Origin of the sequence: Janthinobacterium sp. SUN120, from assembly GCF_030397735.1 — a bacterium.
GTDB classification, from domain to species: Bacteria; Pseudomonadota; Gammaproteobacteria; order Burkholderiales; family Burkholderiaceae_D; genus Janthinobacterium; species Janthinobacterium kumbetense.
The window spans coordinates 286,016-341,919 of record NZ_JAPUBW010000002.1; the positions used below are offsets into that span (position 1 = coordinate 286,016).

Here is a 55,904-nt window from a genome sequence, read left to right on the forward strand (position 1 = left end):
ACTGGCCCGAAGCCAGCTGCAATTGCGCGCTGGTGGTGAAATACGGCGAGTACGGCGACACATTCTGGCCATGCGGCACAATCTTCACCAGCGCGGCCGACATGGCTTGCACATCGGGCAAGGTGCTGCCGGAGGCGAGCTGCTCGACCGCGCGCGCGTAAATCGTCTCGGCCGGGGCGGCAGGATCGGCGGCGCGCAGTTCGCGCAGGAATTGCTGGCCCGGCGCGCTGTCCAGGTAGGGATCGATGGCTTCGCGCTGCAAGCCCGCCGTCCTGAAGGTGCTGAGGTCATTGATTTCGCGCGCATGCACGGCGCGCAAGGCGTCGAGGTCTTGCGCCGGCATGGCCGCGGACGCGGCGGCGATAGGGATGGGCAACGGCACCGGCGTCGGTGCGCTGTCCAGCTGCGCCCGGACACCGGGCGCGACGGCAAGCAGAAAGGCGGCGGCCAGCCCGCAGTATGTGCGCATGCTGCATCTCCTTGGAAGACTCGTTCAGGGGAAGATCCCATGCCGAATCTACAGAGAGCAGCGGCGGCCGATACGCGCTGGATCAAGGCCGGTGCAGACAGGCGGACAAGCCGGCACACGCCTTCGATACAGCGCAAACGCGGCGCATAAAAAAACCGCCAGGGCTTGCGCGCCGGCGGTTTTTGAGCATGCGGCCGAAGCCGCACTCAGGCGAACCTGAAGGACATCAAGCGGCTGGCGCTTCGTTGCCTTCGGCAGCTTTCATCGACAGCTTCAAACGGCCGCGGTCATCCGTTTCCAGCACTTTGACGCGCACCAGCTGGCCTTCTTTCAGGTAGTCGGCCACGGCGTTGACGCGCTCGTTGGCGATCTGCGAGATGTGCAGCAAGCCGTCCTTGCCTGGCATGACTTGCACGATGGCGCCGAAGTCCAGCAGTTTCAGCACGGTGCCTTCGTAGGTCTTGCCCACTTCGACGGAAGCGGTCAGTTCTTCGATACGGCGCTTGGCTTCCTGGCCGGCAGCGGCGTCGACGGAAGCGATGGTGACCACGCCTTCGTCGCTGATGTCGATCTGGGTGCCCGTCTCTTCGGTCAGCGCGCGGATCACGGCGCCGCCCTTGCCGATCACGTCACGGATTTTTTCCGGGTTGATCTTGATGGTGATCAGACGCGGTGCGAAATCCGACAGTTCGGTTTTGACGTGCGGCATGGCTTTTTGCATTTCGCCCAGGATGTGCTCGCGGCCTTCCTTGGCTTGCGCCAGTGCCACTTGCATGATTTCCTTGGTGATGCCCATGATCTTGATGTCCATCTGCAGCGCCGTGATACCGTTACGGGTACCGGCTACCTTGAAGTCCATGTCGCCCAGGTGATCTTCGTCGCCCAGGATGTCGGACAGCACGGCAAACTTGCCGCCTTCCTTGATCAGGCCCATGGCGATACCGGCCACGTGTTCTTTCATCGGCACGCCGGCGTCCATCAGTGCCAGGCAGCCGCCGCACACCGATGCCATCGACGAGGAACCGTTCGATTCCGTGATTTCCGATACCAGGCGCACCGAGTAGCTGAACTCTTCAGCTGCTGGCAGGGCGGCGATCAGCGCGCGCTTGGCCAGGCGGCCGTGGCCGATTTCGCGGCGTTTTGGCGTACCGACACGGCCCGTTTCGCCGGTGGCGAATGGAGGCATGTTGTAATGCAGCATGAACGAATCCGTGAACTCGCCCATCAGCGCATCGATCTTCTGGCTGTCGCGGGCGGTGCCCAGGGTAGCGACGACCAGCGCTTGCGTTTCGCCGCGCGTGAACAGGGCCGAACCGTGGGTGCGTGGCAGCACGCTGGTGCGGATCGAGATCGGACGCACGGTGCGCGTGTCGCGGCCGTCGATGCGTGGCTCGCCGTCCAGGATTTGCGTACGCACGATTTTCGCTTCGATGTCGAACAGGATGTTGTTGACTTCAGCGCTGTCGATCGACGCGCCGCCGGCGGCAGCCGCTTCGGCCGACAGGTCGGCGATCACTTCCGACGTCGCCGCTTTCAGCTTGGCCGTACGTTCCTGCTTGTCCTTGGTTTGATACGCGTCATTGATCTTGGCGTTGGCGAAATGCGCGACGCGGGCGATCAGTGCTTCGTTTTTCGGCGCTGGCGCCCATTCCACTTCCGGCTTGCCGCCGTCACGCACCAGGTCGTGAATCGCGTCGATGACGACTTTCATCTGGTCGTGGCCGAAGACCACGGCGCCCAGCATGATTTCTTCGGACAGCTGTTTCGCTTCCGATTCGACCATCAGCACGGCCGTTTCGGTACCGGCGACCACCAGGTCCATTTCCGACGTTTTCAGTTGCTGGACGGTCGGGTTCAGGATGTACTGGCCATTGGCGTAACCGACGCGCGCGGCGCCGATAGGACCGTTGAAAGGCACGCCCGATACGCACAGGGCAGCCGAGGCGCCGATCATGGCGGCGATGTCCGGATCGATTTCAGGGTTGACCGACAGCACGTGAATGATGACTTGCACTTCATTCAGGTAGCCTTCCGGGAACAGCGGACGGATAGGACGGTCGATCAAACGGGATGTCAGTGTTTCTTTTTCGGAAGGACGGCCTTCGCGCTTGAAAAAACCGCCCGGGATTTTACCGGCAGCATAGGTTTTCTCGACATAATCAACCGTCAAAGGGAAGAAATCCTGGCCTGGCTTGGCATCTTTGCGTGCCACCACCGTTGCCAGAACGACGGTATCTTCGATCGACACCAGCACTGCGCCGGATGCCTGACGTGCGATTTCGCCGGTTTCCAGGGTCACTTGGTGTTGACCGTACTGGAAGGTTTTCGTAACTTTGTTAAACATGGGGTATCCCTTTTCTAATTGCCGACAGATTTTCAGGGGCTGTCGTTCACCTCACCACAGGCGGCGTAAAAATGCTGCCTTTACTTGTTGCCACCTTTGCTACTTTACTTTTAAAACATGATATCGGTAGAGAATACTGTACTTCTCGACATAAATCCGGAATTCAAATGACAAAATGCCCGCGTCAGCGAACTGGCGCAGGCATTTCTGTATAAACCTTGTACGGCAAAAATTACTTGCGCAGACCAAGTTTAGCGATCAGGTCGCGATAACGGGTAGCGTCTTTAGCCTTCAGGTAGGACAACAGGCTCTTACGACGGTTGACCATCATGATCAGGCCGCGGCGGGAGTGGTGATCTTTCGAGTGGGCTTTGAAGTGGCCGTTCAGTTCGTTGATGCGAGCTGTCAGCAGTGCAACTTGCACTTCAGGGGAGCCGGTGTCGTTTTGACCACGTGCGTTGTCCGCGATGATAGCGGCTTTGTTGATGTTTTCTACTGTCATGATAAACCTTTCACATGCGGTGCACAGAGTCTGAACCCTATCCACCGTGAACTACGATTATTAAAATACTGGCCTATGCTGCCAACCAGACGCGCAAGTATATCGGAAAAATGCCCGCCTGTATCCTGCCGTGCGCGCTTTTCTCGGTGCATGATAGGGTTTTCCTGCATTTCAGGAGGTCAAACATGAAAAATCTGCTCAAATTAGCAACACCCATGCTGTTTGCCGTCCTGGCCGGCTGCGCCAGCTGGAACGTCCCGCCGCCGCAACCGGGCGAGCCGCGCGCCGCCGTGGAAGCGCGCCTGGGCCGGCCAAGCAACATCTACCAGCTGCCCACGGGCGCGGAACTGGAATACGCGACGGGCCCCTACGGCCAGTACACGTACATGGCCCGTTTCGGCCCCGACGACAAGCTCATTTCCTACGAGCAAGTGCTCGATACGCCGGGCTTTGCCCGCATCAAGGTGGGCGTGTCGACCCAGCAAGACGTGCTGCACACCCTGGGCCGCCCGACGGAAACGTCGTATCTGTCGCTGCCGAAACTGCACGTCTGGTCTTACCGCTACAAGGAATCGGGCGTGTGGGATTCCATGATGCACGTGCACTTCGACCACGACGGCATCGTGCGCATGATGATGAACGGCCCCGATCCGGCCAAGGAAGAGCGGCGGTTTTTCTGGTAAAACATTACCGGCGTAACGACGCCTGATAAAACCGTAGCGAGCGGAAGAGAGAGGTGGCTAAGAAGCGCAAGCGTACTCTGGTACGGTGAGCATCAAATTCGGGGGTCAGACCCGGCGGGTCTGACCCCCGACTTACGGCTGGGGATCGATGCGCTCATCCTTGGCATGCAGTTTATTCAGCGCCGACAGATACGCCTTCGCCGATGCGACGATGATGTCCGGGTCGGCGCCCACGCCGTTGACGATGCGCCCGTCGCGCGACAATCGCATGGTGACTTCGCCCTGCGACTGCGTGCCCGTGCTGATGGCATTGACGGAGAACAAGACCAGCTCCGCGCCGCTGGCGGCCGCGCTTTCGATGGCGTTGACGGTGGCGTCGACGGGGCCGTCGCCCCGCCCTTCGCAGCTCAGTTGCTTGCCGCCGACGAGGAATTCCACGCGCGCATGCGGCACGGCGCCCGTCGTCGACTGCTGCGTCAATGAAATGAAACGGTAGTGCTCACTCTCCTGCGCCTGCTGTTCCTCGCTGACGAGGGCCATGATGTCTTCGTCGAATATTTCGGATTTCCGGTCCGCCAACTCCTTGAAGCGGATGAAGGCGGCATTGATGTCCGCTTCCGATTCCAGCGCGATGCCCAGCTCGTGCAGCCGCTGCTTGAAGGCGTTGCGGCCCGACAATTTTCCCAGCACGATCTTGTTGGCCGTCCAGCCCACGTCTTCGGCGCGCATGATTTCATACGTCTCGCGCGCCTTCAAGATGCCGTCCTGGTGGATGCCGGACGCGTGCGCAAAGGCGTTCGCGCCGACGACGGCCTTGTTCGGCTGCACGGCAAAGCCCGTGATTTGCGACACCATCTTGGATGCGGCCACGATTTGCGTCGTGTCGATACCCACCGTCAAGTTGTAATAGGCGGCGCGCGTGCGCAGCGCCATCACCACTTCTTCCAGCGCCGTGTTGCCGGCCCGCTCGCCCAGGCCATTGATCGTGCATTCGATTTGCCGCGCGCCGCCTATCATGACACCGGCCAGCGAATTGGCCACAGCCAGGCCCAGGTCGTTATGACAATGGACAGACCAGACGGCTTTATCGGCGTTCGGGATGCGTTCGCGCAAGCGTTTGATGGTGGCGCCGAAGATTTCCGGCACGGCGTAGCCCACCGTATCGGGGAAATTGATGGTGGTGGCGCCCTCGGCAATCACGCCTTCCAGCACGCGACACAGGAAATCCTCGTCGGAGCGGCTGCCGTCTTCGGGGCTGAATTCGATGTCGTCCGTGAACTGGCGCGCGTAGCGCACGGCGTTTTGCGCTTGCGTCAGCACTTGCTCTGGCGTCATGCGCAGCTTCATCTGCATGTGCAGGGGCGACGTGGCAATGAAAGTGTGGATGCGCTTGCGCTCGGCCGGCGCCAGCGCTTCGGCGGCGCGGGCGATGTCGCGGTCGTTGGCGCGCGACAGCGAGCAGATGGTCGACTCGCGCACGGCGCCGGCTATCGCCCGTATCGACTCGAAGTCGCCTTGCGAGGCGGCGGCGAAGCCCGCTTCGATCACGTCGACCTTCAGGCGCTCGAGCTGCTTGGCGATGCGCAGCTTTTCCTCGCGCGTCATGGAGGCGCCCGGCGATTGCTCGCCGTCGCGCAAGGTGGTGTCAAAAATGATGAGTCGGTTGCTGGTGCTCATGGCTGCTCCTGGCTGGCTGAAGACTGGCGACGCTACCGACTCAGCGCATCAATGCTCGGGGTCGGTCTGGATAATGCTGACGGGCTTGCCCTTCGCCATGCGCCAGAAGAACACGGCGTAGCCGGACAGGCCATAGGCGACGAAAATCGGGAACAGCACTTTCGGCGGGTCGATGGAGATGAGCGCAAAGAACAATGCCAGCAGGAATACCACGATGAACGGCACGGACTTGCGGAAATTCACATCCTTGAAGCTGTAGAACGGCACGTTGGTGACCATGGTCAGGCCGGAAAACAGGGCGATCGCCCACGACACCCAGGCCAGCTGGTTGCCGGCAAATTCCAGGTCGTTCATCAACAGGATGAAGCCGGCCACCATGGCGGCCGCCGCCGGGCTGGGCAAGCCCTGGAAGAAGCGCTTGTCGACCACGGCGATATTCGTGTTGAAGCGGGCCAGGCGCAAGGCCGCGCCGGCGCAATACACGAAGGCGGCCAGCCAGCCCAGCTTGCCCATGCCGCGCAGCGACCATTCGTAGATCACCAGCGCGGGCGCGGCGCCGAACGACACCATGTCGGACAGGCTGTCGTACTGGGCGCCGAATTCGCTCTGCGTATTCGTCAGGCGCGCGATGCGGCCGTCAAGGCCGTCGAGGATCATGGCGATGAAGATGGCCCAGGCCGCGTGTTCGAATTTCTGGTTCATGGCCATGACGATGGCGTAGAAACCGCAAAACAGGGCTGCCGTCGTGAAGGCGTTCGGCAACAGATAGATGCCGCGGCGGCGCAAGGTTTTCTTGCCAGTGCCATCGGTCACCGGCTGGCGCACGAATTTGCTGAAGCGGGACGCTTTGGATGCTGCGGGAGTGCCGTTCTTGCCTCTACGACGGGGGAAGTTTGCCATGTTGTTCCATATCTTGTGTACTGCGGGGGAATCGGTGCCAGATGGCGGGCGCATGACTGTCTCGCCATGCGCCCGCCGATATTGCCATTATAGAGGAGCTGCCGCCAAAGAAAAGCGTGGCGGCGTCAAGCTGACAATATTGATCCCGAAGCTAGCCTTATTTGAACTTGACCTTCGCCACCAGGCCCATATTGAGGGTCGTTTCGCCTGGCTCGAAGCTCGGTTCGGCCACCTGGTTGCCGCCATAGCCCATGGCGTCGGCACTCATGTTGCGCGCGCCGGCCACGCTGACGCGCTGCGCGTAATTGCCCGAGCCTTCGAAATCGATGGTGTCGATCACGGCGTCATTGACGTTGCGGCCCATGGCGCCGGCGATGGCGGCCACGCGTTCGTTCAGGTTCCTATAGGCGGCGGCGATGCGCTGGTCGTCGAGCTTGCGGATGGTGGCGGGCGCCAGGCCGAAGTTCAGGCGGTTCAGGGTCAGCACGCCTTGCGCCGCGGAAACGGTTTTCGGCAAGGCGGCCAGGTTGGTCGTCGTGACCTGCAGGTATTGGCCCACTCTCCAGCCCGTCGGCACGCGCGGCTTGGCGGCGACGCCTGGCGGCAGCGGCGCCGTTTCCGGGTACACGGCATACGTGTAGTAGCCCTGGGTTTTCAGCACGGCTTGCGGATCGGCTTTCTTGACGATGGCGGCGCCCTGGTTCATCTTCTGGTTCACGCGCGAGGCAGCGGCGGCCTTGTCCTTGTCCTGCTCTTCGATGGCCAGGGTGACGGTCACCTGGTCGTTCGCATGCACGACTTCGCCGTTGGCGGGCACCACCACGAGGGTGCCGGAAGTGGGCAAGGCCTGGGCTTGTGCGCCCATGGCAACGGTGGCGGCGGCGGTAACGACAGCGGCGGCCAGCATGGTTTTCATGACGGTCATGGTGTTCTCCTGAAAAATAAAGGGGCAAAAACGATCATGGGGCCAACAGCCCCATGATTTTTAAAACAGTCTAACGCGGAATTGTTTCCACGCTAATGCACTTACTTGAACTTGACCTTGCCGACGACACGCATGTCGAGCGTCGTTTCGCCCGGCTCGAAGCTCGGTTCGGCGACGGTGCTGTCTTCGGCCATCTTGGCGCTGCGCATCATCATCGGTGCGGCGGCAGCACGGTTTTCGGTGACATAGTTGCCCGAACCTTCGAAGTCCACCGTATCGAGCACGGCGTCGGCAACATTGCGGCCCATGGCCTTGGCGATGGCGGCGACGCGTTCGTTCAGGTTCTTATACGTGGCGGCGATGCGCTGGTCGTCCAGCAGGCGGATGGTTTCCGGCTTCAGGCCGAAATTCAAGCCATTCAGGGTCAGCACGCCTTGCGCCGCCGACACGGTTTTTGGCAGGGTCGCCAGATTCGCCGTCGTCACTTCCAGGTACTGGCCCACGCGCCAGGCCGTCGGCAAACGCGGCTTGGCCACGGCGCCGGCTGGCAGCGGGCGCTCTTCCGGATACACGGGATAGGTGTAATAGCCGTACGATTTCAGCGCGGCAGAAGGATCGGCCTGCTTGACGATGGCGATGCCCTTGTTCATCTTCTGGTTGACTCGCGACGCGGCGGCAGCCTTGTCCTTGTCCTGTTCTTCGACGGCCAGGGTAGCGACCACCTGGTCATTGACATGCTTGACTTCGCCAAACGCGGGTACGACCACCAGGGTGCCGTTGGTCGGCAGGGATTGGGCTTGTGCGCTCAAGGCAACGGTGGCAGCGGCGGCAACAAGGACGGATTTCATCACGGTCATGGGGTACTCCTAGGTAGTTAATATGGCTGACAGCCCGCGAAAGGGGTGGCTATTGCCACCTCTTTCGCTTGAGAAACTTGTCAAACTGTGTAGATTCTAACGCCTCATTCATTCCTGTGGCGCAAATTAACAAATCGTCACAAAATGTGCTTGCCAGTCACATCTGCTCACATTTCAACACACTGTCATTCAAAATAACAATGTTATTAGTGACCTGCCACCGGGCCGCCGCTGCGCCGGCCCGGCTTGAAACTGTAGCGGCGCGCGCGCCAGGCGATGATCAGCGCCACCAGCAGCAAGGCCAGCATGGCCCACGGGAACGAGGCCGCGCCATAGCCGTCCAGCAGCACGCCGCCCGCCAAGCCGCCGCCCGCGATGGCCACGTTCCAGATGGTCGCCACCATCGCTTGCGCCACATCCATGCCGTCGCCGGCCGCGTCGGCCGAAGCCGTCTGCAGCAAGGTGCCGGCGCCGCCAAAGGTGACGCCCCAGATGGCCATGCTGACATAGATGACGGCCGGCGAGTCCATCGCCAGGCCCAGTGCCACCACCACGCAGGCCAACGCGGCGAGGCAGCCCAGCACGAGCGGGCGCAGCCAGCGGTCGATCAGCTGGCTGACCAGCCAGATGCCGGCCAGCGAGCCCACGCCATACACGAGCAGCACCAGGTCGATGCGGGGACGCAAGCCGGACGGCGCCAGGAACGGCGCGATATAGGTATACAGAATGTTATGCGCCAGCATCCAGGCGACGATCACCGCCAGGATCGGCCGCACGCCCGGCGTCATGAACACCTGGCGGATCGACAGCCGTTCGCCATTCTTTTGCCCCGGATAATCGGGCACGGCCACCAGTATCCAGGCAACCAGCACCACGGCCAGGCCCGACATGATGCCGAAGATGCTGCGCCAGCCCAGCACGCCGCCCATCAGGGTGCCCAGCGGCACGCCCAGAGACAGGGCCAGCGGCGTGCCGATCATGGCGATGGCCATCGCCCTGCCCTGCTGCTCCACGCTGACCATGCGGCGCGCATAGCCGGCCATCAAGCCCCAGGCCAGCCCGGCCGCCATGCCGGCCAGGAAGCGCGAGGCCAGCGCCACCATGTAATTGGGCGCCAGCGCCGTCATGGTATTGAAGACCAGGAAGCCGCCGACGGCCAGCAGCAGCACCTTGCGGCGGCGCCAGCCGCTGGTCATGGCGGTCAGGGGGATGGCGGTCAGGATGGAGCCGATCGCAAACACCGTGACGAGCTGACCCGTCATGACTTCGGAAATGCCGAGACCCTGCGAAATCTGCGGCAACAGGCCCGCGGGCAAGGTTTCGGCCAGGATGGCGATAAAGCTGGTCATCGCGAGCGCCAGCAAGGCGGCCAGCGGAAAGCGTCGGGAAATGGCAGTGCCGGCAGGGCCTGAAACAGGCACGGCGGCGGTCATACGGTCAGTCATGTGGATACCTCGGGTTGCGCAGGCAGCGCTTCAACGAGCCTGGCGTGCTATCAAATAGCGGTAATGCGCGTTGCGGTCGGCAGATACCGAAACAGATGCAGCTATATGAAACTGCAAAGGAAGGGCGGAATTGTAGCGCAAACGCCGCGACGGCGTGCGCAGGGAAATATCCGTGCTCAGGCTGGCGTCATGCAGGCATCATTGGCCGCCTTGCGTGGCGAAAACCAGGCATTCGATTTCGGACTGTACAGGAAGGCGCAGATGACGGCGAACATGAGCGCGCCAGGCAAGACGTCCATCTTGACCGGCAAGGTCGCCAGGCAGAGCGCAATGTCGATCACGCCCCACACCAGATACACCGTGCGCGCGCCACGCAGCCGTTGCAGCATGGCCAGCGCTGCCACCAAGGTGATGCCCTGGCTGAAGAGCAAAATCGCGTATTGCACTTCGGCGGGAATCACGCCATCCCCCATTGCGGCCAGCATGGCGGGGTCGTGGCGGCCGAGGAAAGCCGACACCAGCGCCAACAGCGAGCCGATGACCAGAAACCAGCAGCTGACGGCAACCGCGACGGGTCGCTTGACCACATGAAGATTCCCGACAAAAACTTTAGAAAAAACAAGCATGAGGCTGACGGTATTGTTGAATGGGCCTGATTGTAACGGATGTTGCCTGCCAGGCGCCGGCGCACAAAAAAAGCCGGCTTGCGCCGGCTTCTTGTGAAGAACGATAGCTGCTTAGTTTTTCGACTGGTCGACCATCTTGTTCTTGGCGATCCAAGGCATCATGGCGCGCAGTTTCGCGCCCACTTCTTCGATCTGGTGCTCGGACGTCAGACGACGGCGCGAGATCAGGGTCGGTGCGCCTGCCTTGTTTTCCAGGATGAAGCTCTTCGCGTATTCGCCCGTTTGAATGTCTTTCAGGCATTGACGCATCGCATCCTTGGTGGCCGACGTCACGACTTTAGGACCGGTCACGTATTCGCCGTATTCGGCGTTGTTCGAGATCGAGTAGTTCATGTTGGCGATGCCGCCTTCATAGATCAGGTCGACGATCAGTTTCAGTTCGTGCAAGCACTCGAAGTACGCCATTTCAGGAGCGTAACCGGCTTCCGTCAGGGTTTCGAAGCCGGCCTTGATCAGTTCCACGGCGCCGCCGCACAGCACGGCTTGCTCACCGAACAAGTCCGTTTCAGTTTCTTCGCGGAAATTCGTTTCGATGATGCCGGCACGGCCGCCGCCGTTGGCCGAGGCGTACGACAGGGCGATATCGCGGGCGATGCCCGATTTATCCTGGTACACGGCGATCAGGTGAGGCACGCCGCCGCCCTGGGTGTAGGTGGCGCGCACGGTGTGGCCCGGGGCCTTCGGCGCGACCATGATCACGTCCAGGTCGGCGCGTGGCACGACTTGGCCGTAATGCACGTTGAAACCGTGGGCGAAGGCCAGCACGGCGCCTTGCTTGGCGAACGGGGCGATGTTTTCGTTGTAGACCTGGGCGATATTTTCATCCGGCAGCAAGATCATGATGACGTCGGCCGCTTTCACGGCGTCGTTGACTTCCGCCACTTTCAAGCCGGCTTGCTCGACCTTGGTCCACGACGCGCCGCCCTTGCGCAGGCCGACGGTGACGTTGACGCCCGAATCGTTCAGGTTTTGTGCGTGTGCATGGCCTTGCGAACCGTAGCCGATGATGGCAACGTTTTTGCCTTTGATCAAGGAGAGGTCAGCGTCTTTGTCGTAAAAAACTTTCATGGTATTTCCTATAATTTGATGATGTGTTGTTGTTTTAAATGCGGCGCCAGGGCCGCGTAGAGCTGCTTATATTTTTATACTTTGAGGATGCGTTCGCCGCGGCCGATGCCGGAACCGCCCGTGCGGACGGTTTCCAGGATGGCGGCACGGTCGATCGAATCGATGAACGCGTCGAGCTTGACCTTGTTGCCGGTCAGTTCGATCGTGTACGTCTTTTCGGTGACATCGATGATGCGGCCACGGAAGATATCGGCGGTGCGCTTCATTTCCTCGCGCTCCTTGCCCACGGCACGAACCTTGATCAGCATCAACTCGCGTTCGATATGCTGGCCTTCGGTCAGGTCGACCACCTTCACCACTTCGATCAGGCGGTTCAAGTGCTTGGTGATCTGCTCGATGATGTCGTCCGAGCCGCTGGTGACGATGGTCATGCGCGACAGGGTCGAGTCTTCCGTCGGCGCCACGGTCAACGTTTCGATGTTGTAACCGCGTGCCGAGAACAGGCCCACCACGCGCGACAGGGCGCCCGCTTCGTTTTCCAGCAAGACAGAAATAATATGGCGCATGATTAGAGGTCCTCCGAGCCGAGCATCATTTCGGACAGGCCTTTGCCGGCTTTCACCATGGGCCACACGTTTTCGGACTGGTCGGTAATGAAGTTCATGAATACCAGCCTGTCTTTCATGCCGAACGCCTCTTTCAGGGCGCCGTCGACGTCGCCCGGTTTTTCAATTTTCATGCCCACGTGGCCATACGCTTCGGCCAGCTTCTCGAAGTCGGGCAGCGAATCCATGTACGACTCGGAATAGCGCGAACCGTAATCGATTTCCTGCCACTGGCGCACCATGCCGAGGAAACGGTTGTTGAGCATGATGATCTTTGGCGTCAAGTGATATTGCTTGCACGTCGCCAATTCCTGGATGCACATCTGGATCGAACCTTCGCCCGTGATGCAGGCAACGGTGGCGTCCGGGTTGGCCATCTGCACGCCCATGGCGTACGGCAAACCGACACCCATGGTGCCCAGCCCGCCGGAATTGATCCAGCGGCGCGGCTTGTCGAAACCATAGTATTGCGCGGCCCACATCTGGTGCTGGCCCACGTCGGACGTGATGAAGGCGTCGCCCTTGGTGATCTGGAACACCTTTTCCACCACCGATTGCGGCTTGATGACGAGGTCGGAGGTCGGGTATTTCAGGCATTCGCGGCCGCGCCATTCGGCGATCTGCTTCCACCAGTTGCTCAAGGCATTGACGTTCGGCTTGGCTTCGGCCGCATCCAGTTGCGCGAGGAACTCGATCAGCACGTCCTTGACGTTGCCGACGATGGGAATATCGACCTTGACGCGCTTGGAAATCGACGAGGGATCGATGTCCACGTGGATGATCTTGCGCGGATGCGAGGCGAAATGTTTCGGGTTGCCGATCACGCGGTCGTCGAAACGGGCGCCGATGGCGATCAGGACGTCGCAATTCTGCATCGCCATGTTCGCTTCGTAGGTGCCATGCATGCCGGGCATGCCGACATACTGCTCGCTCGAGGCGCGGTAGCCGCCCAGGCCCATCAAGGTGTTGGTGCAAGGAAAACCCAGGCGGTCGACCAGCTTGTTCAGCTCGGCCGAGGCGTTCGCCAGGATCACGCCGCCGCCCGTGTAGATCATCGGGCGTTCGGCTTGCAGCAACAGCTGCACGGCCTTGCGGATCTGGCCCGAGTGGCCCTTGTCGACGGGACGGTAGGAACGCATCTCGACTTCCTTCGGATAGTCGAAATGGCATTTGTGCATGCTGATATCCTTGGGGATATCGACCAGCACGGGTCCCGGACGGCCGGTACGGGCGATGAAGAAGGCTTTCTTGATCGTCGCTGCCAGGTCCTTGACGTCCTTGACGAGGAAGTTGTGCTTGACGACGGGGCGCGTGATGCCGACCGTGTCGCATTCCTGGAACGCATCCTGCCCGATGGCGTGGCTCGGCACCTGGCCGGAGATCACCACCATGGGAATCGAGTCCATGTACGCGGTGGACAAGCCCGTGACGGCATTCGTGACGCCCGGACCGGACGTGACGATGGCGACACCGACCTTGTTCGAGCTGCGCGAATAGGCATCGGCGGCGTGGATCGCGGCCTGCTCGTGGCGTACCAGGATATGCTGGAATTTGTTTTGCTGGAAGATGGCGTCGTAGATGTAGAGTACGGCTCCGCCCGGGTATCCAAAGACGTGCTCGACGCCCTCTTCAGCCAGACAGCGCACGACAATTTCTGCGCCCGTAATTGGTCCTGCTGCTGCTTCGGTATTCATGAAACATTCCTTTCAAGGTCCATTGGAGATTGATCGGATGTTCTTTCCTGACGAAGTTCGCTGTGCGCGACAGTGCTCCTGCTTCCCTTTTCATGCGGTCACGCAATTTCTTTGGGCACCCATAGATACCTTACAAAACAACGCTTAACGCAACTCGTTTGGCCGGAGTTTCTGTGGCGCCTGTACGAACCGCTCGCGCTTGTGGCGCGGGTTAGAACAAACTGCCTACAAATGAAAGCGCGTCTTGCCGCGGATGGCCTTGTGTGCCGGTCGCGACCTGACCATAGGGCTTTGGGGTGTTCAAAGCGTCCTATACGGTATCGCGTCGCACCATTATGGTCAAGGAAAATGTCAGCCGAAAGGCCATTTTGCGCGCACGGAGTGCAAAAACTCTGCGGAAACGCACATTTTTTGCTAGCATGCACGGGGTTGCAAAAAGCATACCCGCCCCCATTTCGCCCACCGCACCCGCAGCCGCTAAGATCCCCCATACCGCATGGCAACAGACAAAGAATTATCCGACTTTCTAGAAAATGTCGAGCGGCGCGCCTTCAAGCAAGCCGCCTACGCGGTCCGCAAGGAAGAATCGGCACTCGACATCGTGCAGGACGCCATGATCAAGCTGGCCGAGAAATACGGCGACAAGCCGGCCGCCGAACTGCCGATGCTGTTCCAGCGCATCCTGCAAAACACCATCCTCGATTATTTCCGCCGCGAAAAAGTCCGCAACACCTGGGTCAGCCTGTTTTCCGGCATGAAGCCCTCGGGCGACGAGCATGAGGATTTTGATATACTTGACACTTATGAATCGGAACAGGGCTCCAGCGCCGCCGAATCCTCGGCCGACCAGGTCGAGCGCGCGCAAATCCTTGATTTGATTGATGCGGAGGTACAAAAACTGCCGTCACGTCAACGCGAAGCCTTCCTCATGCGTTATTGGCAGGACATGGATGTGGCTGAAACAGCGGAAGCGATGGGTTGCTCCGAAGGTAGCGTGAAAACACATTGCTCTAGAGCTACCCACACGCTCGCCGAATCGCTGAAAGCCAAGGGAATTAAATTATGAACACCGACGATCTCAATTTCGCTTACAAAGTGCGCCATGCACTGAACGCAAAACTCGACGACCTGCCCGCATCGGCCACCGATCGCCTGGCAGCGGCACGCAAGCTGGCCCTGTCCCGCAAGAAGGCGGACGCGCCCGCCGCCGTCGCCGTGCGCCAGAATGTGTTCGCCGGCGTGGCCAGCAGCCTGTTTGTCGAGCCGCTGTCGTGGCTGGGGCGCATGAGCGTCATCATCCCCCTGCTGCTGCTGGTCGGCGGCATGGTGGGCATCTATCAGTTTGAGCAAGAACAACATATTGCCGAACTGGCAGAAATCGACGCCGCCGTGCTGTCGGACGAATTGCCGCTTTCCGCCTACATGGACCATGGCTTCAATGCCTACCTGACGAAACGCGAGCAATAATGACACGCTCAAGCGTACGCAAAGGCTGGCTGGCCGGCGGCATCGGCCTGGGTGCCTGCGCCCTGGCCGGCGCCGCCTGGGTAGGCGCGCAGCAACATGCCGCGCCCGCCGCCCCTCCCGTGGCAGCCGCGCCCGTGGTGGCGCCCGCCCCGGCCTCAACAGCCAAGCCCGGTTCGCCCCGCACGGCCGGCAAGGGCGGCACGCCGCCCAAGACGGGCGAGAATCCCTCGTGGAACAAGTTGTCGCGCGCGCAGCAGGAAGCCCTGCAGCCGCTGGCGAGCGAATGGAACAAGCTGGAAGCCTTGCGCAAGCAGAAATGGCTCGATATCGCCAGCCGTTTCGCCTCCATGACGCCGGACGAGCAAACCCGCGTGCATGAACGCATGCGCGAATGGATCAAGCTGACGCCGGAACAGCGCCGTCTCGTGCGCGAAAACTATACGCGCACGAAGAAGATTGATCCTGGTCAAAAAACCGCGCAATGGGAGCAATACCAGCAATTGCCGGAAGATCAAAAGAAAAAGCTGGCGACGGAACTCGTGCCGAAAAAGCCGCTGGAAAAAGTGCCCGCGATCAATTCGAATACGAGCAAGCCGGCCCCGATCCTGCTGCCCGCCACGCCGGCAGCACCTGCGGCCGCCGCGCCCGTGCTGCCACCCGCGCCTGCAGCGACGGCCGTGCCGAGCGATCCCGCCGCAGCCCCCGCCACCGTGCCCGTCACGCCATCTGTTACGCCATCCATTACGCCTGCCCCACTGCCAACCAATGCCAAATAGCACGCCTGCCGCCAGCATCACTTCCCATCCCACGATCAAGCGCCGCCTAATTTCCATGGTGTACGAGTCGCTGCTGGCCCTGGCCGTGCTGTTTTTGCCCTTCCTGCTGTTCGAGCTGGCCGTGCAGGGCGCGCATACGCCGTTGACGGAACACATGCGCCAGTGCCTGGCCTTCCTCGTCATGGGTGCGTATTTCATCCATCAATGGAGCCGCGAAGGGCAAACCCTGGCCATGAAGACGTGGCGCCTGAAAGTCGTGCTGCCGGGCCACGCCCACGTGCCGCTGCGCGTGGCCGCCTACCGCTACGTGCTGTCGTGGATGTGGCTGCTGCCAGCCCTGCTGGTGTCGTATCTGCTGGACTTGCAGCACTGGACAGCCCTGGGCGCCATCGGTGTCGGCATCCTGGCGTGGTCCAGCACGGCCCTGTTCACGGGCAATGGACAATTTCTGCACGACAAGCTGGCGGGCACGCACATCGTGCAATTGCCGGCTCCCGCGAAGAAGCCGAAGAAAGTCGCCGCCTGAGTTTTGACGCGGCTTGACCTGGGTCATTGAAGCGCCACGGGGGCTCTGCGATCATGGCATGCCATGAATACTACCGCCCCCCTCCCCCACACACGCTTCGCTCCCTACCGCGAGGAAGTCTGCAGCGAAGACGAAGTCAAGCATCTCGTCCACACCTTTTATGCGGCCGCGCGCGAAGACGCCATGCTGGGCCCCATCTTTGCCGCCGAGGTCAAGGATTGGGATGCCCACCTGGCCACACTGGTCGATTTCTGGTCAGGCTTGCTGCGCGGCACCATGCGCTACCACGGCAAGCCGCTGGCCCAGCACGCGCAAATGGAACACCTCACGCCCTGCATGTTCCGCCGCTGGCTGACCCTGTTCTTCGCCACGACGGAGAGCATGGGCAATGCGGCCCTGCAAGAGAAGGCCGACACCATCGCCTTGAATATTGCTGAACGGCTATGGAAAAGCTTTGCAGAAAGCCATTCCATCGTGGCGCCGCAGCTTTAGAAGCGTTCGTAGCCTTGCAGATAGCGCCATTGCCCCACGGGCATGGCGCCCATCGGGATGCGGCCGATGCGCAAGCGCTTCATGGCGACGACGTCCAGTCCCACCATCTTGCACATATGGGCGATCTGGCCCGGCTGCACGTTTTTCAGGGCGAAACGCAAACGCGTTTCATTTTGCCAGCTGACCTTGATCGGCGGCAAAGGCTTGCCATTGAAGGGCAAGCCGTGATTGAGCAGCGCCAGGCCGTTTTCCATGATGCTGCCGGCCACTTCCACGATGAATTCCTGCTCCACCGTTTTCGCTTCGTCGACCAGCTTGCGGGCGACGCGGAAATCCTGCGTGAATACCAGCAAGCCGGACGCCATGGTGTCGAGCGGATTGGTGATGGTCAGGCCGATCAGGTGGCGCTTGAGGAAGCGCGTGACGGAACTGGGCGCCACGTTTTCCGGCGTGAATATCTCTTCGGGACGCAAACAGCTCAGGGCTGGCTTGCCTTCGCTGCCGATGCCGCCGTTGATGCCGGCCGGCTTGTGCAGCAGAATCGTCACGGGCGGCATTTCTTCCAGCGTCGCGTTCGGCAACAGCACCACTTCCTGGCTGTCCGCCACGCGCGCGCCCGACTCTTCCACCAGCACGCCGTCGACCGTCACCCAGCCGCCCTCGATATACAGCTCGGCCTCGCGGCGCGAACAGGGCACGTCTTCAGACAGGCGCTTGGCCAGGCGGACGGTGGGCATTTCAATAGGTGTGGTCATGGAGGAGGCGCAAAAAGCAAGAGGAGGAGAAAGCCGGTATTGTAACCGACCCGCTCCTCCCCTCGTTTGCCCTTGCGGATACTTTGCCCTGCGGATACTTTACGCGCCCGCCTTGGCCAGCTCTTCGGCAAAGAAGCGGTGCCCCATCTCTTCCAGGCCCAGGGTTTGCAACACTTCCTGCAAGCGTTCCGTCGGACGCTGGCGCGGCAAGTTCTTGTAGCTGGCGATGATCAGTTCATTCTTCATCGAATGCTCCCAGCCCACCAGTTCCGTCACGCTGACCTGGTAGCCATGCGCTTCCAGCTGCAGGCAACGCAGCACGTTGGTGATCTGGCTGCCGAATTCGCGCGTATGCAGCGGGTGGCGCCACAATTCCGTCAAAACATTCTTGCCCAGGCTCTTGCCCTTGTTCTTCTTCAATACGGAGGCGACTTCCGCCTGGCAACATGGCACCAGCACCATGAATTTCGCCTTTTTCTTCAGGGCGAAGTGGATGGCGTCGTCGGTGGCCGTATTGCACGCATGCAAGGCCGTGACGATATCGATCTGCTGCGGCAGCAAGGTCGATTCCGTCGATTCGGCCACGGACAGCGGCAAGAACGACATGCCGGGGAACTTGAATTTCTTCGCCAGCTCCTGCGAACGCTGCACCAGCTCTTCGCGCGTCTCGATGCCATAGATGTGCGAACCGTCGTTGCCATTCTTGAAGAACAGGTCATACAGGATGAAGCCCAGGTAGGACTTGCCGGCGCCGTGGTCGACCAGCGACACGCCGGGGTGGTCGAGCTGCACTTCGCGCAGCAGCGGCTCGATGAATTGCGTCAGGTGGTACACCTGTTTCAACTTGCGGCGGCTGTCCTGGTTCATCTTGCCGTCGCGCGTCAGGATGTGCAATTCCTGCAGCAAGGCGACCGACTGGCCATCCTTGATCTCGGGCATGTTGCTGGCGGCGGTGATGACGTCTTTCGGCGCGGCGACTGCGGTGGCGGCGGCTGCCGCGCCCTTAGCGCGCTTCATCGATCCACGCCATCTGTATCGCTTCGAGCACTTTTTCGCCGCCGCGCGTGTGGTCATCGTCGAAGCCGTCCAGTTCCACCACCCAGTTGTGCAGGTCGGTGAAACGCACGGTCAGGGGATCGATGTCCGGATGCGCATCGTACAGCGCCTCGGCGATCACGTGAATGTCGGACCATTTCATGTTAGTGGCTGCCTTCGCTGACCTGGTTGATCGTGTATTTCGGGATTTCGACGACGAGGTCGGCCTCGGCCACGATGGACTGGCACGACAGGCGCGACACGGCTTCCAGGCCCCAGGCCTTGTCCAGCATGTCTTCTTCCAGTTCCGTCGCTTCGTTCAGCGATTCGATGCCTTCACGCACCAGCACGTGGCAGGTGGTGCAGGCGCACGACTTTTCGCAGGCGTGCTCGATGTCGATGTCGTTTTCCAGCAGGATGTCGCAGATGGACTTGCCGGCAGGTGCTTCGATGACGGCGCCGTCCGGGCAAAGCTTGGCGTGCGGCAGGATAACGATTTGTGGCATGGTGTCTTCTTTCAGTCTGTCATTCGGAGCGCGGCCGCGGCGAGTGCCTGCGGCGCGCTGTTCAATTAGTTTTATACGACTTGATCCAGGGATTTACCCGTCAAGGCCGTGCGCACGCTGCGGTCCATGCGGCGCGAGGCGAAATCCTCGGTGCCGTCGGCCAGCGCCTCGATCGCCAGCTTCAAGGCCTGGTGGTCGATGGCGCCGCTTTGCGATTGCGCAATAGCGTCGCGCACCTTGTTCATCAAGCTGTCGACGGCTGCGCGTTCGTCTGCATCCAGCAAGCCGCCGTCTTCATCGAGCGCCGACTGCGTGGCCAGCAGGATGCGTTCCGCTTCCACCTGCTCTTCGCGCAGCGCGCGCGCCACCATGTCGACGTCGGCCGAGGTGTACGAATCCTGCAGCATGCGGGCGATGTCGTCGTCGCCCAGGCCGTAGGCCGGCTTGACGCTGATCGACGCTTCCACGCCCGAGCGCAGTTCGCGCGCCGACACGGACAGCAAGCCGTCCGCATCGACCTGGTACGTGATGCGGATGCGCGCGGCGCCCGCCACCATCGGCGGAATGCCGCGCAGCTCGAAGCGCGCCAGGGAACGGCAATCGCTGACCAGTTCGCGCTCGCCCTGCAGCACGTGCACGGCCAGGGCCGTCTGGCCATCCTTGAAGGTCGTGAATTCCTGGGCGCGCGCGCACGGTATCGTCGAATTGCGGGGGATGATCTTTTCCACCAGGCCGCCCATGGTTTCGATGCCCAGCGACAGCGGGATCACGTCCAGCAGGAGCCAGTCGTCGCCGGCGGCGCGGTTACCTGCCAGCAAGTTCGCCTGGATGGCGGCGCCCAGCGCCACCACTTTGTCAGGGTCGATGTTCGCGTGCGGCGTCGTGTGGAAGAACTCGCTCACGGCGCGCTGCACGTGCGGCATGCGCGTGGCGCCGCCCACCATCACCACGCCGTCGACGTCATCCGCATCCACGTTCGCGTCGCGCAAGGCTTTCTTGATGGCGTTCATGGTTTTCACGACCAGGTGCTGCGTCATGGCGGCAAAGTCGGCTGCCGTGATGCGCAGATGGATTTCTTCACCCGAGTTCAGCTTGGCGTCGATCGTCGTTTCCGACTTGGTCGACAGCAATTCCTTGATCTCGCGCGCCTTCACCATCAGGATGGCCGTGTCTTCATCGGACAGGGGCGCCAGCTTGGCGTGCTCGCTGATCCAGCAGAACAGGCGGCGGTCGAAATCGTCGCCGCCCAGGGCCGAGTCGCCGCCCGTGGACAGCACTTCGAATACGCCCTTGCTCAGTTTCAAGATCGAGATGTCGAAGGTGCCGCCGCCCAGGTCGTACACGGCGTACACGCCTTCGGACGCGTTATCGAGGCCATACGCGATGGCGGCGGCCGTCGGCTCGCTCAGCAGGCGCAAGACATTGATGCCGGCCAACTGGGCCGCATCTTTCGTGGCTTGCCGCTGTGCATCGTCGAAATACGCTGGTACAGTAATCACGGCGCCCACCAGGTCGTCGCCCAGCGAATCTTCCGCGCGCTGGCGCAGGGTGGCGAGGATCTGCGCCGACACTTCGACGGGGCTTTTCACGCCGGCCACGGTTTTCAGCTGCACCATGCCAGGCGTGTCCTGGAAGTCGTAGGGCAAGTTTTCCGCGTAGGCGATGTCGGCCAGGCCGCGGCCCATGAAGCGTTTCACGGAAACGATGGTGTTCTTCGGGTCGGTGGTTTGCGCGGCCAGGGCCTTGTAGCCGATGTTCGCGTGGCCGTTCGGCAGGTAGCGCACGACGGAGGGCAGCAGGGAGCGCCCGTCTTCGTCGTTGAGCACCTCGGGAATGCTGTTGCGGACGGTGGCGACCAGGGAATTGGTGGTGCCAAGGTCGATGCCGACGGCCAGGCGGTGCTGGTGCGGCGCGGTCGACATGCCTGGTTCGGAAATTTGCAGAAGTGCCATTGTATTCGTGCCTCGATTAATTTTTTGCGTGATGCAGTTGATGCCTGACGCGCATTATAAGTCGCGGGCCAGACTGGCGCTTGGCACGCCGGTCAAGCGATCGCCTGGTCAAGCCTCGATGGCCTCATAGGCAAAACGGACTTCCTCGCCGAATTTGTCGAGGAACATCAGGGCGCGCACGCTTTGCGCGGCATTCGCGTAGTCGGCCGCGTCCAGCTGGGCCGCCACCTGGGCCAGCAAGGCCTTGCGTTCGCCGCGCAGCTGGCGGTCCAGGGCGTCGAGCGCGTCGGCATCCTTGCCGGCACGGGCGTCGCCCAGCTCTTCGCGCCATTCCATCTGCTGCATCAGGAAACTGACGGGCATGGCCGTGTTCGACTCCGTCTGCAGGTCGACGCCATTGAGTTCGCACAGGTATTGCGCGCGTTTTTGCGGGCTTTTCAGGGTTTGATAGGCTTCATTGGCGCGCGTGGCCCATTGCATCGCCACGCGCTTTTCAGCACTGCTGGCATTGATGAAGCGGTCCGGATGGACCTTGCCCTGCACGTCGCGGTAGGCCGCGTCGAGCGCGCTCATGTCGAGCGAGAACTGCGCCGGCAACTGGAATAATTCGAAGTGGTTTTGCATAATGGTCGGTGGTCGCTGTACCGCAATCGATGGGTACAGCGCACCGACCGGGGTCTTGCCAGCTGTTTAAATCCTGAAGGACTCGCCGCAGCCGCAGGCGTCTTTTTCGTTCGGATTGTGGAACTTGAAGCCTTCGTTCAAGCCTTCGCGCGCGAAATCGAGTTCCGTGCCGTCGATGTAAGGCAAGCTTTTCGGGTCGACGAAGACTTTCACGCCGTGCGATTCGAAGACGCTGTCTTCGGCCGCCACTTCATCGACATATTCGAGCTTGTAGGCCAGGCCCGAGCAACCCGTGGTGCGCACGCCAAAGCGCAAGCCCATGCCCTTGCCGCGCCGTTCGATATAACGGTTGATGTGCTTCGCCGCTTTTTCGGTCAGTGTGATCATGTATTTCTCCGCTCCTGTTCCCACATGGGAACAGGTATCAAAATCCAACAAATTCTAGAGTGCCTGAAAAACGTTCAGGGCAAGGCGCATTGCCGAAGGCAGTACGACTAGTACGACAAGGCAATGCAACGCAGCCATGGGCGTTTTCTCAGGCGCTCTACGCTGCCGGATGGCGGGTCTGGTAGTCCAATACTGCCGCCTTGATGGCGTCTTCCGCCAGGATGGAGCAGTGGATCTTCACTGGCGGCAGGGCCAGCTCTTCGGCGATCTGCGTATTCTTGATGGCCAGCGCCTGATCCAGGGTCTTGCCTTTCACCCATTCGGTCACCAGCGAGCTCGAGGCGATGGCCGAACCGCAGCCATACGTCTTGAATTTCGCATCTTCGATCAGGCCGTCGGCGCCAACCTTGATCTGCAGTTTCATCACGTCGCCGCAGGCAGGCGCGCCTACCATGCCGGTGCCGATGGTTTCATCACCCTTGTCGAAAGCGCCCACGTTGCGCGGGTTTTCGTAGTGATCGAGTACTTTGTCCGAGTAAGCCATTTTGATGCTCCTTAAATATTCTTGCCGGCCCTGTCCAACAGGGCCAGGGTATTGGTTAGTGGGCAGCCCATTGGATCGAATTGATATCGATGCCATCTTTAAACATGTCCCACAGCGGCGACAGGTCGCGCAGCTTGTGCACTTTCGATTTCAGCAGGTTCACGGCGAAGTCGATGTCTTCCTCGGTCGAGAAGCGGCCGATGGTGAAGCGGATCGAGCTGTGCGCCAGTTCGTCGCTGCGGCCCAGGGCGCGCAGCACGTACGATGGCTCCAGGCTGGCCGAGGTGCAGGCCGAACCGGACGATACGGCGATATCCTTGATCGCCATGATCAGCGACTCGCCTTCGACGTAGTTGAAGCTGACGTTCAGGTTGTGCGGCACGCGGTGCTCCATGTCGCCGTTGATGTAGACTTCTTCGATCTCCTGCAAGCCCTTGGCCAGGCGGTCGCGCAAGGCCTGGATGCGGCCGATTTCGCTGTCCATCTCTTCCTTGGCGATGCGGAACGCTTCGCCCATGCCGACGATCTGGTGCGTCGGCAGGGTGCCCGAACGCAGGCCGCGCTCATGGCCGCCGCCGTGCATCTGCGCTTCCAGGCGCACGCGCGGCTTGCGGCATACGTACAGGGCGCCCACGCCTTTCGGGCCGTAGGTTTTGTGTGCCGTGAAGGTCATCAGGTCGACCTTGGTCTTTTGCAGGTCGATGACGACCTTGCCCGTCGCTTGCGCGGCGTCGCAATGGAAGATGATGCCTTTCGAGCGGCAGAATACGCCGATCTCGTCGATCGGCTGGATCACGCCGATTTCGTTGTTCACCAGCATCACCGACACGAGGATGGTGTCCGGGCGCACGGCCGCGGCCAGCTGCTCGACGGTGATCAGGCCGTTGTCCTGCGGTTCCAGGTAGGTCGCTTCAAAGCCGATGCGTTCCAGTTCGCGCACCGTGTCGAGCACCGATTTGTGCTCGGTCTTGACGGTGATGATGTGCTTGCCCTTGGTCTTGTAGAACTGCGCCGCGCCCTTGATTGCCAGGTTGTTGCTTTCCGTTGCGCCGGAGGTCCAGATGATTTCGCGCGGATCCGCGTTCACCAGGGCCGCCACGTGGCCGCGTGCCTCTTCCACGGCTTTTTCCGCCGTCCAGCCGTACATGTGGCTGCGCGATGCCGGATTGCCGAACTGCTCGCGCAGGTAGGGAATCATCTTGTCGGCGACGCGTGGATCGATCGGCGTCGTGGCCGAGTAATCCATGTAGATCGGGAAATGCGGTGCGGTTTCAAAGTGCACTTGGCCTACGTTTTTTTCTGGGGCGTTCATCAATAACTCCTGCAATCAGCAACTGGTATTTTTGTCATTATCAACCGAGGGCGGCGTGGTTACGGTGCATCACCATCACGCTTTGCTCGGCATTCTTTTGTCTCTGCTGGTCGACCAGGTCCTGCAAGGACACAGAATCCAGATAATCGACCATTTTTTCGTTGAGTGTGGACCACAATTCATGCGTCATGCAGCGCGCGCCCGTGGCCGCGTCGGCGCCGTGGCAATGTTCCTTGCCGCCGCACTGCGTGGCGTCCAGCGGTTCGTCGACGGCGATGATGATGTCGGCCACCGTCACCTTGTCGGCGCGGCGCGCCAGGCTGTAACCGCCGCCTGGGCCGCGGATCGATTCGACGATCTCATGCCGGCGCAGCTTGCCGAACAGCTGCTCCAGGTAGGACAGGGAAATCGACTGGCGCTGGCTGATACCGGACAAGGTGACCGGTCCCTTGCCCTGGCGCAGGGCAAGATCGATCATCGCTGTCACGGCAAAACGGCCTTTTGTAGTCAGACGCATACATCCTCTGGTCAACTGGTTTAAAATATTGCGGCTTTTCAACTCCTCAAACCCCGAGTAGTTGAATGATTTAGTCAAGTATAACAAATTCGGCGGGGTTTGTCAGAGCGCCCCTCGATGACCACAGGGCTGGAAGGGGCATGGCCGGCCGCGCCAGGCGCGGCGGCATCAGGAAAACAACAGTCGGGAAGTCACGGGCGGGTGCAGCGTCAATTTTCAGCCCCGCAAAGCGGTCCGCACTTTCATCAGTTCAAACCCCAGCAAGTTCAAGCCGTCCCAGCGGGCGGGGTCCAGGATGCGCGGATTGTCCGACGCCAGACCCACGCCCCATATCCGGTCGACGGGACTGGCTTCGACGATGACGCGCTCGCCCGTGCCCAGCAAAAACTTGCGCAGCGCAGCCTTTTGCGAGAACTTGGCAAAGTTGCCATCGAAAACGATGCCGGCGCGCGCCGCTTCCCACACCCTGGCGTCGAAGTTCGCCACTTCGCGTCCCAGCTTCTTCACTTCCGACGGCCGCTCGGCCGCCACGATGCGCGCCTGCACGGCCGTGTCGCCAAACAGGGCCGCCTTTTGCGCCATCATGTAATGCTCGGCCGTCGCATACGTCACGCCGGCCAGGCTGAACGGCGACGGAAACCACTGGCTGAAGCAGCTTTTGTCGGGCACCTGCGGCTGCGCCGGCGTGTGCCCCCAGAAATACAGATAGTCGGGCACGCCGCCCGCCGCGATCCACGCCTTCAATTCTTCCACGTTACTGATTTGCATATTCCCCGCACTTCCGCCAGACAGGCGATGATTCAAGCTCAAGCACGCAATAGTTGCATCGGGCCAAACAAGGCCTGCATGTCACGATTGCCGATAAAGGACAGATTATACGGATGTTCCGCCGTCACCTGCGGCAAGGATGCCGCCACCGGCAGACGTTTGATCAGCTCGGCGATCTTGCCCCACAGCACCAGTTGCGGCTGCACCGTCCCGCCCTGCCCCGCCAGCGCTTCCAGCACCACTTGCAGGAAAGGCAGCCAGCCGCGGGCATCCTGCACGGGCGGCACGTGGGAACGGAACACCAGCGCCGCGTTCAGCAGCAGAAAACCCTGCTCCGTCATCTTGCGCTGCAAGTCGGGCAGGGTCTGGATCACGCCGCTGTCGGCTTGCAGCGCGGCCGCCGCCACGGGCGCCATGGCCGCGCCGGAGGTATCGCCGCCCTGCAGCTGACCATCGGCCACCAGCAGCATCTTCATGAAGTTGCGCAAGGAGGTGGCGCGGTTGACGGGTTTCGACAGGCCCGTGGCCGACCACAGGCTGCCGACGGCGCCATCCATGAAACACACGCCCGTGGCGCTGTCGGCGCGCGGATACGGCCCCTCGCCCACCAGCACGTAGCGCACCTGCGCCAGCGGCAAGGCGAATGCGGCGAACAGGCGGCCCTGCGTGGGCAGGTAATCGTCGGCGGCCAGCGCCGGCAGGTAGGCGGGATCGGCATCCATCACGGCCTGCAAGCCACGCAGCAGGATGGGACGCCAGGAAGCGTGCGCCAGGGACAGGGCATCGGTGATGCTGGCAGGAACGGTTGTTGCGGTCATGGGCACGTGAAGTATTTGGGCAAACGCAAATTGTAGCGCACCGGCAAGATGGCATTGACTGATCAAAATCAAGCACGCATAAAAAAACCCCGCCTGTTGCCAGACGGGGCTTCCCGCACCGCGCCGTGTGTTGCTATTCGGCGTCAGGCTGCTGCGACGGGTGCGCCGCAATAAAGGCTGGCAAGCCAGCGCAATGCGCATGGATGCGCGCCACGCGCGGATACGGCGCCAGGTCGATGGCAAAGCGCAGCGCATTGAACACCTGCGGCACCAGGCAGCAATCGGCCATCGTCGGGCTGTCGCCATGACAGAACAGCCCCGTGCCAGAAGGATCGCCCTGCGCCAGCAGCGCTTCCACGGCCGCCAGCCCCTCGGCCATCCAGTGGCGGTACCACTCCTGCTTGACCTCGTCCGACAGCCCAAGCGTCCCTTTCAGGTATTTCAGGACGCGCAGGTTCGTCAACGGATGGGCGTCGCAAGCGATGGCCAGCGCCAGCGCGCGCACGCGCGCCCGTTCCAGCGGGTCCGCCGGCAGCAAGGGCACGCCAGGACGCGTCTCTTCCAGATACTCGAGCATGGCCAGCGACTGCGTCAGGATGGCGCCGTCGTCATCGAGGGCCGGCACCAGCGCCGACGGATTGACGGCGCGGTAGGCGGGCAGCAGCTGCTGGCCGCCATCCTGCAGCAGATGCACGGGGATGCTGTCGTAAGCGATGCCTTTGAGATTCAAGGCGATGCGCACGCGGTAGGCGGCCGAACTGCGAAAGTAGGTGTACAGCTTCACGGGCGGCCTCCTCAGGCGCGCGTGGCGCCAGCGTACAGGGCCACGGTCTGCTCGATGCTGCCGAAGATGCTGGCGCCGGCCGCGTCGCGCATCTCGATGCGCACCGTGTCGCCGAACTTCAGGTACGCCGTCTTTGGCGCGCCGTGTTCGATGGTTTCATACATGCGCACTTCGGCCAGGCAGCAGTAGCCGACGCCGCCGTTCTCGATGCTGGAGCCGAACAGGTTGCCCTGCTTGTTCGACACGGTGCCCGAGCCAACGATAGTGCCGGCGCCCAGTTCGCGCGTCTTCGCCGCATGGGCGACCAGTTGCGCAAAATTGAAGGTCATGTCTTCGCCCGCATTCGGCTTGCCGAACGGCTTGTCGTTCAGGTCCACCAGCAGCGGCAAATGCAGCTTGCTGTCCGCCCAGGCTGCGCCCAGTTCATCGGGCGTGACGGCGACGGGCGAAAACGCGCTGGCCGCCTTCGACTGGAAGAAACCGAAACCCTTGGCCAGTTCGCCCGGAATCAGGTTGCGCAGCGAGACGTCGTTGACCAGCATGACCAGGCGAATCGCCTTCGCCGCGTCATCCACGCCGGCGCCCATGGCCACGTCGCCCGTGATCACGGCCACTTCCGCTTCCAGGTCGATGCCCCACTCTTCCGACAGGGCGAAGACGGGGTCGCGCGGGCCGATGAAGCTGTCCGAGCCGCCCTGGTACATCAGCGGGTCCGTGTAGAACGAGGCCGGCACTTCCGCATTGCGCGCCTTGCGCACCAGCTCCACGTGGTTGATGTAGGCGGAACCGTCGGCCCACTGGTAGGCGCGCGGCAGCGGCGAGTGGCACTGATTGGCATCAAACGGCTGCGCGTCCGGCGCCTGGCCCGCGTTCAGGTTGGCGTACGCCTGTTCCAGCTTGGGCGCGACGGCGTCCCAGTTGTCGAGCGCCGCTTGCAGGGTGGGGGCGATGGCGGCCACGCGCTGGTACTGGCGCAGGTCGCGGCTGACGAGGATCAAGGCGCCGTCGCGGCTGCCGTTTTTCAGGGTTGCGAGTTTCATGGTATTCCTGGTTCGGTGTATTGGTCAGAGAGTGTCGGTCTGCAGCAGGCAATCTGCTGCATTCAGGCGTCGGCCGGCGCGTGCATCCAGGCGGCGTGCTTCGGCGCGCGGCGCGTCTGCGACCATTCTTCCAGCATTTCCCATTTGACGGCGTCCAGTTTGGCCATCATTTCCGGCGTGCCCACATTGGCCGCCAGCTCCAGGCGGTGGCCGTTGGGGTCGAAGAAATAGATCGACTGGAAGATGGCGTGGTTGACGGGGCCCAGCACCTCGATGCCGCCGGCCACCAGGCGCTCCTTGGCGGCCAGCAGTTCTTCCATGCTGCCCACTTCCAGCGCCAGGTGCTGCACCCAGGCCGGGGTATTGCGGTCGCGGTCCATCGGCGGCTGCGTGGGCAGCTCGAAGAAGGCCAGCACATTGCCCTGGCCCGCGTCGAGGAACACGTGCATGTACGGGTCCGGCGCCTTGGTCGACGGCACCAGGTCTTCGGCGATGGCGAGGACGAAATTCATGTTCAAATGCTTGACGTACCACTCGACGGTTTTCTTCGCGTCGATGCAGCGGTAGGCGACGTGGTGGATCTGCTTGATTTTCATGCGGTCTGTCTCCGATGGATGGCGCCCTGGGCGCGATGTTTTTCAGCTTTTCACCATTAGAATCCAGTTACAGCTATCATACAAACAATTTTTAACCATCGATTTATCGGATTATCTTATGAGTCCCAGCCTGCGACAGATGCGCGCCTTCGTGGCGCTGGCCAAGACGGGCAGTTTTACCCTGGCCGCCGAATACCTGCACGTGACGCAGTCCGCCTTGAGCGGCTTGATCAAGGAACTGGAAAGCGTGCTGGGCGTGCGCGTGGTCGAGCGCAGCACGCGCAAGACGCAGCTGTCGGAAATCGGCCGCGAACTGTATCCGCTGTTCGAAAAGATGATCGAGGACCTCGACGGCGCCATGGCCGGCATCGCCCAGCGCAAGGCCCTGAAAACGGGCATGGTGCGCATCGCCGCGCCGCAGATGATGGCGTGCACCCTGCTGCCGGAAGTGATCGCCGCCTACCGCCAGGCGCACCCGGACGTGCAGCTGCGCCTGGTCGACTGCCCCGTGGAGAATGTCTCGGCGCGCGTGTTCAGCGGCGAAGTCGATTTCGGCATCGGCCCCGAGCGCGACCCGACGGCGGAAATCGCCGCGCAGGTGCTGTTCGAAATGCCCTTCGTGCTGGTCTACCCCGAGCAGCATCCGCTGCGGCAGAAAGAACGCGTCACCTGGGCCGACGTGGGCGACTACCCGTTCATTTCGCTGCAGGGCCAGTTCACGGAACGCCTGCTGCGCGACATGCACGGCGCGTTTCGCGAGCTGTCGCTCAATCCCTACAATGAAGTGACCTTCATGACGACGGCGCTGGCCATGGTCAGCGCCAACCTGGGCATCACGGTGTGCCTGCCGTACGCGGAACCGATGGTCAAACTATACAATTTGCACATGCGCGCCCTGCACGAACCGGAACTGACGCGGCGCTTTTTCGTCTACACGAAGACGGGACGCTCGCTGTCGCCGGCGGCCGAAAGCTTCATGGCCTTCCTGTTCCGCTTTGTCGAGACGCACGAGTGGAACGTGGGAGCGGGCGGCCCGGCTGGCGCCGTTTTATAATCGCGCATCGCCCCCTCACCGCCCGCACCATGACCCAGCCCGACCTGTCCGCCATCGACGCCGCCACCATCGCCATCAACCAGCGCATGACCACATTCGACGGCCATGCGCAGGTCTGGCTGTTCGGCTATGGCTCGCTGATCTACAAGGCCGATTTTCCGTATATAGAACGGCGCCCCGCCAGCATCGCCGGCTGGACGCGGCGCTTCTGGCAAGGCTCGCACGACCACCGGGGCACGCCGATGGCGCCGGGCCGCGTCGCCACCATCGTGCCGCAGGCGGGCGCCGTGTGCGACGGCATGGCCTACCTGATCACGCCCGAAGTCTTCGCCCACCTCGACCACCGCGAAAAGAACGGCTACCTGCGCCTGGCCACCGAGATCACCTTCGACGATGGCAGCAAGGCCGAAGGCCTGGTGTACATCGCCAACGAGGAAAACGCCGCCTTCCTCGGCGCCGCGCCGGAACTGGACATCGCGCGCCAGATCGCCCGATCGAGCGGCCCCAGCGGCCCGAACAGCGACTACCTGCTGCACCTGGCCAGCGCCCTGCGCGAGCTGGGCAAGAGCGATCCGCACGTCTTTGCCATCGAGCAACATCTGGCGCAATTGAAGGATGCGCCGCCTGCCGCGCAGTGAGCTGCGGCGGGCCGCCGGCTTGCATGATGCAAGCGATGAAAGTCTTTTTATTGTGACAATTGGCGACTATCGCCGTTTCATTAACGCCCATAATCGGAACGCGCGATTCCTTTATGCCTGAGTAGGGCAATGGCACGCGTCAGGAGGCAGCGGGGCAAAACAAAAATGATGGCCCTGCACGATCGGAGCGAATTCATCGGAGCGAGACGACCATGTCCGACAGGTCTATGCTGCAACAGCATGGCAGGCAGCCGCATTACGTTCTGCCCGGGACGGGCACCATTGCTCCTGTGCAAGCCCCCCTACACCGCGCCGGCCTCGGGGGCGGGCTGAACGTCATTGGCAGCTCCCCCATCTTCCAGCGCCTGCTGCGCATGGTCGACGCCGTGGCGCCGACCCGCTGCACGGTGCTCATCAGCGGCCCCACAGGTTCCGGCAAGGAAATCATCGCCCAGCTCGTGCACCGGCAAAGCGGCGATCCCGGCGCACCCTTTGTCGATCTCAACTGCGGCGCCCTGCCGGAACACCTGATCGACGCCGAACTCTTCGGCCATACCAAGGGGGCATTTACGGGAGCGCTGAGCAGCCGCGCCGGTTTTTTCGCCCAGGCGGGACAAGGTACGCTGTTTCTCGATGAAATCGGCGAATTGCCGCTGGCGGTACAGAGCAAGCTGCTGCGCGTGCTCGAATCGCGCTGTTTCCGGCCGCTGGGCGGCGGCGATACGCAGCCGTTCAACGGCCGCATCGTGGCCGCCACCCATTGCGACCTGGCCGCGATGGTGCAGGCGGGCCGTTTCCGCGAAGACTTGTATTACCGGCTGGCGGTATTGAAACTCGACGTGCCGGGCCTGGACCAGCGCCGCGGCGACGTCGCCGCCCTCGCCGCGCACTTTGCCGGGCAGCAAAAGCGCCCCATCCGCTTTACCGCCACCGCCATGGAACGCCTCGGCCGGCATGCCTGGCCCGGACATATCCGCGAACTGCGCAACCTGGTGGAACGGCTGTCGATACTGGCCGAATCGGCGCTGATCGATGCCCACAGCCTGGAAGCGTTCCTGTCGGCGGGCAAGCCGCAGGACGCCGATCACACGCTGCTGGCGGAAGCCCTCATGCGGCTGGACGGAGACGACAAGCTGGCGGCCGCCGAACAATTGCTGATCGACTATGCGATGCGCCTTGCCGATGGCAACAAGACGACCGCGGCCCGCCACCTGGGCATCAACCGCAAGGTCATCGAACGCCGCGTGCATGGCGACGAGGAGCGCAGCAATTTCGCCCGCGTCTGCCTGCTGGAGGGACGCGCGCTGATCGAGGCGGCCCGCTTCAAGGAAGCCATCGAAGTGTTGCGCCGCGGCCTCACCTTGCTGGCCGCCGATGCGCATCCCTGCACCGCGCGCCGCCTGAGCTGCGACCTGCACCGCTGGCTGGCGATTTCACACCGTGGCATCAGCGGCTGGCAAAGCGCCGAAGCGCTCGCCTGCTACCAGCAGGCATTGCAGGAAGCGGCGGCGCTGGGCGACGAGGTGGAAATCACCGCCCTGCGGTTCGGCATCTGGAGCTCGCAACTGATGGCGCTGGACCTGGTGGCGGCGCGGGCAACGGCGCAAGACATGTTGCAGCGGGCGCAAGCGATAGGCGACACGGATTTGCTGTCGCAGGCCCACCTGGCCCTGGCCAACACGCTGTTCTGGCTCGGCGACTACCGCGAGACGCTGGCCTGCCTGGCGCGCGGGCACCTGCTGTGCGGCGCGGCAGCGGCCGACACGGGTGGACAGGGCCTGGACATCGCCGCGCTGTCGAGCACTTTCGAAGGCCTGTCCTGCTTCCAGAGCGGCGCCTTCCGGCGCGCGCGCGCGGTGATGGAACACCTGGCGTTGCGCGGCGGCGCCGACAACCCGCACCCCTTTCATCGCGCCATCGCGCTGCAAGGCGCCGCATGGCTGGCCTGCATGTTCGAGGACTGGGTCCGGCTGGCAAGCCTGGCGGCGGACCTGCAAACCGTCGCCAGCGAATACGGCTATCAATTCTACCTGGGGGTGGGCCAGATATTCCATGCCTGCGCATTGGCAACAGGCAACATCCATGCGCAGACCGAACAGCGCATCGCCGACGGCTACCAGCAATACATGCTGTGCGAAGGCGGCATGCTCTTCCATTCATTCCAGGCCTGGAAGCGGGGCGAACTGCTGCTGTCGGCAGGCCAGCCATTGCAAGCCCGGCAACTGCTGCACGGCGCCATCGAACTGGCGCTGGAACATGGCGAACGGGCCTATCTGGTCGAATTGCTCGACATGCATGCCCGGACGTGGATCGCGGTGGGCGACCTGGACAACGCGGAACGCGAACTGGGCAGTGCGCTGTCGACCGCCAAGGCGCTGGGCGCCGCGGCCGGCAGCCTGCTGGTGGCGACCCGCCTGGCGCAACTGCTGCTGCAGCGCGGCCGCCGGCACGAAGCACTCGATCACCTCACGCGCGCCTTGCGCGGCGTGGAACGCGACACGGCTTTTCCCCGGTTTGCCCAGGCGCTGCAGTTGCAGGCCGTCCTGGCGCAAACCATTTCCATGCCATGCCAACCTGAGGACCCGCAACATGAGCTATGTGCTGAACCACGATGACCTTGAATCGCTGTTGCTGGGCGCCTGCTTCTTCGGCAGCGGCGGCGGCGGCACGCTCGCTTCCGCGCGCAGCCTGCTGGCCCAGTTCCACGCCGGCGATTATTATCCGGACGCCCAGGTGCGCGTGGTCGGCGTCGACGAAGCCACCGCTGGCGAAACGGTCATGGTGGCTTACCTGGGTTCGCCCGTGGCGATCAATGGCGCCCATTTTCCGCAGGGCCCCGTCGACGCCGTGCTCGCCGTCAGGGAGCGCCTGGCGCTGGAAAATCGCACCTTGGCCTACCTGGCGCCGCCCGAGAGCGGCGCGCTGGGGTTTCTCGTCGCCTGCCTGGTCGCCGCCCGCCTGGGCCTGGCCGTGATCGACGCTGACGGGGCCGGCCGCGCCGTTCCCTCGCTGCCCCAGCTGACGTATGCGGCCGCGCACATCAATCCGCGCCCCGCCTTCCTCGTCAGCCAGACGGGGTTGCGCGTGGAACTCGACGTCCAGCCCAGCCAGGGCGTGAACGGCGCCCATGCCCACCAGCAAGACGTGGCAACGATCATCGACCAGATGATGCGCCCCATCGTCTCGCAGGCCGATTTCAAGCAGTTCGGCGGCCTGGCCATGTGGATCATGGCGCCGGCGGAGCTGGCCCGGGCGCTGCCCGTGCGCGGCACCCTGGGACGCGCCCTGCGCCTGGGCCGCGAACTGCAGGCAGGCCGCTTGCGCAGCGCGGAGGAAGTGGTCGATTATCTTGCGCGGCAATGCGACATGCGCGCCTGGCCATTGTTTCCACAGGGCACGTTCGTCGCCGCCGAAGTCGACTCGCGCAATGGCTTCGACCTGGGCAAGATCACCATCCGCGCGGGTGAGCGGCTTTGCACAGTCCTGTACCAGAACGAATCGCTGCTGGCCTGGGACAGCAGCCGCAGCACGCCCCTCTGCATGGCGCCCGACACCATCAGTTACTTTGTCGAGGGCGATGGCCAGGCCGTGTATTCGAATGGCGACTTGCTGCTGCCGGACGGCACGCTCAACCCGGCCTTGATGCAGCGCAAGGTGACGCTGCTGGGTCTGCAAGCCCATCCGGCATTGCGGGAACGGGACGGCCTGATACTCGACAGCTTCATGCAATTGATCAACGCCATCGGCTACCTGGGACCCTACGTGCCGCTCACGGGCAACGCCGGCGCAGCGGCAGGGAGCTCCGCATGAAGCCGCTGCGCATCTGCATCGTGGCGCCGGTGGCCACGTCCATCTACAACCAGCGCCTGCTCGACGCCATCGAGCCCGTGATGCCGCCCGATGTCGAAGTGTCCGTGCGCAATATTTCTACTGGGAACGACTGCATCGAATACCGCGTCGACTGGCTGCAAAACGGCTATCCGGTAGTGCAGCTGGCCAGGGAAATCGAACGCGAAGGCTATGACGGCATCTGGCTCAGCGACTTCGACATGTGCGGCGTGGAGGCAGCGCGCGAAGTGATCGACATCCCCATCCTCGGCGGCTTCCCGCCCGCCGCCTTTACCGCGCTGGCCCTCAGCCAGCGCCTGTCGATCATGACGATACTGCCCAGCACGCTCGCCATGCAGCAGGGCCACATGCAGACCTACGGCTTGCAGGACAGCTTCGCCTCCATCCGCTCCATCGACTGTCCCGTCGCCGACCTCGGCAAGCTGGACACGGTGGTCGAAAAAACCTTCAAGGCCGCCATGCTGGCCATACAGGAAGACGGCGCCCAGTCCATCCTGCTGGGCTGCACAGGCTTTGTCGGCGTCGCCGCGCGCGTCAGCGCGCAGCTGGAAGACGCGCTGCAGACCTATGTGCCGGTCATCGATCCGAACCAGGCAGGCTTCAGCTTCCTGGTGTCCCTCGTGCGCATGCGCCTGCGGCCCAGCCGCGCCTGCTACAGCAAGGATAGCTGAACCGCCGCACGCGCCCGCGTCACGCCATGCCGTGTCCCGGGCGCCCCCTCCCCGTCCTTGCCGCCTGCCGTTTTCGTCCATCCCGCTCAACAAGGGTGGACGATATCCGCCAACATTATTGCAACACGACAATGCAAATCCGCCCCATCCCTTGAAAATCAAGCACTTGGTCTTCTGGCACGCCCCTTGCTAAAGATCATGCTATCGGCGCTGGAGCAGCAGGCGCCGCAGCAGGCGGGCGGAGCACCTCAAGCGGTGCGCCGCACGCCCTCCAGGACCCAGCAAGGAGCACCGCGTGCCGACGACCATGGAAGTATCCACCACCCACGACAGCCTGACCAATCATGGCTTGCTGCACGGCCTGGCTGCCTTGCAAGATGGCAACACCGGCTGTGCCGACATCTGCATCGCCGTGCTCGACGGTCCCGTCGATACCAGCCATCCCTGCTTTGCCGGCGCCAGGCTGCAAACGCTCGACACACTCGCCACGGGTGCCAGCGGCAACGGCCGGGCATCGCAACACGGCACCCATGTCGCCAGTATCATCTTTGGCCAACCGGGCAGTCCCGTCACGGGCCTGGCTCCCCATTGTCGGGGCTTGATCCTGCCCATCTTTGCCGACCGCGCCGACGGCGCACTGACGCAATGCACGCAGCTCGACCTGGCCCGCGCCATCACCCAGGCCGTCGAGCACGGCGCGCACATCATCAATGTCAGCGGCGGCGAACTGTCCGACAGCGGCGCCGCCGATGGCCTGCTGCAAAAAGCCATACAGCTGTGCCATGAACGCAACGTCCTGCTGGTCGCCGCGGCGGGCAACGACGGCTGCGATTGCCTGCACATCCCCGCCTCCATCAAATACACGCTGGTCGTCGGCGCACTGGACCGGCAAGGCGCGCCCATGCCCAACAGCAACTGGGGCGAAGCCTATCGCGCGCGCGGCATCATGGCGCCCGGCACCGACATCCTCGGCGCCGCTCCCGCAGGGCGCGTGCGGCTCAGCAGCGGCACCAGCTTTGCCACCCCGATCGTCTCGGCCATCGCAGCCTTGCTGCTATGCCGGCAACACCAACATGGGGATCGTCCTGACCCTCGTGGAGTTTGCAGCGCATTGCTGCAAAGCGCAACGCGTTGCAACACCAATGGCGAGCTGGACTGTCGCCGCCTCCTGACTGGGACATTGAATGTGCCGGGCGCCACTCAACTATTATTAAAAGGGAAAATTGAAATGTCAGACGATACTGTGATTGAAGCGAGCCCAGCCAATGCCGACACTTCCGCGCAGGCGCATCCGCTCAGCATTCCCATGCTGGAAACCCCCTCCCTGGCCAACCTTGCGGGCCCTTCCGGCGCGACGCGGCAAGGCATCGCCGCTTCCGGCATCGATGCCTCCGATTGCGGCTGCGGCGGCAGCGCCAAGGGGCCAACGCTGGTGTATGCGCTGGGCAACCTGGGCGTCGACTTCGGCAGCGAAGCGCGCCGCGATTCCTTCGTCCAGGCCATGCCACCAGGCAGGGACAATCCAGGCGATCCGCAGCAATTGATCGAATTCCTGCGCGCAAAGCCATATTTCCGCCAATCATTGACCTGGACCGTCAACCTGGACGCCACGCCGATTTACGCGGTCGTCCCCGTCGGTCCGTATGCCGACATGACCTATGAACTGCTGTTCGAGGCCTATGTCGGCACCATCGATGGCCTGGTCGTCATGAATTCGTTTCCAGGCGTAATCTCGGGCGCCGCCAGGCTGATGTCCGGCCAGGTCGTTCCAGTGATCCAGCCGGCCATCCGGGGCATGTTCAGCTGGAATGTGCCGCAGTTGATCGACAGCCTGATGGCGGTGCAGGACAGCCTGGACATCAACAGCAGCAACACGGGCGCGCGCCTGGAAAACTTCCTGAACCGTATCTATTACGACTTCCGCAACCTGGGCGTCACGGGCATGGACCGCGCGCTCAACTTCTCGGCCACGAATGCCATGCAAGCGGCGGAAATGCTGGCCAAGACCACGGGCATGCAGCTCGATACCATCGTCGTGCAACAGAGTCCCGTGTGCCGCCCGGGCTCCGAGTGCTACGACATCATCATGACCTTCTTCAACCCGGAAAACCTGCAGGTAGCCAACACGGTCGCCCGCTTCGCCGTCGACGTCAGCGATGTGATACCGGTCAGCGTCGGCGCAGTGCGCTACTGGTCGCAACGCTGACGTCAACAGCATTTGAATTGTCGGGGCACGTGGGCGCAGCAATGCGTGCACGCGCTTCAGCATACGGTCGTTGGCGGGAAACGATCAGCACCGTACTTCGGTACGCACACCCATTGCCGTTGCCCGCGGCGGCGCCATCACAAGGAGTTTTAAAATGAACAATCTGCCATTGCAAGCCAAAGCCGTACAACGCAGCCCCAGCATCTCCGCCATCAGCCAGGGTATCGCCCCTTCCGGCATTCCCTGCACCCTGTGCAAAGCGGCTTGCGGCGCCTTGAGCGGCATCGCACAGCAACTCTGCCTGGCTGCTTGCGCCAGCACCGTTTGCTGATCCAGCCAGCAAGATCGAGCCGTTCCGGCTAAGCCCGGCATGCCTGCGGGCGATGAGTTTCTCGTCGCCCGCTCCCCCTGCCGGCATCCCCCACGACGGAAGCAGGACGGCGATGCGACTCGCCACCAAACCCGCCTGTTTCGCGCAGCGCACATGCCCTTGCGCGTGCCCGTGTCAACGCACAAGCGCGCGCCCCGCACTGCTTGCGCTAAAACAAATCCAGCTGCCCCGCATTACCCTTTTTTACTTTTGCACCCAGCGGCGGCACCACCAGCGGCCGGCGGAACTGCGTGCAATCGAGCTGCTTGAAGCGGCCGCCCTTGCCGTGCAAGCCCAGCCGGTGCACGGCCTTTTCAAAGCGCTGGCGGATGAGATCAGCCCACACGCCCTCGCCCCGCATGCGCGTACCGAACGCGCTGTCGTAATCCTTGCCGCCACGCATTTCGCGCACCCGGTTCATCACGCGCTGGGCCCGTTCCGGGAAGTGCGCTTCCAGCCATTGCTGGAACAGCGGGCTCACTTCCCACGGCAGGCGCAGCACCACGTAATGGGCGTGGATGGCGCCCGCGTCGCGCACGGCTTCGAGCAACTGCTCGATTTCCGGTTCCGTCACGAACGGGATGATGGGCGCGATGCTCACGCCCACGGGGATGCCCGCCTCCGTCAGGGTGCGGATGGTGCGCAGCCGCCGCGCCGGAGCGGCCGCGCGCGGTTCCAGGGTGCGCGCGATGGCCGGGTCGAGCGTGGTGACAGTGACGGCCACGGCGGCCAGGCGCCTGGCCGCCATCGGTGCCAGAATGTCGATATCGCGCTCGATCAGCGACGATTTCGTGATCAGCGCCACGGGGTGGTCGCACTCGTGCAGCACTTCCAGCACGCGCCGCGTCAGTTGCCGTTCGCGTTCGCACGGCTGATATGCATCCGTGTTCACGCCCAGGGCGATCGGTTCGGGCACATACGAGGGCTTGGCCAGTTCGCGGCGCAAGAGTTCGGGGGCGTTCACCTTGGCGTAGATGCGGCTTTCGAAGTCCAGGCCCGGCGACAGGCCCAGATAGCTGTGCGTAGGGCGGGCAAAGCAATAAATGCAACCGTGTTCGCAACCCCGGTACGGGTTCAGAGAGACGTTGAACGGCAAATCGGGCGAAGCGTTGCGCGTGAGAATGGTGCGCGCCTGCTCGTCGCTGACCTGCGTCTTCCAGGTGGGAGGCCCCGCCTCCCCGGCCGCCTCATCCATGCCGCCCACGCCCCAGCCATCATCGAAACCGCCGCGCGCGTGCACCTCGTAGCGCCCTTGCAGGTTCGACACGGCGCCGCGGCCCTTGTGGGCTTTCAGCGATTGCGGCGGCAACATGGCTTGCCCGGCGAAGCTGTCATCGTGCTCTGGAATGATTGCTTTCATGAACGGCCCCATCAACTGTATATACGTACAGTATACTATGCCGCTGCGCGGGCAAGATCAAGGGCTGGCGTGATGCCGTTTCAAGCTTTTTCACCGTGCGGCATGACATAGCTCAACTGCTGTGCGACAAAGCCGTCAAATGCCGCGATCAGGGGAACGAAGCGGGCCGCGTCCTGCTCCAACTGCATCAGGGCATAGCACGTCGCTTCCAGGGTCGATAACTGGTCTGGCGCGTGCGCCTTGCGGATCAGGTAATGGGATGCGGGCGTGTCGCGCAGGGGCAGGCGCGGCAGCTGTTGCAACGGGGGATTCAGATACAGCATCTTGCGGCTCTTGCGCCAGGTCGCGTCCAGCACCACCAGCCGCACGCGGGCAAGATCGAGCAAGCTGGCTGGATCGAGCGTCGGCGGCGGGGCGATGCCCAGCGAACGGTCGCCGGGCGTATCCGGGTACAGCAGCACGTTGTGCTTGTCGGCCAGCAATTCGGCGAGCGTATCGGCGGCAAACTGCTCGCCCGTCAGCATGCGGCTGTTCGGCAGGCTCAGGTGCAGCAGGCGGGCACTGCCCTTGGCATTGTGCACTTCCAGCGGATGCTGCAGGATCAGCACTTCCACCGCGTGGGAAACGGGGGCGATCCAGCGGCAGATGCAGCTGGAGACGGCGCGCAGGCAGGCTGGGCAGCGCGCGCGTTTGGCCGGTTCAGCCAGGGAGGACGATGCAGCGCCAGGGCTGGCGGGATGGCTGGCGGGATGGCTAGAGCTAAGGCTGGAGGTACGGCGGGTGGTCATGGCGGAGCGCGTTCGCGGCTGTCTTCAAGCCGCGATTGTAGCGCCCGCACCATGCCAAGGGGGAATCTGCGTTTAAGAATCCGTGCTTAAAACTCTTCCCATTCGTCGGCGCCCGAGGCCACCGGCGTCTTCGGCGTGCGTGCGCGCACCGCGTCCGCTTGCGCCGCCTTGTCCGGCGAGGTCGCGGTCACGGCGGGTGCTGGCGCGCGGGATGCTGGCGCGCGTCCCATGGCGGGCTGCGTGGCGGGCCGCATGGCAGCTCGCGTGGCAGCCGCTACTGGCGCAGACGCCGTCACGGACGGGCTGCTACGGGCGGCAGCATATTGCTGCGTGGCATCGAGCTTGAACACGCCCACGACCTCGGCCAGCCTGGCCGCCTGTTCCTGCATGGATTCGGCCGCCGCGGCCGCTTCTTCCACCAGGGCCGCGTTTTGCTGCGTCACCTGGTCCATCTGGCCGATGGCCTGGTTGACTTGTTCGATGCCGGCGCGCTGTTCATCGCTGGCGTCGGTGATCTGGTTCATGATCTGCGTCACGTGGCTGATGCTTTGCACGATCTCGTCCATGGTGCGGCCCGCCTTGTCCACCAGTTGCGAACCGGCCTCGACCTTTTGCACGGAATCGTCGATCAAGCCCTTGATTTCCTTGGCCGCCGCGCTGGAGCGCTGCGCCAGGTTGCGCACTTCGGAGGCCACGACGGCAAAACCGCGGCCCTGCTCACCGGCCCTGGCCGCTTCCACGGCCGCGTTCAGGGCCAGGATATTCGTCTGGAAGGCGATGGCGTCGATGACGCTGATGATGTCGACAATCTTGCGCGAGGAATCGTTGATCGAGCCCATGGTGCTGACCACTTCCGACACCACCACGCCGCCCTTGCTGGCTATCTGCGAGGCGTCGATGGCCAGCTGGTTGGCGCTGCGCGCATTGTCCGCATTGAGTTTCACGGTGGAGGTCAGCTCTTCCATGGACGACGCCGTCTCTTCCAGCGAGCTGGCCTGCTCTTCCGTGCGTGACGACAAGTCCAGGTTACCGGCGGCAATTTCGCTCGACGCCGTGCTGATCGATTCGGTACCGGCGCGCACCTGGCCCACGATACTCACCAGTTTATCGTTCATGTTTTTCAGCGCATGCATCAATTGCCCCGTCTCATCGCGGCTTTCCACGACGATATGGCTGGTCAGGTCGCCAGCGGAAACGGCTTCCGCCACCTCGACGGCACGCGTGATGGGACGCGTGATCGAGCGCGTGATCCAGTAGGCGCAGGCGATGCCCAGCAAGATGGCCACCACGCCCAGCGAGATCAGCAGCATGCGGCCATTTTCGTAGCGCGAACGGATTTGCGCGGCCGTTTCATCGAGCAATTTGGCTTCTAGCAATTCCAGCTTCTTCAGCGACGCCAGGTAGATGTCGCGCTTGACGGCCATGTCGCCTTCGTACAGGCGCTTGCCCAGTTCCAGGTCGCCCGCATTCTTGGCCTTGAACACATTCTTGCGCACTTCCGTGTAGGCCTTGCGCGTGCTCAACACTTCCTGGTACAGCGCCTGCTCGTCCGTGTTCAGCTCGCTCTTGCCGATATCGTTCTGGATTTCCGTGGCGCGTGCAGACGAGACCGCCATTTCCTGTTCAAACTGCTTCTGGTGTTCGGGATCGCTGACTTTCCAGGCGGCCGCCGTGCGCGCCGCGTTGACCTCGATGACCTTGGTCCACTCGGCGATCAGGCGCTCATTGCGCACCTTGACGTTGACGAGCGCATCGGTTTCCTTGCTGGCGCTTTGCATCTGCACGATGCCCACCACGGTCAGGCTGGTCAACAGGAACAGGACGGCGGCAAAACCGCCACCGAGACGTACGCCGATTTTGAGGTTTTTCATTGCGTGATTCCTATCTGAAGAAAACGATGCACAGACGCCACGAAACCGACCTACTGCTACGTACCAATATAGCAGGCATCTGCCGTGCGGCAATCACGAGCGGTGGCGCAACGCGAACGTCGCCACCGGAATGGCAGCGCGCCGCAGCGCACTACTTTGGAGCAGATTGTGAGTGAATCAGAGTGGTATTGCAAGAAATAACATGCAGAAAAGCAACAACCAGAAGGCGCTTTGCCGCCACGAACGGGCGGCAGGCAAGCAAGGTCAGTTTTGCTTCACATAGATCAATTTTGACGTATCAAAACCCAGGCCGCCGGCTTTCTCGATCAGGCGCTGCTGCAAGGCAGGGTCCATGGTGGGCGTGCGCGACAACAGCCAGAAGTACGACTTGTCCGGGCCGCTGATCATGGAATAGCTGTAATTTTTCTGGTCGAGGTCGAAGACGATGTAGGAACCATAGAAGGGGCCGAAAAACGACACTTTCAGGTAGCCCACGTCTTTCTTGTCCACGAAATACGCCTTGCCTTCCGCTTCCTTCCACTTCGCATCCGCATCCTTGTAGCCGCGGTTGAGCACTTTCAGGCCGCCATCCTGGCGCAGGCTGTAATCGGCCGTCACATGACTCAGGCCCCGCTCAAACGAATGGTCGAGGCGCGCGATCTCATACCATTTTCCCAGATAGCGGGTCGTGTCGAAGTGACCAACAGGCACAATATTGTCGGGGCGGCCCACGCAGCCGGCCAGCACGAGCACACTCAGAAACAACAATTTTTTCATGGTCTTCTCCATCGGGTGAATCAGGGTGGCAGCGTCAGGGTTGCAATGCGCGGTCGACGATGCGGCGGATCGCGCCGCTATTTTGCATGCGCACGATGGCCGCATTGAATTGTGCGATAAAGTCATCGCGATACGGGTAGGCGGCAGGCCGTTGCGCCGTAAAACCCAGGTGGCCTTGCTGGCTGGCCAGCTGCGCCGTTTCCTCGATTGCCTGCATCGGCGTGCCCGGCGGTCCCTCGCGCCGGATGCGCTGCAATTCCCACTGCGCCGACAGGCGGTCGCTGACATAGCAATCGATGCGTCCGCGCATCAGCTTGAGCAAATTCGTGCGCGTGCCCTTGGCGGGGTCGAGCACGATTTTTTCAGCGCGCAGGGACGCCATCAACCCCGCGTCGCCCGGCAGGAAACCGGCGTTCACGCCGATGTGCAGGCCGCCGTAATCGGCGGGCCATTGCCGCAGCTTGCGCCTGGTCATCACGTCCTGGTTGCACAGCACCACCAGCTGCTCCATCAGCAGCGGCACGGAATAGCGCACATACGGCCGCTCGCTGCGCCAGGAATACGGCGGATACAGGGCAAACGCCTCGCCCGTCTGCAGCATCAGCAAGCCCCGTTTCCAGGGCACGGGACGCAGCTGCACCGCATACTGCGGCATCGATTGCGCCGCTTCACGCACGATCTCCGTATAAATGCCTTTCAGCTGGCCGTTTTCAACGTAGGAGTACGGCGGATAGTCGTCGTCGCCGTAAATCACCAGCGGCACCGCAGTGCCGGCCCGCGCGCCGGCGGCGATGAACAGGCATAGCGCGGCAGGCAAGATGAGCATTCTGGACATGCCCGAAGAGTAGCATGGAAGGGGCCAGCGCCATCACCCGTTTGCACTGTTCGTGCCCAGCATGTCGTCGAGCTGCGCCAGGGTATTGGCATCCTTCACGACGGCGCGCAGCCACAGGTGCAGCGGCAGATCGCCCCAGCTGGCGGCCTTCTCGGCCAGGTAGGCGACAGGGCTGTGCGGCTCCGTGCGGCGGAAGAAATCGGCCACCTGGCGCAGCTGGGCCAGCGCCTGCTGGCGCTGCACGATGGCGCCGCCGCCCTCGCCGGCGGCCTGGCCGGCGGCGGGTGGCGCGCCGATGAAATCCGCGCCAGGCGACAGCGGCGCGATGAAATGAATGGCGTTTTCCAGCGCTTCGCGCGCAGCGCGGAAACTCGGACCGTCGGCGCCGAAACGCGCATCGACGCTGCGCTCGAACGCCAGCAGCGACTGCATGCAGTACTGCGCATCGGCCAGCAAGCCGTCGGAAAAGGTGCGGGTGTTCCTGTGCCGCGCCGCCTCCATCTGCGCCAGCGTTGCCGCTTCGTCGTGGCGCGCATCGCCCCAGCCCTGCTCCGCCGCGCCCTGCGCTACGCTGGCGGCCGCGCGCTGGCGCGCCGCATCGAAATCCTGCAGCGAATACAGGCCGTCGGCGCCTTCGGTCAGCGGGATCTCGCGCAGCAGCTGCGGCGTGCGCGACAGCAGCCAGAAGACATTGCCGATGCGCTGTTCCTGGTCGCCCTCTTCCGCCGGCGGGTACAGGCCATCCCAGTAACGTTCGCACAGGCCGGCCAGCAGCGCGTAGCCATCGCCCAGGCCACGGAAATGGCGCGTCTTCGCGTGCGCCTCGGCCAGCCACACGGCCATGCGCAAATCCTTGCTGCGCGCCGCGATCAGCTGTTCGCAGCGCGTCGCCACGAAGGGCCAGTCGGCTTCCTTCAGCGCCGTCACCCACTCGCCCTGATCCAGGCTCGGGTCGTCGTGCTGGCGCGCGCGCGCAATGGCGTCGAGCTCCTGGCTGAAGGTGAGGTCGTCGCCGCAGGGGCTGACGGCGCTGACGGGGTGCAGCAACTGCTCCAAATTGAACATGGCGCTCTCCGGAAGGTGGATTATCGGATCGTGTACTTGAACTGCCCCTGCTTGTTCGCGCTGACGCGTATCGACGCGACCGGCTCGCCCGCGGCCATGCGCGCCAGCACCACTTCGGCGATCGCCGGCAGCAGGCTGCCGTTGAGGATCTGGTCGACGTTGCGCGCGCCCGAATCGACCTCGGTGCAGCGCGCCAGCACGGCGTCGACCAGGCCCGCGTCATGGCTGAACTGCGCCTGGTGGTTGCGCGCGATGCGCGCCCCGATGCGCGCCAGCTTCAGGGCGATGATCTCGGCCAGCACCGCGTCGTTCAGGGGATAGAAGGGCAGCACCTTCAGGCGCCCGAGCAGGGCCGGCTTGAAGTGGGCCACCAGTTGCGGTCGCACCAATTCTTCCAGCGCGGCCGGCGTGGGCAAGTCCTGCGCCGCCCGGTTCAGGCAAGCGGCCATCATCGCGCCCGAACCCAGGTTCGAGGTGGCGATGATGATGGTGTTGCGAAAATCGACTTCGCGCCCTTCCGCATCATCGAGCACGCCCTTGTCGAACACCTGGAAGAACAGTTCCAGCACGTCGGGATGGGCCTTTTCCGCTTCATCGAGCAGCACCACGCTGTAGGGCTGGCGCCGCACGGCTTCCGTCAGCACGCCGCCTTCGCCATAGCCGACATAGCCGGGCGGCGAGCCTTTCAGGCCGGCCACGCTGTGCGCTTCCTGGTACTCGCTCATGTTGATGCTGATGAGCTTGCGCTCGCCGCCATACAGCAAGTCGGCCAGCGCCAGCGCCGTTTCCGTCTTGCCCGTACCGGACGGCCCCGTGAACAGGAACACGGCTTGCGGCTTGTCCGGGTCGTCCAGGCTGGCGCGCGCCGTGCGCACGCGCTGCGCCACCGCCTCGATGACGTGGTCCTGTCCCAGCACCCGTTCGCGCAGCGCGCCGTCCAGGGTCAGCACCGTGCGGATTTCGTCCTTGAGCATTTTCCCCAGCGGGATGCCGGTCCAGCCGGCGACGATGCCGGCCACCACCTGCGCATCGACTTCCAGCGGCGACAGCGGCGCGTCGCCCTGCAGGGCCGCCAGCTCGTCCTTCAGCGCCAGCAGGCGCGCCGCGCCGATCTCGCCCGGCCGCTCGCCGCGCAGCTGCGCGCGCAGCTCGCCGATCTGCGCCACCAGCGCCTTTTCGCGCTCCCAGCGCTGCGCCAGCGCCGCGACCGCCGCCTGCCCGTCGTCATGCTCGCGCCGCAGCTGCGCCAGGCGCGCGGCGCCGGCTTTATCGGGCACTTCGCCATCGGCCGCCTCGCGGGACAGGGCGGCGATTTCCGCGCCGACGCGCTCCTGGCGCCGGTGCGCGTTTTCCAGCTGCGCCGGCGTGGCGCGCTGGCCCAGCGCCACCTTGGCGCACGCCGTATCGAGCACGCCGATAGCCTTGTCGGGCAACTGGCGCCCGCTGATGTAGCGGTGCGACAAGCGCACCGCCTCGACGATGGCCGCGTCGCGCACGCGGATGCCGAAATGGCGCTCCATCAGCGGCGCCATGGCGCGCAGCATGGCGCAGGCGATGTCTTCGCTGGGCTCTTCCACCTTCACCACCTGGAAGCGCCGCGCCAGCGCCGCATCCTTTTCAAAATACTTCTTGTACTCGCTCCAGGTGGTGGCGGCGATGGTGCGCAGGGCGCCGCGCGCCAGCGCCGGCTTGAGCAGGTTGGCCGCATCGTTCTGCCCCGCCTGGCCGCCGGCGCCGATCATCGTATGCGCCTCGTCGATGAAGAGGATGACGGGGTGCGGGCTTTTCGTCACCTCGTCGATGACATTTTTTAAACGGCTTTCGAATTCTCCCTTCACGCTGGCGCCGGCCTGCAGCAAGCCCATGTCGAGCGCGTGGATATGCGCGCCCTGCAGCACCTCGGGCACGTCGCCGGCGGCGATGCGCAGGGCCAGACCTTCCACCACGGCCGTCTTGCCCACGCCCGCCTCGCCCGTCAAAATAGGATTGTTCTGGCGCCGGCGCAGCAGGATATCGACGGCCTGGCGTATCTCCGCCTCGCGGCCGATCACGGGATCGAGCTTGCCGTCGCGCGCCAGCTGCGTCAGGTCGGTGGTGAACTGGTCCAGCGCCGGGGTTTTGCTGGCCAGGCTAACAACAGGATCGTCGCCGGTGTCGGAAAGCCGCGGCACTGGCGCGCTTTCCTCCTCGCCTGAGCCGGCCGTCAGCTTGTCCGGATGGTGCTTCAATTGCTCCACGCTGAAGCGGGCGAACAGCTTCGAGCCGCGGTAGGCGAGCTGAGACAGTTCCGGCTCCGTCAGCAGCGCCAACAGCAGATGGCGGCTGCGGATGGGGCCTGGCTGCGCCGTGTCCAGCGAGGCGATCAGCCAGGCGTGTTCGAACAGCAGCGGCAAGTGGGGCGAAAACACGGGCGTGCGCGCGCTGCCCGTGCGGAAGCCGCCGATCTCCCGGCGCAGGTCCGCTTCCAGCGCCGTCAGGCTGATTTCGCTGCGCCGCGCGATGGTGACGAAATCGCTGCGCTCCTGCTCCAGCAGCGCCAGGAACAGGTGTTCGATATCGACTTCATACTGGCCCAGTCCCACGCAGATGGCGGCGGCGCGGGTGGCGGCCGTGCGCGCCGTGTCATTCAGTTTGGCGATCAGGGTTTTCAGGTTATTGCTCATGCGGCGGCTCCCTTGCGGTTGATCGAATAGCGCAGCGACGACGGCTGCAGCACGGCGTCGAAATTGACCGTCTCGCCGCCGGACCTCACGGCCAGGGTGCCGCTGATGACGAAGCCGACCCGGTTGATGGCGCCCGCTTCCCGTTCCAGGCGGGCGCGCACATTGCGCAGGCGCGGCTCGTGGCGTTCGATGGCGGCCTTCAGCGCAGCGCAGATGCGGGCGCGGTCATCGCTGCTGGACAAACACATGCCGGCGAAGTCGATCAAGCCATAGTTGACGATGGAGGCCGCGCATTCCGGATACGCGTCGAGCGCGCCGGGCGGCAGGGCCACGCGCGTATTGAGCAGCTCTTCCAGGTCGCGCGCCACCGCATCCTTCAATTGTTCCAGCGACAGGCGCGGCGCCACGCCGCCCGCCGCCGCGCCGCCGTCGCCCATCAGGCGGTCGAACAGGCCAGGTACATAACTGTCCATGCGCTCTCCTGAAAAGTCGGCGCGGCGCGGGCGCAGGTAGCCGCCGCGCGCCGCGCGAGGATGGATCAAGCCACGCGGTTCGCGGCCAGGTCCCAGCCGCCCGAGGTATTGCCGCCGGCGCCGCCCGTCACTTTTTGCTGCGTGTATTTCCACTTCACCTTCGAGAACTTGAAGCCGACGTGTTCACCGAGGATGTCGCCCTCCTCCACGTTCGGCGTGACGGCGCCGATCAGCACATTCTCGATTTCGATTTCAAAGTACTTGACGCGCTCGCCCTGGCCGTCGGCGCGCATGAATTCGAAGCGCGCCTTGGGGATGGTCTTGCCGGCCGAGCAGGTCTGCAGCAGCACCGGCGAGGCCAGGTCGGCCAGCTTGGAAATGACGATGTCCTTGTGCTCGCAGCGTTCGGCCGTGTGGCCGCCGCCCGTCGACGCGGTGGCGGACTTCGGCTGCTCGACGCTCCAGCTGACCGATTTGCACTCGATCCAGTCCTTGTGCTTGTCATCGGTGGACTCGCCCTTGATGCCGTCTATCTGCAGATATACATCGATTGCCATGGTGTGCTCCTGTGGTTGAAAGAGAGGTGGATCAGGAATTGGTCGACTTCGGCAACTCCGCGACCAGTCGGAGCGAAACGGATAATTCATCGAGCTGGAAGTGCGGCCGCAGGAAGGACACGGCGCGGTACACGCCGGGCCGACCCGGCACTTCATGCACCTGCACGGACGCTTCGCGCAGGGGGAACTGCGCCTTCTGTTCCTGGCTGGCGTTATCGTCGAGCAGCACGTACTGCATCAGCCAGCGGTTCAAAAAGTCTTCCACGTTGGAGGCGGCGGCAAAGCTGCCGATCTTGTCGCGCATCATGGCCTTCATGTAATGGGCGATGCGCGAGACGGCAAAGATGTACTGCAGCTGCGACGACAGCACCGCATTCGCGTTGGCCGCGTCGCTGTTGTACTTGCGGCTTTTCTGCGCCGACTGCGCGCCGAAGAACGCCGCATACGCCGTGTTCTTGCAGTGCACCAGCGAGATGAAACCCAGGTCGCTCAATTCCTTTTCGCGGCGGTCGGTGATCGCCACTTCGGCCGGGCATTTCAGGGCCACGTCGCCCTCGTCCGTCTTGAAGGTGTGGGTCGGCAGGTCGTCCACCAGGCCGCCGCCCTCCACGCCGCGGATGGCGGCGCACCAGCCGTAGTCGGCAAAGGCGCGCGTCAGCTTGCAGCCGAACGCATACGCGGCGTTACACCACAGGTATTTGTGGTGGTCGCTGCCGTCGACTTCCTCGACAAAATTGAAACCTTCCACCGTGGTGCCGTCGACGGGATTGAACGGCAGGCGGCCCAGGAAGCGGGGCAAGGTCAGGCCCACATAGCGCGCATCCTCGGATTCGCGGAAGGCTTTCCATTTCGCGTACTCGATGGTGTCGAACACCTTGGCCAGGTCGCGCGGCTTGCCCAGGTCGCCGTAGCTTTCCAGGCCAAACAGTTCCGGCGCGGCCGAAGCGATGAACGGCGCATGCGCGGCGGCGGCGATGTGCGACATCTGTTCGACGAAATACATGTCTTCCGGCTGGCGCGAGATGGCGAAGTCGCCCAGCAGCGCGGCGAACGGCGCGCCGCCGAAGGTGCCGAATTCCTCTTCATACACCTTCTTGAACATGCTGCTCTGGTCGAACTCCAGCGCGGCCTGGAAATCCTTCACCAGTTCGCGCTTGGTGGCGTTGAACATGCGGATCTGCAGGCGCGTGCCCGTATCGGAATTGCCGACCAGGTAGCGCAGCCCCGTCCAGCTTTGTTCGAGCTGCTGGAACGGCGCCGCGTGCATGATTTCGCTGAGCTGGGCGGAGATCAGGCGGTCGATTTCCGCCACGCGCGCATCCAGCGTGGCCGACAGGCTGCTGGACATCAGCACCGTGCCGTCGAGCACCTGCACCACCAGTTCCGAGATCAGGTCGCGCGCGCGCGCATGTTCGGCGCCGGACTTGGCGACGCGGCTTTGCTCGACGATCTGGTCCAGCAAGTCGGTGGCGGCCGGCGCATCGGGGGTGGATACAGCGAGGGATTCTGGGGCTTCTGCCTGGGCGCTCATCTCAATCCTCCTGCGCTGGGAACTGCGGTTTCAGGGTGGCCAGGCTGTCCGTGTTGTTCAGCACTTCCGTCAGCAAGTCTTCCAGCTTGTCGTTGCCGGCCAGCTTGTTGCGCAAGTCGGCCAGCTTGGTGCGCGCCTCGAGCAGCTTGCGCAAGGGATCGACCTGGCGCACCACCGATTCCGGGCGGAAGTCGTCCATCGAGCGGAAGTGCAGATCGACGGCAAACGTGCCGCCCGCCTCGCCGAGGCGGTTCGGCACGGCGAAACGGGCCACCGGCTCCACGCCGGCCAGCACTTCGTCGAAGTTGTCGCGGTCGAGGGCGACGAACTTGCGGTCCTTCAGGCGTTTTTTTTCGCTGTCCGGATTGCCGCCAAAGTCGCCCAGCACGCCGACCACGAAGGGCAGCTCCTTGTTTTCAATCGCGTCGCCGATTTCGACGTCGTAGGTCATTTGCACGCGCGGCGCGCGTATCTGCTTCAGGCGTTTTTGCACGCTGTCGGACTTGGGCATGTCGCTTCCTTTACTCAGGGGATGGTGGGGATGCCGGCTTATTTCAGGCCGCTGAACGGGTCGGCCGCGCTGCCTTGCGCCGCGCCCTTCGCCGCCGGCGTGCCGGAACCGGCGGCGCGCTTGCCGCCCGCCGGCGGGCGCTTGGCCGGCGGCACCAGCACGTCTTCGCCGATGCTCGCGCGCAGCAGCTTGGCCAGGTCCTGCGCTTCCGAGCGCAGCGAGCCATTCAGATTGTTTTGCCGCGACAGGTCGGCCAGCGCCTTGCCGGACAGGCGCAAGCCGCTGACGGCGACGATGCTGTTGGCGACCTTGTCGTCCGGGTCGCGCTCCAGCGCTTCGAGCGCATGGCCGATGGCGTCGCCGTACTGGCCGCGGTCGAACTTCATCTGCGCCATTTGCAGCCAAGGCGCCTTGTCGGCGGGGTAGCTGCTGCCGCCGCCCTTGAGCAGGGTCATGGCCCGTTCGTACTGGCCGGCGCGCGCCGCCGCATCGGCGTCGCTCATCACTTGCGCCAGGGTCGGCGTGGCAGGTTTCTTCGGCGCCGGCTGGTCCGGCGAGGCGCAGGCGGCCAGCAGCAAGGCGCTGGCGAGGCAGGCAATACGGGGCAACACGGTGGCTGGCTTCATCGGGCATTCCTTCACGTGGAGGACGCTACCGCTGGGAAAGACGGGCGGCGCCTTGGTGGAGGCCATTATTGATCGCCAATTTTTTTGCCAGATTGAGATTAATCAGCAAAGAAGAAGTTCCACATCACAGCCGCGAACAGCGACATGAAACCTGATCTGGCGCAGTAATTGTCTTGATCGCTGACCGATTTTGCGCCAACGCAAGCAGGCCGCCCCTGCATGCGTTTAAATGACTGCAGCACTTTCATTTCCACGCACCATTTTTTGCAAAGAGCAGCCATGCCATTTGACGCCCCGCTCCGCCGCCTGGCCCGCACCGCCGCGCTACTTCTGCTGGCGTTGCCGCTGGTCGGCTGCGCGGGCGGCGCCATCGGCACCCTGGCCAACGCGGCGCTGCAGATGGCCGGCGCGGCCAAGCCGCCGCCCGAACTGCCCGACGCGCAAAAGCCGCCGCGCAATGTCAGCATCCGCCTGCATGCGGCGCAGCGCCTCAACACGGATGCCGACGGCCGGCCGCTGGCGCTGGTGGCGCGCATCTACAAGCTGCGCCAGAGCGCCGCCTTCGAGCAGGCGCCGTACGACAGCTTCCTCGACACGCAGCGCGAAAAGACGGCGCTGGGCGCCGACCTGATGGAAGTGAAGGAAGTGCTGCTGGTGCCGGGCCAGCGCTACGAGGTGCAGGAGAAAGTCAGCAAGGAAGCGTATTTCATCGGCGTCGTGGCCCTGTTCCGCGCGCCTGCGGCGCAGCGCTGGCGCGCCACCTTTGCCGCCGCCGATGCGGAACGCGGCGGCATCACCGTCGGCCTGCACGCCTGCGCGCTCAGCGTGGCCGGCATGGACGGCGGCATGGCGCCGCTGTCCACCCTGCGCTGCCGCTAACGCAGCAGCGGCGGCAGCGGCACGCCACACATTCAAGGAGAAACGCAATGGGCATGGCAGCGAAAATCTTGTGGGGAGAGGGCCTGTTCCTGCGGCCGCAGCATTTCCAGCGCCAGGATCAATATCACGAAGCGCGCCTGCATCACACGGCCAGCGCGCTGCATCCCTACCTGTGGGGCGTGGCGCACATGGAGTGGGACCTGGCGGCGCTGAAGACGGGCACCTTGCGCCTGCAAGCGCTGTCGGCGATCTTCCGCGACGGCGAAGTGTTCGAGGCGCTGGGCGACGGCGCGCCCGGCAGCGATACCCTGCCCCCACCGGTGGACCTGGAAGCGCTGCCGCCGGCGGTGCAGGAAGTGACGTATTACGCGGCGCTGCCCATCCTCAACGGCGAAGGCATGAATTACACGGCGCAGGCGACAACGGCAGGCACGCCGGCGGCCACGCGCTTTGCGCACGCGCTGCGCGCCACGCCCGACCTGTTCACGGAGTCCGCCGTGGCCGACGTGGCCTACCTGAAGAAGAGCGTGCGCCTGATTCCCGACAGCGAGGCGCGCGGCTCCTACGACTGCCTGCCGCTGATCGCCCTGCGGCGCACGGTGTCGGGCGGCTTCGAGCCCGTGCCCTCGTTCATGGCGCCCAGCCTGGCGATCGCCGGCGCGCCGCGCCTGCAGGGCGTGCTGGAACACCTGCTCGACGCCTTGCAGGCGAAAGTGAGCGCGCTGCACGGCCACCACCGGGAACCGAGCCGCAACGTGATCGAGTTCCGCTCCGGCGACGTGTCCTCGTTCTGGCTGCTGCACACGGTCAGCACGGCCGCCGCGGCGCTGATGCATTACGTGCGCCATCCGGCCCTGCATCCGGAGCGCCTGTACGAAGCGCTGCTGGGCCTGGCGGGCGGCCTGCTCAGCTACTCCAAGCATTACACGCTGGCCAGCCTGCCCGCCTACGACCACGCGCAGCCGGGCGCCTGCTTCGACGCCATCGACGGCATCATCCGCGAACTGCTCGACACCGTCATCTCGTCGAAGTATTTTTCCATCGCCCTGCTGGAAGAACAGCCGTCGTACTACCTGGGCAAGCTCGATTCGGGCAAGATCGACCAGCACACCACCTTGTACCTGGCGATCCGCGCCGCCATGCCGGCCATCGAACTGGTGGACGTGGTGCCGCTGCGCGTGAAGGTGGGCGCGCCCGACGACGTGGAAAAATGCGTGCTCACGGCCATGCCCGGCCTGAAATTGTCGCATGCGCCGCAAGTGCCGGCGGCCATTCCCGTGCGGCCCGACACCTATTATTTTGCGATTGAAAACCGCGGCGCGCTGTACGAGCAGATGCTCAAGGCGCAGTCGATTTCCGTGTACGTGCCGGCCGGCATACGCGACCTGCAGCTGGAACTGATCGCGGTGACGGCATGAGCCAGCTCATCGAACGGCGCGCGGCGCCTTCCCTGCTGGGACCACGCGGCCCCGCCCCTGCCGGCGCCCGCCATGCCGGCAGCGCCCTGCTGGACCTGATGCATGAAGGCTTTTACATGCTGTTCATGCTGAAGCACGGTTCGGCGCCCGGCGACGAGCAAGGCTTCATGGACCGCATCACGGCCTTCCTCGACGACTTCGAACGCGAGGCGAAAAAGATCCGCGCCGACGGCGACGATATCGAGGCGGCCAAATATGCATTCTGCGCGGCCGTCGATGAAATCATCCTGGCCTCGCCCTTCACGCTGCGCAAGCAGTGGGAGCGGCGCCCGCTGCAGCTGCTGATCTTCGGTGACCAGCTGGCCGGCGAACATTTTTTCGACCGCCTCGACGCCCTGCGCGGCAAGGGCGCCATGCGCGTGCAGGCGCTGCAGGTCTTCCATATGTGCCTGTTGCTGGGATTCCAGGGCAAGTATGCGATCGACGGCGGCGAAAAACTCAGCTACCTGACGGCGCGCCTGGGCGATGAAATCGCCCACATCAAGGGCAAGAGCCGCGGCTTCGCGCCGCGCGCGGAACGCCCCGACCAGGTGGTCAACAAACGCGGCAGCGACGTGCCGCTGTGGGTGCTGTCGAGCTTTTTCGCCCTGCTGGCCATCTGCGCCTACCTGGGCCTGAAAACACATCTGACGCGCGGCACGCAAACAACCCTGGCCGCGTATGCGGACCTGGTCAAGCTGGCGCCACGGCCAGCCAACCTGACCATCACGCTGCCGTGAGGCGCAGCTGACTACTGCGCAATCCTGAACTCGATGCGCCGGTTCCTCGCCCGGCCATCGGCCGTGGCGTTGCTGGCCACGGGGCGGTCCGGCCCCTGGCCCGACACCAGCACCGTATCGGCGACGACGCCCTTGCTGGCCAGGTAGGCGCGCACGGCTTCGGCCCGCGCCTGGCTCAGGGCCACATTGCTGGCGCGCAGGCCCGTGTCGTCCGTGTGGCCGATCACCTCCACCTTGCGGCCCCGCAGCCTGAGCATGGCGGCCGCCATCTCGTCGAGGATGGCCAGGCCGGCCGGCGTGATGGACGCCTTGCCGCTGTCGAATTCGATGATGCGCTTGTCCAGCGCCGCATCGAGCAAGCCTTGCTCGGCCTCGACCGCCTTGACCCGCAAGCCATTGTTGACGATATAGGTGGGATTGAGGCTGGTGGCGATGTCGCTGGCGATCTGCTGGCGCTGCGCCTCGTTCGCCACTTCGCCGCGCACGCTGACGTTGTTGCCGTCGATGCTAATCTGCCCTCGTGAAATGAGCTTCAGGTTCGGCGCGATCAACTTTTGCACGTAGCCGTTCCAGTTGGCCGGCACGGCCACGTTGCCGATGGCGATCTGGTCGACCACGCGCTCGGCGCCATACAGTTCGCGCAGGCGGGCCAGCACGGCCGCCTTGCCCGCCTCGTCGGCCAGGGTGCCCGTGACGAGGATCTGCCCCGGCATCGGCGTCTGGGGCGCCTGCGCCTGAGCGTGGCAAGGGGGGGCGGCAAGCAGCAGCGGCAGCAGGAAAATGACGGGAGATTTCATCGCAATCCTTCAGGCAAAGGTATCGGCAAACATGACGCAGGCCGAGCGCAGCGACAGCTGCTCCTGCTGCAGGCAGGCGGAAAACTGGCGCAGCGCCGCATCGTGTCCCAGCTGCTCCTCGACCCAGTCCAGCTGGTCGAACACGATCAGCCGTTCGCAGCCGGCCTGCGGATCGATCAGCGCGCGCAAGCCGTGCGGGTCGGCGCCGCAAAAGCCGATCACCAGCACGGGCGCCTCGTCGAGGTGGGAAAAGAACAGCGCCAGTTCGAAGTCGGCCTGGCGCAGGAAGGGCGCGATCAGATGCAGCCAGAAGCTGGCCACCAGTTCACGCAGCTGCGCGTCCTGCGGCAGCGGCAGCACCAGGCTTTTCTCCAGGCGCGGCAAGCCGCTCTGGCGCACGGGCCGCAGCAGCAGGCCCAGGCCCAGCAGCAATTCGCGCACCGTCACGGGAAACGCGGGCGAAGCCAGCATCGATTGCAGGTCATGCAGCGTCTGCGCCTGCAAAAAGGCGGCCAGCCGCGCCGCATGGCACGGCGCGGCCGGTTCGATGTCGACCACGTTGCCGGCCAGCGCCAGCAGGGCCGGCAACGGTTCGGCGCTGGCCACGATGCCTTGCGACAGCTGCTCCACCCGCTGCCACAGGGGCGCCAGCACCAGCGGGCTGCAGGCGACAAAGGCTTCCGCGTCATCGACTTCCAGCGCGCCCATGGCCATGAAGGGAAAGCGCCGCAGCGACTGGTCGCTGCTCGCTTCCAGGCGCCCGGCGATGGCGCGCCGGCTGCGCGTGCCGACGAAGGCAAAGCGCAGCGGCGGCAAGGCGTCGTAATTGAGCTTCCAGCGCGGCTCCACCGTCAGTGCAGTCATCACCTGCGCCAGCCAGTCGTCGAGCAGCTGCACCAGCGCGTGATTGTCGCAAGCCTTGATGAAATCGCCGCGCGCGGGGATCTTGCCAAAATAGCCGAGACGCACCTGCTGTTGCCCGCGCATCATGGCGCCACTCCCGCTGCCACTGCAGCAACTACAACCGCGGCAACGGCGGCCATCGCCGGCGCGGGCGCGGCAGGAACAGCGGGCGCGCCGACGATGGTCTCGGGCAGCTGCATGCCGCGAAAGCCCTGCTCCTGCAGCGCCGCAGTCCCGCCCGCGCCGGCGCCCGCCGTCTCGGCGCTGCTGGTGATTTTCAGGTCCACCGCCACGGCCACCTCGCCGCGCGCCCAGCGCAGTTCGAACACGCCGCCATCCTTGCGCTTCTTGGCTGCCGCATCGATCATGCGCTTCAAGCCGAACTGTCCCGGCTCGTTGAACAGTTCCACCGTGCGCCCGTCGAAGGTGACGGCCGTGATGCGCGCCCCCTGCCCCCCCGCCGCGCCCTGCGGGCCCGGATGCACCATGTTCGTCCACTGCGCCGGGGTGTTGCGGTAGCGTAGCTGCT

General features: G+C 63.6%; 59 protein-coding genes (2 of these 59 running past the window's edge). 16 read left to right on the plus strand and 43 right to left on the minus strand.

Annotated features, from left to right (window positions below):
- The 3 genes from O0879_RS10995 to rpsO all read right to left on the minus strand — a co-directional run.
- Positions 1-469, minus strand: partial view of a hypothetical protein gene (locus O0879_RS10995; RefSeq protein ID WP_289916426.1) — the 5' portion only. Its footprint begins 227 nt before the window's first position; the window shows 469 of its 696 coding nt (coding positions 1-469); it begins with the start codon at positions 467-469; its stop codon lies off the left edge, out of view.
- Positions 470-695: 226 nt separating this feature from the next.
- A complete protein-coding gene (gene pnp, locus O0879_RS11000; protein ID WP_010399742.1) occupies positions 696-2,813 on the minus strand; it encodes a polyribonucleotide nucleotidyltransferase in 2,118 nt (705 codons plus the stop codon).
- Between the two features lie 232 nt (positions 2,814-3,045).
- A complete protein-coding gene (gene rpsO / locus O0879_RS11005) occupies positions 3,046-3,315 on the minus strand; it encodes a 30S ribosomal protein S15 (protein ID WP_010399743.1) in 270 nt (89 codons plus the stop codon).
- 185 nt (positions 3,316-3,500) lie between these two features.
- Between rpsO and bamE the strand changes: the two genes are divergently transcribed.
- On the plus strand, positions 3,501-3,998 hold the full coding sequence (gene bamE / locus O0879_RS11010; protein WP_289916427.1) for an outer membrane protein assembly factor BamE: 498 nt from the start codon (positions 3,501-3,503) through the stop codon (positions 3,996-3,998).
- A gap of 132 nt (positions 3,999-4,130) precedes the next feature.
- Here the strand turns inward: bamE and O0879_RS11015 are convergent, their stop codons facing one another.
- The 9 genes from O0879_RS11015 to O0879_RS11055 all read right to left on the minus strand — a co-directional run bounded on the left by O0879_RS11015 (position 4,131) and on the right by O0879_RS11055 (position 13,855).
- A complete protein-coding gene (locus O0879_RS11015; protein ID WP_289916429.1) occupies positions 4,131-5,675 on the minus strand; it encodes a 2-isopropylmalate synthase in 1,545 nt (514 codons plus the stop codon).
- 48 nt (positions 5,676-5,723) lie between these two features.
- Positions 5,724-6,575, minus strand: coding sequence for a CDP-diacylglycerol--serine O-phosphatidyltransferase (gene pssA / locus O0879_RS11020; protein ID WP_077407095.1), 852 nt, complete (start codon positions 6,573-6,575; stop codon positions 5,724-5,726).
- A 157-nt stretch (positions 6,576-6,732) separates the two neighbouring features.
- Positions 6,733-7,500 carry an SIMPL domain-containing protein gene (locus O0879_RS11025; protein ID WP_289910815.1) on the minus strand — a complete coding sequence of 256 codons (768 nt, stop codon included), beginning with the start codon at positions 7,498-7,500 and terminating at the stop codon, positions 6,733-6,735.
- Between the two features lie 101 nt (positions 7,501-7,601).
- Positions 7,602-8,357: an SIMPL domain-containing protein gene (locus tag O0879_RS11030; RefSeq protein ID WP_251351414.1), complete on the minus strand. Its 756-nt coding sequence runs from the start codon at positions 8,355-8,357 to the stop codon at positions 7,602-7,604.
- Between the two features lie 206 nt (positions 8,358-8,563).
- Complete coding sequence (locus O0879_RS11035) at positions 8,564-9,790, minus strand: MFS transporter (protein WP_289911474.1); 1,227 nt, start codon at positions 9,788-9,790, stop codon at positions 8,564-8,566.
- Between the two features lie 188 nt (positions 9,791-9,978).
- Complete coding sequence (locus O0879_RS11040) at positions 9,979-10,389, minus strand: hypothetical protein (RefSeq protein ID WP_289916430.1); 411 nt, start codon at positions 10,387-10,389, stop codon at positions 9,979-9,981.
- 150 nt (positions 10,390-10,539) lie between these two features.
- Positions 10,540-11,556, minus strand: a complete 1,017-nt coding sequence (ilvC, locus tag O0879_RS11045) for a ketol-acid reductoisomerase (RefSeq protein WP_034750044.1) — start codon at positions 11,554-11,556, stop codon at positions 10,540-10,542.
- 74 nt (positions 11,557-11,630) lie between these two features.
- Entirely contained in the window at positions 11,631-12,122 is a 492-nt protein-coding gene (gene ilvN / locus O0879_RS11050) for an acetolactate synthase small subunit (RefSeq protein ID WP_010399754.1), read from the minus strand.
- 2 nt (positions 12,123-12,124) lie between these two features.
- A complete protein-coding gene (locus O0879_RS11055) occupies positions 12,125-13,855 on the minus strand; it encodes an acetolactate synthase 3 catalytic subunit (RefSeq protein WP_099667148.1) in 1,731 nt (576 codons plus the stop codon).
- A gap of 496 nt (positions 13,856-14,351) precedes the next feature.
- Between O0879_RS11055 and O0879_RS11060 the strand changes: the two genes are divergently transcribed.
- The 5 genes from O0879_RS11060 to O0879_RS11080 all read left to right on the plus strand — a co-directional run bounded on the left by O0879_RS11060 (position 14,352) and on the right by O0879_RS11080 (position 17,116).
- Positions 14,352-14,921: an RNA polymerase sigma factor gene (locus O0879_RS11060; protein ID WP_034779551.1), complete on the plus strand. Its 570-nt coding sequence runs from the start codon at positions 14,352-14,354 to the stop codon at positions 14,919-14,921.
- Complete coding sequence (locus O0879_RS11065; RefSeq protein ID WP_289916431.1) at positions 14,918-15,322, plus strand: DUF3619 family protein; 405 nt, start codon at positions 14,918-14,920, stop codon at positions 15,320-15,322. Before O0879_RS11060 ends, O0879_RS11065 begins: the two co-directional genes overlap by 4 nt.
- Positions 15,322-16,098, plus strand: coding sequence for a DUF3106 domain-containing protein (locus O0879_RS11070; RefSeq protein WP_099667146.1), 777 nt, complete (start codon positions 15,322-15,324; stop codon positions 16,096-16,098). The genes O0879_RS11065 and O0879_RS11070 overlap by 1 nt, the downstream gene beginning before the upstream one ends.
- The gene (locus O0879_RS11075; RefSeq protein ID WP_099667145.1) at positions 16,088-16,624 is read left to right on the plus strand and encodes an RDD family protein; all 537 of its coding nucleotides are present in this window, start codon (positions 16,088-16,090) and stop codon (positions 16,622-16,624) included. Before O0879_RS11070 ends, O0879_RS11075 begins: the two co-directional genes overlap by 11 nt.
- Before the next feature lie 63 nt (positions 16,625-16,687).
- Entirely contained in the window at positions 16,688-17,116 is a 429-nt protein-coding gene (locus O0879_RS11080; RefSeq protein WP_289916432.1) for a group III truncated hemoglobin, read from the plus strand.
- On the opposite strand, the gene O0879_RS11085 is transcribed toward O0879_RS11080, so the two are convergent.
- The 15 genes from O0879_RS11085 to O0879_RS11155 form a co-directional block, all read right to left on the minus strand.
- Positions 17,113-17,871: an rRNA pseudouridine synthase gene (locus tag O0879_RS11085; protein WP_289916433.1), complete on the minus strand. Its 759-nt coding sequence runs from the start codon at positions 17,869-17,871 to the stop codon at positions 17,113-17,115. The two genes, O0879_RS11080 and O0879_RS11085, sit on opposite strands and share 4 nt — an antisense overlap.
- 99 nt (positions 17,872-17,970) lie before the next feature.
- Positions 17,971-18,888, minus strand: a complete 918-nt coding sequence (locus O0879_RS11090) for an SAM-dependent methyltransferase (RefSeq protein WP_099667142.1) — start codon at positions 18,886-18,888, stop codon at positions 17,971-17,973.
- Positions 18,875-19,069: a Fe-S cluster assembly protein IscX gene (iscX, locus tag O0879_RS11095; RefSeq protein ID WP_071322763.1), complete on the minus strand. Its 195-nt coding sequence runs from the start codon at positions 19,067-19,069 to the stop codon at positions 18,875-18,877. The genes O0879_RS11090 and iscX overlap by 14 nt, the downstream gene beginning before the upstream one ends.
- A 1-nt stretch (position 19,070) precedes the next feature.
- A complete protein-coding gene (gene fdx, locus O0879_RS11100) occupies positions 19,071-19,412 on the minus strand; it encodes an ISC system 2Fe-2S type ferredoxin (RefSeq protein ID WP_034750070.1) in 342 nt (113 codons plus the stop codon).
- A 71-nt stretch (positions 19,413-19,483) separates the two neighbouring features.
- Positions 19,484-21,364 (minus strand): Fe-S protein assembly chaperone HscA, encoded by a 1,881-nt coding sequence (gene hscA, locus O0879_RS11105; RefSeq protein WP_289898472.1) that lies wholly within the window; start codon positions 21,362-21,364, stop codon positions 19,484-19,486.
- Between the two features lie 108 nt (positions 21,365-21,472).
- A complete protein-coding gene (hscB, locus tag O0879_RS11110; protein WP_230520945.1) occupies positions 21,473-21,988 on the minus strand; it encodes a Fe-S protein assembly co-chaperone HscB in 516 nt (171 codons plus the stop codon).
- Between the two features lie 66 nt (positions 21,989-22,054).
- The gene (iscA, locus tag O0879_RS11115; RefSeq protein WP_010399774.1) at positions 22,055-22,375 is read right to left on the minus strand and encodes an iron-sulfur cluster assembly protein IscA; all 321 of its coding nucleotides are present in this window, start codon (positions 22,373-22,375) and stop codon (positions 22,055-22,057) included.
- Between the two features lie 157 nt (positions 22,376-22,532).
- Entirely contained in the window at positions 22,533-22,919 is a 387-nt protein-coding gene (gene iscU, locus O0879_RS11120; protein WP_034750082.1) for a Fe-S cluster assembly scaffold IscU, read from the minus strand.
- 55 nt (positions 22,920-22,974) lie between these two features.
- A complete protein-coding gene (locus O0879_RS11125; protein WP_289898886.1) occupies positions 22,975-24,201 on the minus strand; it encodes an IscS subfamily cysteine desulfurase in 1,227 nt (408 codons plus the stop codon).
- A 70-nt stretch (positions 24,202-24,271) separates the two neighbouring features.
- Positions 24,272-24,748 carry a Fe-S cluster assembly transcriptional regulator IscR gene (gene iscR / locus O0879_RS11130; protein WP_065310626.1) on the minus strand — a complete coding sequence of 159 codons (477 nt, stop codon included), beginning with the start codon at positions 24,746-24,748 and terminating at the stop codon, positions 24,272-24,274.
- Between the two features lie 216 nt (positions 24,749-24,964).
- On the minus strand, positions 24,965-25,516 hold the full coding sequence (locus O0879_RS11135; protein WP_251351403.1) for an NADAR family protein: 552 nt from the start codon (positions 25,514-25,516) through the stop codon (positions 24,965-24,967).
- Between the two features lie 38 nt (positions 25,517-25,554).
- A complete protein-coding gene (locus tag O0879_RS11140; protein ID WP_289916435.1) occupies positions 25,555-26,334 on the minus strand; it encodes a uracil-DNA glycosylase in 780 nt (259 codons plus the stop codon).
- Positions 26,335-26,467: 133 nt separating this feature from the next.
- A complete protein-coding gene (maiA, locus tag O0879_RS11145) occupies positions 26,468-27,118 on the minus strand; it encodes a maleylacetoacetate isomerase (protein WP_289916436.1) in 651 nt (216 codons plus the stop codon).
- An 11-nt stretch (positions 27,119-27,129) separates the two neighbouring features.
- Positions 27,130-28,158: a fumarylacetoacetate hydrolase family protein gene (locus tag O0879_RS11150; RefSeq protein WP_099667135.1), complete on the minus strand. Its 1,029-nt coding sequence runs from the start codon at positions 28,156-28,158 to the stop codon at positions 27,130-27,132.
- A 62-nt stretch (positions 28,159-28,220) separates the two neighbouring features.
- Positions 28,221-28,754: a VOC family protein gene (locus O0879_RS11155; protein ID WP_092710160.1), complete on the minus strand. Its 534-nt coding sequence runs from the start codon at positions 28,752-28,754 to the stop codon at positions 28,221-28,223.
- Between the two features lie 118 nt (positions 28,755-28,872).
- On the opposite strand from O0879_RS11155, the gene O0879_RS11160 reads away from it, so the two are divergent.
- From O0879_RS11160 to O0879_RS11190, 7 genes are all read left to right on the plus strand, one after another.
- Positions 28,873-29,808: a LysR family transcriptional regulator gene (locus tag O0879_RS11160; protein WP_077407156.1), complete on the plus strand. Its 936-nt coding sequence runs from the start codon at positions 28,873-28,875 to the stop codon at positions 29,806-29,808.
- Between the two features lie 53 nt (positions 29,809-29,861).
- Positions 29,862-30,446 carry a gamma-glutamylcyclotransferase gene (locus tag O0879_RS11165; protein WP_289911476.1) on the plus strand — a complete coding sequence of 195 codons (585 nt, stop codon included), beginning with the start codon at positions 29,862-29,864 and terminating at the stop codon, positions 30,444-30,446.
- A gap of 212 nt (positions 30,447-30,658) precedes the next feature.
- Positions 30,659-33,061, plus strand: a complete 2,403-nt coding sequence (locus O0879_RS11170) for a sigma-54 dependent transcriptional regulator (RefSeq protein WP_289916437.1) — start codon at positions 30,659-30,661, stop codon at positions 33,059-33,061.
- Positions 33,036-34,256 (plus strand): DUF917 domain-containing protein, encoded by a 1,221-nt coding sequence (locus O0879_RS11175; RefSeq protein WP_289916438.1) that lies wholly within the window; start codon positions 33,036-33,038, stop codon positions 34,254-34,256. Before O0879_RS11170 ends, O0879_RS11175 begins: the two co-directional genes overlap by 26 nt.
- Positions 34,253-34,966: an aspartate/glutamate racemase family protein gene (locus tag O0879_RS11180; RefSeq protein ID WP_289916439.1), complete on the plus strand. Its 714-nt coding sequence runs from the start codon at positions 34,253-34,255 to the stop codon at positions 34,964-34,966. Before O0879_RS11175 ends, O0879_RS11180 begins: the two co-directional genes overlap by 4 nt.
- A gap of 295 nt (positions 34,967-35,261) precedes the next feature.
- Complete coding sequence (locus O0879_RS11185; protein ID WP_289916440.1) at positions 35,262-37,172, plus strand: S8 family serine peptidase; 1,911 nt, start codon at positions 35,262-35,264, stop codon at positions 37,170-37,172.
- Between the two features lie 154 nt (positions 37,173-37,326).
- On the plus strand, positions 37,327-37,503 hold the full coding sequence (locus O0879_RS11190) for a hypothetical protein (protein WP_289916441.1): 177 nt from the start codon (positions 37,327-37,329) through the stop codon (positions 37,501-37,503).
- 208 nt (positions 37,504-37,711) lie between these two features.
- Here the strand turns inward: O0879_RS11190 and O0879_RS11195 are convergent, their stop codons facing one another.
- The 13 genes from O0879_RS11195 to O0879_RS11255 form a co-directional block, all read right to left on the minus strand.
- Complete coding sequence (locus O0879_RS11195; protein WP_289917858.1) at positions 37,712-38,854, minus strand: PA0069 family radical SAM protein; 1,143 nt, start codon at positions 38,852-38,854, stop codon at positions 37,712-37,714.
- A gap of 128 nt (positions 38,855-38,982) precedes the next feature.
- The gene (locus O0879_RS11200; protein ID WP_289916443.1) at positions 38,983-39,690 is read right to left on the minus strand and encodes a tRNA-uridine aminocarboxypropyltransferase; all 708 of its coding nucleotides are present in this window, start codon (positions 39,688-39,690) and stop codon (positions 38,983-38,985) included.
- Between the two features lie 86 nt (positions 39,691-39,776).
- Positions 39,777-41,561, minus strand: a complete 1,785-nt coding sequence (locus O0879_RS11205) for a methyl-accepting chemotaxis protein (protein ID WP_289916445.1) — start codon at positions 41,559-41,561, stop codon at positions 39,777-39,779.
- 264 nt (positions 41,562-41,825) lie between these two features.
- Positions 41,826-42,338, minus strand: coding sequence for a lipocalin family protein (locus tag O0879_RS11210; RefSeq protein WP_289916446.1), 513 nt, complete (start codon positions 42,336-42,338; stop codon positions 41,826-41,828).
- 34 nt (positions 42,339-42,372) lie between these two features.
- Complete coding sequence (locus tag O0879_RS11215) at positions 42,373-43,173, minus strand: transporter substrate-binding domain-containing protein (RefSeq protein ID WP_289916447.1); 801 nt, start codon at positions 43,171-43,173, stop codon at positions 42,373-42,375.
- 33 nt (positions 43,174-43,206) lie between these two features.
- Positions 43,207-44,238, minus strand: coding sequence for a type VI secretion system protein TssA (gene tssA / locus O0879_RS11220; RefSeq protein WP_289916449.1), 1,032 nt, complete (start codon positions 44,236-44,238; stop codon positions 43,207-43,209).
- A 20-nt stretch (positions 44,239-44,258) separates the two neighbouring features.
- Positions 44,259-46,901 (minus strand): type VI secretion system ATPase TssH, encoded by a 2,643-nt coding sequence (gene tssH / locus O0879_RS11225; protein ID WP_289916451.1) that lies wholly within the window; start codon positions 46,899-46,901, stop codon positions 44,259-44,261.
- The gene (tssE, locus tag O0879_RS11230) at positions 46,898-47,374 is read right to left on the minus strand and encodes a type VI secretion system baseplate subunit TssE (RefSeq protein WP_099667124.1); all 477 of its coding nucleotides are present in this window, start codon (positions 47,372-47,374) and stop codon (positions 46,898-46,900) included. Before tssE ends, tssH begins: the two co-directional genes overlap by 4 nt.
- Positions 47,375-47,439: 65 nt before the next feature.
- Positions 47,440-47,931 (minus strand): type VI secretion system tube protein Hcp, encoded by a 492-nt coding sequence (locus tag O0879_RS11235; protein ID WP_034750126.1) that lies wholly within the window; start codon positions 47,929-47,931, stop codon positions 47,440-47,442.
- 31 nt (positions 47,932-47,962) lie between these two features.
- Positions 47,963-49,462 carry a type VI secretion system contractile sheath large subunit gene (gene tssC / locus O0879_RS11240; protein WP_289916455.1) on the minus strand — a complete coding sequence of 500 codons (1,500 nt, stop codon included), beginning with the start codon at positions 49,460-49,462 and terminating at the stop codon, positions 47,963-47,965.
- Between the two features lies 1 nt (position 49,463).
- Positions 49,464-49,973 carry a type VI secretion system contractile sheath small subunit gene (gene tssB, locus O0879_RS11245; protein WP_099667123.1) on the minus strand — a complete coding sequence of 170 codons (510 nt, stop codon included), beginning with the start codon at positions 49,971-49,973 and terminating at the stop codon, positions 49,464-49,466.
- 38 nt (positions 49,974-50,011) lie between these two features.
- Entirely contained in the window at positions 50,012-50,599 is a 588-nt protein-coding gene (locus tag O0879_RS11250; RefSeq protein ID WP_289916456.1) for a tetratricopeptide repeat protein, read from the minus strand.
- A gap of 98 nt (positions 50,600-50,697) precedes the next feature.
- Positions 50,698-50,847: a hypothetical protein gene (locus O0879_RS11255; protein WP_289916458.1), complete on the minus strand. Its 150-nt coding sequence runs from the start codon at positions 50,845-50,847 to the stop codon at positions 50,698-50,700.
- A 31-nt stretch (positions 50,848-50,878) separates the two neighbouring features.
- On the opposite strand from O0879_RS11255, the gene tssJ reads away from it, so the two are divergent.
- The 3 genes from tssJ to icmH are packed head-to-tail and all read left to right on the plus strand — an operon-like array spanning position 50,879 to position 53,675.
- Positions 50,879-51,478, plus strand: a complete 600-nt coding sequence (gene tssJ, locus O0879_RS11260) for a type VI secretion system lipoprotein TssJ (RefSeq protein ID WP_289916460.1) — start codon at positions 50,879-50,881, stop codon at positions 51,476-51,478.
- Between the two features lie 47 nt (positions 51,479-51,525).
- Positions 51,526-52,896, plus strand: a complete 1,371-nt coding sequence (tssK, locus tag O0879_RS11265) for a type VI secretion system baseplate subunit TssK (RefSeq protein WP_289916461.1) — start codon at positions 51,526-51,528, stop codon at positions 52,894-52,896.
- Positions 52,893-53,675 carry a type IVB secretion system protein IcmH/DotU gene (gene icmH, locus O0879_RS11270; protein WP_289916463.1) on the plus strand — a complete coding sequence of 261 codons (783 nt, stop codon included), beginning with the start codon at positions 52,893-52,895 and terminating at the stop codon, positions 53,673-53,675. The genes tssK and icmH overlap by 4 nt, the downstream gene beginning before the upstream one ends.
- Positions 53,676-53,686: 11 nt before the next feature.
- Here the strand turns inward: icmH and O0879_RS11275 are convergent, their stop codons facing one another.
- The 3 genes in view from O0879_RS11275 to tssM are tightly spaced (at most 9 nt apart) and all read right to left on the minus strand, a layout consistent with a single transcriptional unit that may run on beyond the window.
- Positions 53,687-54,472, minus strand: a complete 786-nt coding sequence (locus O0879_RS11275) for an OmpA family protein (protein ID WP_289916465.1) — start codon at positions 54,470-54,472, stop codon at positions 53,687-53,689.
- Positions 54,473-54,481: 9 nt separating this feature from the next.
- Complete coding sequence (gene tagF / locus O0879_RS11280; RefSeq protein ID WP_289916467.1) at positions 54,482-55,462, minus strand: type VI secretion system-associated protein TagF; 981 nt, start codon at positions 55,460-55,462, stop codon at positions 54,482-54,484.
- A protein-coding gene (tssM, locus tag O0879_RS11285) for a type VI secretion system membrane subunit TssM (protein ID WP_289916470.1) crosses the window boundary here: on the minus strand, positions 55,459-55,904 show its end. Its footprint extends 3,412 nt past the window's final position; the window shows 446 of its 3,858 coding nt (coding positions 3,413-3,858); its start codon lies beyond the right edge, outside the window; its stop codon occupies positions 55,459-55,461. Before tssM ends, tagF begins: the two co-directional genes overlap by 4 nt.

Bases quoted from the DNA above. Each gene is read 5' to 3' on its own strand.
- pnp (WP_010399742.1), bottom strand. From the start codon at position 2,813: ATGTTTAACAAAGTTACGAAAACCTTCCAGTACGGTCAACACCAAGTG.
- rpsO (WP_010399743.1), bottom strand. From the start codon at position 3,315: ATGACAGTAGAAAACATCAACAAAGCCGCTATCATCGCGGACAACGCA.
- bamE (WP_289916427.1), top strand. From the start codon at position 3,501: ATGAAAAATCTGCTCAAATTAGCAACACCCATGCTGTTTGCCGTCCTG.
- O0879_RS11015 (WP_289916429.1), bottom strand. From the start codon at position 5,675: ATGAGCACCAGCAACCGACTCATCATTTTTGACACCACCTTGCGCGAC.
- pssA (WP_077407095.1), bottom strand. From the start codon at position 6,575: ATGGCAAACTTCCCCCGTCGTAGAGGCAAGAACGGCACTCCCGCAGCA.
- O0879_RS11025 (WP_289910815.1), bottom strand. From the start codon at position 7,500: ATGACCGTCATGAAAACCATGCTGGCCGCCGCTGTCGTTACCGCCGCC.
- O0879_RS11030 (WP_251351414.1), bottom strand. From the start codon at position 8,357: ATGACCGTGATGAAATCCGTCCTTGTTGCCGCCGCTGCCACCGTTGCC.
- O0879_RS11035 (WP_289911474.1), bottom strand. From the start codon at position 9,790: ATGACCGCCGCCGTGCCTGTTTCAGGCCCTGCCGGCACTGCCATTTCC.
- ilvC (WP_034750044.1), bottom strand. From the start codon at position 11,556: ATGAAAGTTTTTTACGACAAAGACGCTGACCTCTCCTTGATCAAAGGC.
- ilvN (WP_010399754.1), bottom strand. From the start codon at position 12,122: ATGCGCCATATTATTTCTGTCTTGCTGGAAAACGAAGCGGGCGCCCTG.
- O0879_RS11055 (WP_099667148.1), bottom strand. From the start codon at position 13,855: ATGAATACCGAAGCAGCAGCAGGACCAATTACGGGCGCAGAAATTGTC.
- O0879_RS11060 (WP_034779551.1), top strand. From the start codon at position 14,352: ATGGCAACAGACAAAGAATTATCCGACTTTCTAGAAAATGTCGAGCGG.
- O0879_RS11065 (WP_289916431.1), top strand. From the start codon at position 14,918: ATGAACACCGACGATCTCAATTTCGCTTACAAAGTGCGCCATGCACTG.
- O0879_RS11070 (WP_099667146.1), top strand. From the start codon at position 15,322: ATGACACGCTCAAGCGTACGCAAAGGCTGGCTGGCCGGCGGCATCGGC.
- O0879_RS11075 (WP_099667145.1), top strand. From the start codon at position 16,088: ATGCCAAATAGCACGCCTGCCGCCAGCATCACTTCCCATCCCACGATC.
- O0879_RS11080 (WP_289916432.1), top strand. From the start codon at position 16,688: ATGAATACTACCGCCCCCCTCCCCCACACACGCTTCGCTCCCTACCGC.
- O0879_RS11085 (WP_289916433.1), bottom strand. From the start codon at position 17,871: ATGACCACACCTATTGAAATGCCCACCGTCCGCCTGGCCAAGCGCCTG.
- O0879_RS11090 (WP_099667142.1), bottom strand. From the start codon at position 18,888: ATGAAGCGCGCTAAGGGCGCGGCAGCCGCCGCCACCGCAGTCGCCGCG.
- iscX (WP_071322763.1), bottom strand. From the start codon at position 19,069: ATGAAATGGTCCGACATTCACGTGATCGCCGAGGCGCTGTACGATGCG.
- fdx (WP_034750070.1), bottom strand. From the start codon at position 19,412: ATGCCACAAATCGTTATCCTGCCGCACGCCAAGCTTTGCCCGGACGGC.
- hscA (WP_289898472.1), bottom strand. From the start codon at position 21,364: ATGGCACTTCTGCAAATTTCCGAACCAGGCATGTCGACCGCGCCGCAC.
- hscB (WP_230520945.1), bottom strand. From the start codon at position 21,988: ATGCAAAACCACTTCGAATTATTCCAGTTGCCGGCGCAGTTCTCGCTC.
- iscA (WP_010399774.1), bottom strand. From the start codon at position 22,375: ATGATCACACTGACCGAAAAAGCGGCGAAGCACATCAACCGTTATATC.
- iscU (WP_034750082.1), bottom strand. From the start codon at position 22,919: ATGGCTTACTCGGACAAAGTACTCGATCACTACGAAAACCCGCGCAAC.
- iscR (WP_065310626.1), bottom strand. From the start codon at position 24,748: ATGCGTCTGACTACAAAAGGCCGTTTTGCCGTGACAGCGATGATCGAT.
- O0879_RS11135 (WP_251351403.1), bottom strand. From the start codon at position 25,516: ATGCAAATCAGTAACGTGGAAGAATTGAAGGCGTGGATCGCGGCGGGC.
- O0879_RS11140 (WP_289916435.1), bottom strand. From the start codon at position 26,334: ATGACCGCAACAACCGTTCCTGCCAGCATCACCGATGCCCTGTCCCTG.
- O0879_RS11150 (WP_099667135.1), bottom strand. From the start codon at position 28,158: ATGAAACTCGCAACCCTGAAAAACGGCAGCCGCGACGGCGCCTTGATC.
- O0879_RS11155 (WP_092710160.1), bottom strand. From the start codon at position 28,754: ATGAAAATCAAGCAGATCCACCACGTCGCCTACCGCTGCATCGACGCG.
- O0879_RS11160 (WP_077407156.1), top strand. From the start codon at position 28,873: ATGAGTCCCAGCCTGCGACAGATGCGCGCCTTCGTGGCGCTGGCCAAG.
- O0879_RS11170 (WP_289916437.1), top strand. From the start codon at position 30,659: ATGTCCGACAGGTCTATGCTGCAACAGCATGGCAGGCAGCCGCATTAC.
- O0879_RS11175 (WP_289916438.1), top strand. From the start codon at position 33,036: ATGAGCTATGTGCTGAACCACGATGACCTTGAATCGCTGTTGCTGGGC.
- O0879_RS11180 (WP_289916439.1), top strand. From the start codon at position 34,253: ATGAAGCCGCTGCGCATCTGCATCGTGGCGCCGGTGGCCACGTCCATC.
- O0879_RS11190 (WP_289916441.1), top strand. From the start codon at position 37,327: ATGAACAATCTGCCATTGCAAGCCAAAGCCGTACAACGCAGCCCCAGC.
- O0879_RS11195 (WP_289917858.1), bottom strand. From the start codon at position 38,854: ATGTTGCCGCCGCAATCGCTGAAAGCCCACAAGGGCCGCGGCGCCGTG.
- O0879_RS11200 (WP_289916443.1), bottom strand. From the start codon at position 39,690: ATGACCACCCGCCGTACCTCCAGCCTTAGCTCTAGCCATCCCGCCAGC.
- O0879_RS11205 (WP_289916445.1), bottom strand. From the start codon at position 41,561: ATGAAAAACCTCAAAATCGGCGTACGTCTCGGTGGCGGTTTTGCCGCC.
- O0879_RS11210 (WP_289916446.1), bottom strand. From the start codon at position 42,338: ATGAAAAAATTGTTGTTTCTGAGTGTGCTCGTGCTGGCCGGCTGCGTG.
- O0879_RS11215 (WP_289916447.1), bottom strand. From the start codon at position 43,173: ATGTCCAGAATGCTCATCTTGCCTGCCGCGCTATGCCTGTTCATCGCC.
- tssA (WP_289916449.1), bottom strand. From the start codon at position 44,238: ATGTTCAATTTGGAGCAGTTGCTGCACCCCGTCAGCGCCGTCAGCCCC.
- tssH (WP_289916451.1), bottom strand. From the start codon at position 46,901: ATGAGCAATAACCTGAAAACCCTGATCGCCAAACTGAATGACACGGCG.
- tssE (WP_099667124.1), bottom strand. From the start codon at position 47,374: ATGGACAGTTATGTACCTGGCCTGTTCGACCGCCTGATGGGCGACGGC.
- O0879_RS11235 (WP_034750126.1), bottom strand. From the start codon at position 47,931: ATGGCAATCGATGTATATCTGCAGATAGACGGCATCAAGGGCGAGTCC.
- tssC (WP_289916455.1), bottom strand. From the start codon at position 49,462: ATGAGCGCCCAGGCAGAAGCCCCAGAATCCCTCGCTGTATCCACCCCC.
- tssB (WP_099667123.1), bottom strand. From the start codon at position 49,973: ATGCCCAAGTCCGACAGCGTGCAAAAACGCCTGAAGCAGATACGCGCG.
- O0879_RS11250 (WP_289916456.1), bottom strand. From the start codon at position 50,599: ATGAAGCCAGCCACCGTGTTGCCCCGTATTGCCTGCCTCGCCAGCGCC.
- O0879_RS11255 (WP_289916458.1), bottom strand. From the start codon at position 50,847: ATGAAAGTGCTGCAGTCATTTAAACGCATGCAGGGGCGGCCTGCTTGC.
- tssJ (WP_289916460.1), top strand. From the start codon at position 50,879: ATGCCATTTGACGCCCCGCTCCGCCGCCTGGCCCGCACCGCCGCGCTA.
- tssK (WP_289916461.1), top strand. From the start codon at position 51,526: ATGGGCATGGCAGCGAAAATCTTGTGGGGAGAGGGCCTGTTCCTGCGG.
- icmH (WP_289916463.1), top strand. From the start codon at position 52,893: ATGAGCCAGCTCATCGAACGGCGCGCGGCGCCTTCCCTGCTGGGACCA.
- O0879_RS11275 (WP_289916465.1), bottom strand. From the start codon at position 54,472: ATGAAATCTCCCGTCATTTTCCTGCTGCCGCTGCTGCTTGCCGCCCCC.
- tagF (WP_289916467.1), bottom strand. From the start codon at position 55,462: ATGATGCGCGGGCAACAGCAGGTGCGTCTCGGCTATTTTGGCAAGATC.